This window comes from Paeniglutamicibacter sp. MACA_103, assembly GCF_045798555.1.
GTDB lineage: Bacteria > Actinomycetota > Actinomycetes > Actinomycetales > Micrococcaceae > Paeniglutamicibacter.
On the sequence record NZ_JBIXLN010000002.1, the window covers coordinates 1 to 56920 of the forward strand.

General features: G+C 67.3%; 47 protein-coding genes, 1 tRNA gene and 1 pseudogene. 14 read left to right on the forward strand and 35 right to left on the reverse strand.

Annotation, left to right across the window (positions count from 1 at the left end; genetic code table 11):
• The 9 genes and pseudogenes from ACIPVK_RS00920 to ACIPVK_RS00960 all read right to left on the reverse strand — a co-directional run.
• A pseudogene (locus ACIPVK_RS00920) lies at nucleotides 1–108 on the reverse strand (superoxide dismutase); the annotation flags it as partial.
• 92 nt (nucleotides 109–200) lie between these two features.
• On the reverse strand, nucleotides 201–1181 hold the full coding sequence (gene whiA / locus ACIPVK_RS00925) for a DNA-binding protein WhiA (protein ID WP_407610107.1): 981 nt from the start codon (nucleotides 1179–1181) through the stop codon (nucleotides 201–203).
• 10 nt (nucleotides 1182–1191) lie between these two features.
• A complete protein-coding gene (gene yvcK / locus ACIPVK_RS00930; protein WP_407610108.1) occupies nucleotides 1192–2232 on the reverse strand; it encodes a uridine diphosphate-N-acetylglucosamine-binding protein YvcK in 1041 nt (346 codons plus the stop codon).
• A gap of 6 nt (nucleotides 2233–2238) precedes the next feature.
• Nucleotides 2239–3132: an RNase adapter RapZ gene (rapZ, locus tag ACIPVK_RS00935; RefSeq protein WP_407610109.1), complete on the reverse strand. Its 894-nt coding sequence runs from the start codon at nucleotides 3130–3132 to the stop codon at nucleotides 2239–2241.
• Nucleotides 3133–3168: 36 nt separating this feature from the next.
• Nucleotides 3169–5130 carry an excinuclease ABC subunit UvrC gene (gene uvrC / locus ACIPVK_RS00940; RefSeq protein ID WP_407610110.1) on the reverse strand — a complete coding sequence of 654 codons (1962 nt, stop codon included), beginning with the start codon at nucleotides 5128–5130 and terminating at the stop codon, nucleotides 3169–3171.
• A gap of 16 nt (nucleotides 5131–5146) precedes the next feature.
• The gene (locus ACIPVK_RS00945) at nucleotides 5147–5815 is read right to left on the reverse strand and encodes a lysophospholipid acyltransferase family protein (RefSeq protein ID WP_407607016.1); all 669 of its coding nucleotides are present in this window, start codon (nucleotides 5813–5815) and stop codon (nucleotides 5147–5149) included.
• Nucleotides 5816–6535, reverse strand: a complete 720-nt coding sequence (locus tag ACIPVK_RS00950) for an HAD hydrolase-like protein (protein WP_407610111.1) — start codon at nucleotides 6533–6535, stop codon at nucleotides 5816–5818.
• An 80-nt stretch (nucleotides 6536–6615) separates the two neighbouring features.
• Entirely contained in the window at nucleotides 6616–9498 is a 2883-nt protein-coding gene (gene uvrA / locus ACIPVK_RS00955; RefSeq protein ID WP_407610112.1) for an excinuclease ABC subunit UvrA, read from the reverse strand.
• A 62-nt stretch (nucleotides 9499–9560) separates the two neighbouring features.
• Nucleotides 9561–9944, reverse strand: coding sequence for a GntR family transcriptional regulator (locus tag ACIPVK_RS00960; protein ID WP_407610113.1), 384 nt, complete (start codon nucleotides 9942–9944; stop codon nucleotides 9561–9563).
• A gap of 84 nt (nucleotides 9945–10028) precedes the next feature.
• Here ACIPVK_RS00960 and ACIPVK_RS00965 point away from each other — a divergent pair, with 84 nt between their 5' ends.
• A complete protein-coding gene (locus tag ACIPVK_RS00965; RefSeq protein ID WP_407610114.1) occupies nucleotides 10029–10688 on the forward strand; it encodes an MBL fold metallo-hydrolase in 660 nt (219 codons plus the stop codon).
• Here the strand turns inward: ACIPVK_RS00965 and ACIPVK_RS00970 are convergent.
• From ACIPVK_RS00970 to ACIPVK_RS00980, 3 genes are all read right to left on the reverse strand, one after another.
• Entirely contained in the window at nucleotides 10675–12102 is a 1428-nt protein-coding gene (locus tag ACIPVK_RS00970) for a DUF222 domain-containing protein (RefSeq protein WP_407610115.1), read from the reverse strand. The two genes, ACIPVK_RS00965 and ACIPVK_RS00970, sit on opposite strands and share 14 nt — an antisense overlap.
• Before the next feature lie 160 nt (nucleotides 12103–12262).
• Nucleotides 12263–12574 carry a hypothetical protein gene (locus tag ACIPVK_RS00975; protein WP_407610116.1) on the reverse strand — a complete coding sequence of 104 codons (312 nt, stop codon included), beginning with the start codon at nucleotides 12572–12574 and terminating at the stop codon, nucleotides 12263–12265.
• Nucleotides 12575–12613: 39 nt separating this feature from the next.
• Entirely contained in the window at nucleotides 12614–13402 is a 789-nt protein-coding gene (locus ACIPVK_RS00980; protein ID WP_407610117.1) for a trans-aconitate 2-methyltransferase, read from the reverse strand.
• A gap of 52 nt (nucleotides 13403–13454) precedes the next feature.
• On the opposite strand from ACIPVK_RS00980, the gene ACIPVK_RS00985 reads away from it, so the two are divergent.
• On the forward strand, nucleotides 13455–15986 hold the full coding sequence (locus ACIPVK_RS00985) for a DEAD/DEAH box helicase (protein ID WP_407610118.1): 2532 nt from the start codon (nucleotides 13455–13457) through the stop codon (nucleotides 15984–15986).
• A 71-nt stretch (nucleotides 15987–16057) separates the two neighbouring features.
• Here ACIPVK_RS00985 and ACIPVK_RS00990 read toward each other — a convergent pair whose 3' ends face one another.
• On the reverse strand, nucleotides 16058–16912 hold the full coding sequence (locus ACIPVK_RS00990) for a metal-dependent hydrolase (RefSeq protein ID WP_407610119.1): 855 nt from the start codon (nucleotides 16910–16912) through the stop codon (nucleotides 16058–16060).
• A 115-nt stretch (nucleotides 16913–17027) separates the two neighbouring features.
• On the opposite strand from ACIPVK_RS00990, the gene ACIPVK_RS00995 reads away from it, so the two are divergent.
• Nucleotides 17028–17507, forward strand: a complete 480-nt coding sequence (locus tag ACIPVK_RS00995; RefSeq protein WP_407610120.1) for a GNAT family N-acetyltransferase — start codon at nucleotides 17028–17030, stop codon at nucleotides 17505–17507.
• Nucleotides 17504–18802: an alpha/beta fold hydrolase gene (locus ACIPVK_RS01000; RefSeq protein ID WP_407610121.1), complete on the forward strand. Its 1299-nt coding sequence runs from the start codon at nucleotides 17504–17506 to the stop codon at nucleotides 18800–18802. The genes ACIPVK_RS00995 and ACIPVK_RS01000 overlap by 4 nt, the downstream gene beginning before the upstream one ends.
• Here the strand turns inward: ACIPVK_RS01000 and ACIPVK_RS01005 are convergent.
• Both ACIPVK_RS01005 and ACIPVK_RS01010 read right to left on the reverse strand, forming a co-directional pair.
• Entirely contained in the window at nucleotides 18799–20115 is a 1317-nt protein-coding gene (locus tag ACIPVK_RS01005; protein ID WP_407610122.1) for an MFS transporter, read from the reverse strand. The genes ACIPVK_RS01000 and ACIPVK_RS01005 overlap by 4 nt on opposite strands.
• 107 nt (nucleotides 20116–20222) lie before the next feature.
• Entirely contained in the window at nucleotides 20223–21257 is a 1035-nt protein-coding gene (locus ACIPVK_RS01010; RefSeq protein ID WP_407610123.1) for a TerC family protein, read from the reverse strand.
• A 413-nt stretch (nucleotides 21258–21670) separates the two neighbouring features.
• Between ACIPVK_RS01010 and ACIPVK_RS01015 the strand changes: the two genes are divergently transcribed.
• Nucleotides 21671–21910, forward strand: coding sequence for a DUF2188 domain-containing protein (locus ACIPVK_RS01015; protein WP_407610124.1), 240 nt, complete (start codon nucleotides 21671–21673; stop codon nucleotides 21908–21910).
• A gap of 108 nt (nucleotides 21911–22018) precedes the next feature.
• Here ACIPVK_RS01015 and uvrB read toward each other — a convergent pair whose 3' ends face one another.
• From uvrB to ACIPVK_RS01040, 5 genes are read right to left on the reverse strand one after another with little or no spacing between them, the layout of a single operon-like run.
• Nucleotides 22019–24121: an excinuclease ABC subunit UvrB gene (gene uvrB, locus ACIPVK_RS01020; RefSeq protein WP_407610125.1), complete on the reverse strand. Its 2103-nt coding sequence runs from the start codon at nucleotides 24119–24121 to the stop codon at nucleotides 22019–22021.
• 47 nt (nucleotides 24122–24168) lie between these two features.
• Nucleotides 24169–24642 (reverse strand): hypothetical protein, encoded by a 474-nt coding sequence (locus ACIPVK_RS01025; protein ID WP_407610126.1) that lies wholly within the window; start codon nucleotides 24640–24642, stop codon nucleotides 24169–24171.
• Nucleotides 24639–24974 (reverse strand): hypothetical protein, encoded by a 336-nt coding sequence (locus ACIPVK_RS01030; RefSeq protein ID WP_407610127.1) that lies wholly within the window; start codon nucleotides 24972–24974, stop codon nucleotides 24639–24641. The genes ACIPVK_RS01025 and ACIPVK_RS01030 overlap by 4 nt, the downstream gene beginning before the upstream one ends.
• Nucleotides 24964–25572 carry a dephospho-CoA kinase gene (gene coaE, locus ACIPVK_RS01035; protein WP_407610128.1) on the reverse strand — a complete coding sequence of 203 codons (609 nt, stop codon included), beginning with the start codon at nucleotides 25570–25572 and terminating at the stop codon, nucleotides 24964–24966. The genes ACIPVK_RS01030 and coaE overlap by 11 nt, the downstream gene beginning before the upstream one ends.
• A 4-nt stretch (nucleotides 25573–25576) precedes the next feature.
• Nucleotides 25577–27808 carry an FAD-binding protein gene (locus tag ACIPVK_RS01040; RefSeq protein ID WP_407610129.1) on the reverse strand — a complete coding sequence of 744 codons (2232 nt, stop codon included), beginning with the start codon at nucleotides 27806–27808 and terminating at the stop codon, nucleotides 25577–25579.
• Nucleotides 27809–27922: 114 nt separating this feature from the next.
• On the opposite strand from ACIPVK_RS01040, the gene ACIPVK_RS01045 reads away from it, so the two are divergent.
• Nucleotides 27923–28597 carry a YigZ family protein gene (locus ACIPVK_RS01045; RefSeq protein ID WP_407610130.1) on the forward strand — a complete coding sequence of 225 codons (675 nt, stop codon included), beginning with the start codon at nucleotides 27923–27925 and terminating at the stop codon, nucleotides 28595–28597.
• Complete coding sequence (locus ACIPVK_RS01050) at nucleotides 28594–29733, forward strand: class I SAM-dependent methyltransferase (RefSeq protein ID WP_407610131.1); 1140 nt, start codon at nucleotides 28594–28596, stop codon at nucleotides 29731–29733. Before ACIPVK_RS01045 ends, ACIPVK_RS01050 begins: the two co-directional genes overlap by 4 nt.
• A 12-nt stretch (nucleotides 29734–29745) precedes the next feature.
• Here ACIPVK_RS01050 and ACIPVK_RS01055 read toward each other — a convergent pair whose 3' ends face one another.
• Nucleotides 29746–30537 carry a PIG-L deacetylase family protein gene (locus ACIPVK_RS01055; RefSeq protein ID WP_407610132.1) on the reverse strand — a complete coding sequence of 264 codons (792 nt, stop codon included), beginning with the start codon at nucleotides 30535–30537 and terminating at the stop codon, nucleotides 29746–29748.
• A gap of 100 nt (nucleotides 30538–30637) precedes the next feature.
• On the opposite strand from ACIPVK_RS01055, the gene ACIPVK_RS01060 reads away from it, so the two are divergent.
• On the forward strand, nucleotides 30638–31207 hold the full coding sequence (locus ACIPVK_RS01060) for an isochorismatase family protein (protein WP_407610133.1): 570 nt from the start codon (nucleotides 30638–30640) through the stop codon (nucleotides 31205–31207).
• A gap of 146 nt (nucleotides 31208–31353) precedes the next feature.
• Nucleotides 31354–32658, forward strand: a complete 1305-nt coding sequence (locus ACIPVK_RS01065; RefSeq protein WP_407610134.1) for a S8 family serine peptidase — start codon at nucleotides 31354–31356, stop codon at nucleotides 32656–32658.
• 33 nt (nucleotides 32659–32691) lie between these two features.
• Here the strand turns inward: ACIPVK_RS01065 and ACIPVK_RS01070 are convergent, their stop codons facing one another.
• The 5 genes from ACIPVK_RS01070 to polA all read right to left on the reverse strand — a co-directional run bounded on the left by ACIPVK_RS01070 (nucleotide 32692) and on the right by polA (nucleotide 40626).
• Nucleotides 32692–33465, reverse strand: coding sequence for a hypothetical protein (locus ACIPVK_RS01070; RefSeq protein WP_407610135.1), 774 nt, complete (start codon nucleotides 33463–33465; stop codon nucleotides 32692–32694).
• Nucleotides 33466–33639: 174 nt separating this feature from the next.
• Nucleotides 33640–35106, reverse strand: coding sequence for a 30S ribosomal protein S1 (gene rpsA / locus ACIPVK_RS01075; RefSeq protein ID WP_407610136.1), 1467 nt, complete (start codon nucleotides 35104–35106; stop codon nucleotides 33640–33642).
• A gap of 247 nt (nucleotides 35107–35353) precedes the next feature.
• A complete protein-coding gene (eis, locus tag ACIPVK_RS01080) occupies nucleotides 35354–36649 on the reverse strand; it encodes an enhanced intracellular survival protein Eis (RefSeq protein ID WP_407610137.1) in 1296 nt (431 codons plus the stop codon).
• A 45-nt stretch (nucleotides 36650–36694) separates the two neighbouring features.
• Entirely contained in the window at nucleotides 36695–37993 is a 1299-nt protein-coding gene (locus tag ACIPVK_RS01085; protein ID WP_407610138.1) for a GNAT family N-acetyltransferase, read from the reverse strand.
• Nucleotides 37993–40626 (reverse strand): DNA polymerase I, encoded by a 2634-nt coding sequence (gene polA / locus ACIPVK_RS01090; RefSeq protein ID WP_407610279.1) that lies wholly within the window; start codon nucleotides 40624–40626, stop codon nucleotides 37993–37995. Before polA ends, ACIPVK_RS01085 begins: the two co-directional genes overlap by 1 nt.
• Nucleotides 40627–40711: 85 nt before the next feature.
• On the opposite strand from polA, the gene ACIPVK_RS01095 reads away from it, so the two are divergent.
• A complete protein-coding gene (locus tag ACIPVK_RS01095; protein WP_407610139.1) occupies nucleotides 40712–41230 on the forward strand; it encodes a hotdog fold thioesterase in 519 nt (172 codons plus the stop codon).
• Nucleotides 41223–41792, forward strand: a complete 570-nt coding sequence (locus ACIPVK_RS01100; protein WP_407610140.1) for an adenylate kinase — start codon at nucleotides 41223–41225, stop codon at nucleotides 41790–41792. Before ACIPVK_RS01095 ends, ACIPVK_RS01100 begins: the two co-directional genes overlap by 8 nt.
• Here ACIPVK_RS01100 and ACIPVK_RS01105 read toward each other — a convergent pair.
• The 3 genes from ACIPVK_RS01105 to ACIPVK_RS01115 form a co-directional block, all read right to left on the reverse strand.
• Nucleotides 41789–42352 (reverse strand): dihydrofolate reductase family protein, encoded by a 564-nt coding sequence (locus tag ACIPVK_RS01105; RefSeq protein WP_407610141.1) that lies wholly within the window; start codon nucleotides 42350–42352, stop codon nucleotides 41789–41791. The genes ACIPVK_RS01100 and ACIPVK_RS01105 overlap by 4 nt on opposite strands.
• Nucleotides 42353–42501: 149 nt before the next feature.
• A complete protein-coding gene (locus ACIPVK_RS01110; RefSeq protein ID WP_407610142.1) occupies nucleotides 42502–42741 on the reverse strand; it encodes a hypothetical protein in 240 nt (79 codons plus the stop codon).
• Nucleotides 42741–43946 (reverse strand): inorganic phosphate transporter, encoded by a 1206-nt coding sequence (locus ACIPVK_RS01115; protein WP_407610143.1) that lies wholly within the window; start codon nucleotides 43944–43946, stop codon nucleotides 42741–42743. The genes ACIPVK_RS01110 and ACIPVK_RS01115 overlap by 1 nt, the downstream gene beginning before the upstream one ends.
• Before the next feature lie 348 nt (nucleotides 43947–44294).
• On the opposite strand from ACIPVK_RS01115, the gene ACIPVK_RS01120 reads away from it, so the two are divergent.
• Nucleotides 44295–44915: an L-threonylcarbamoyladenylate synthase gene (locus tag ACIPVK_RS01120; protein WP_407610144.1), complete on the forward strand. Its 621-nt coding sequence runs from the start codon at nucleotides 44295–44297 to the stop codon at nucleotides 44913–44915.
• Nucleotides 44916–44933: 18 nt separating this feature from the next.
• On the opposite strand, the gene ACIPVK_RS01125 is transcribed toward ACIPVK_RS01120, so the two are convergent.
• From ACIPVK_RS01125 to ACIPVK_RS01135, 3 genes are all read right to left on the reverse strand, one after another.
• Nucleotides 44934–45362: a VOC family protein gene (locus tag ACIPVK_RS01125; protein ID WP_407610145.1), complete on the reverse strand. Its 429-nt coding sequence runs from the start codon at nucleotides 45360–45362 to the stop codon at nucleotides 44934–44936.
• 49 nt (nucleotides 45363–45411) lie between these two features.
• Nucleotides 45412–46344: an aldose 1-epimerase family protein gene (locus tag ACIPVK_RS01130; RefSeq protein WP_407610146.1), complete on the reverse strand. Its 933-nt coding sequence runs from the start codon at nucleotides 46342–46344 to the stop codon at nucleotides 45412–45414.
• Nucleotides 46345–46521: 177 nt separating this feature from the next.
• Nucleotides 46522–47142: an ANTAR domain-containing response regulator gene (locus tag ACIPVK_RS01135; protein WP_407610147.1), complete on the reverse strand. Its 621-nt coding sequence runs from the start codon at nucleotides 47140–47142 to the stop codon at nucleotides 46522–46524.
• A 157-nt stretch (nucleotides 47143–47299) separates the two neighbouring features.
• Here ACIPVK_RS01135 and ACIPVK_RS01140 point away from each other — a divergent pair.
• Together ACIPVK_RS01140 and ACIPVK_RS01145 are read left to right on the forward strand one after the other, a co-directional pair.
• Nucleotides 47300–47380 (forward strand) — tRNA-Leu (locus ACIPVK_RS01140).
• A 482-nt stretch (nucleotides 47381–47862) separates the two neighbouring features.
• Nucleotides 47863–48840 (forward strand): S1C family serine protease, encoded by a 978-nt coding sequence (locus tag ACIPVK_RS01145; protein ID WP_407610148.1) that lies wholly within the window; start codon nucleotides 47863–47865, stop codon nucleotides 48838–48840.
• Nucleotides 48841–48916: 76 nt separating this feature from the next.
• Here ACIPVK_RS01145 and pyk read toward each other — a convergent pair whose 3' ends face one another.
• From pyk to gltB, 3 genes are all read right to left on the reverse strand, one after another.
• The gene (gene pyk / locus ACIPVK_RS01150; RefSeq protein WP_407610149.1) at nucleotides 48917–50434 is read right to left on the reverse strand and encodes a pyruvate kinase; all 1518 of its coding nucleotides are present in this window, start codon (nucleotides 50432–50434) and stop codon (nucleotides 48917–48919) included.
• 66 nt (nucleotides 50435–50500) lie between these two features.
• Nucleotides 50501–51958 (reverse strand): glutamate synthase subunit beta, encoded by a 1458-nt coding sequence (locus tag ACIPVK_RS01155; RefSeq protein ID WP_407610150.1) that lies wholly within the window; start codon nucleotides 51956–51958, stop codon nucleotides 50501–50503.
• Nucleotides 51951–56555 (reverse strand): glutamate synthase large subunit, encoded by a 4605-nt coding sequence (gene gltB / locus ACIPVK_RS01160; protein ID WP_407610151.1) that lies wholly within the window; start codon nucleotides 56553–56555, stop codon nucleotides 51951–51953. Before gltB ends, ACIPVK_RS01155 begins: the two co-directional genes overlap by 8 nt.
• Between the last annotated feature and the right edge of the window lie 365 nt (nucleotides 56556–56920).

The window sequence follows — 56920 nt, forward strand, 5'->3', positions numbered from 1 at the left end:
ATAGGCAGCGTGGTGCTTGGAATGGTGCAGCTCCATGATCCGCGCCGAAATGCTCGGCTCCAGGGCCGCGTAATCGTACTGCAGCTCGGGCAAGGTATAAATAGCCAAAATGACTCCTCATTCTCTTCGGCACCCCGCAGGACGCGGGTGCACTGTTCTTCGTTACTGCATCTCCGCGCAGCTGGCGGAAAACTCGTGTATCAGTGCTCGAGCATATCCAAGGGAACGCTCGCCTCGGTGCCGGGTATTCCCAGCTCGGACGCCCTTTTGTCGGCCATGGCCAACAGCCGGCGGATTCGCCCGGCAATCGCGTCCTTGGTCATCGGCGGCTCGGCCATGCGGCCGAGCTCGTCCAGGGACGCCTGCTTGTGCGCCACGCGCAGGGCACCGGCGTACTTGAGGTGCTCGGGCACTTCCTCGCCCAGGATCTCCAGGGCCCGGTCGACCCTGGCCCCGGCGGCGACGGCGGCCTGGGCCGAGCGGCGCAGGTTCGCGTCGTCGAAGTTGGCCAGGCGGTTGGCCGTGGCCCGCACTTCCTTGCGCATCCGACGCTCCTCCCAGACCATCAGCGCGTCGTGGGCGCCCATGCGGGTGAGCAGCTGCGCGATGGCCTCGCCGTCGCGGATGACCACGCGGTCCACGCCGCGGACCTCGCGCGCCTTGGCCACCAGGCCCAGGCGCCGCGCGGCGCCGACCAGCGCCAGCGCCGATTCGGGTCCGGGGCAGGTGATTTCCAGTGCCGAGGAGCGTCCGGGCTCGGTCAGCGAACCGTGGGAGAGGAAGGCGCCGCGCCACACGGCCTCGGCGTCGGCGGTGGAGCCGTTGACGATGACCGAGGGAAGGCCGCGCACAGGCCGTCCGCGCCCGTCGAGCAGGCCGGTCTGGCGCGCCAGGGCCTCGCCGTCGCGCACCACCCTGACCACGTAGCGGTTGCCGCGGCGCAGGCCTCCCCCGGAGACCACGATGATTTCCGAGGTGTGTCCGTAGACCTCGGCGATGGCGGCACGCAGCCGCCGGGCGGTGGCGGCGAGGTCAACCTCTGCCTCGATGACAATGCGCCCGGAAATGATGTGCAGTCCACCGCAAAAGCGCAGCATGGTGGATACCTCTGCCTTGCGCTCGGATGACCGCCGGATTTCAAGCCGGGACAGTTCGTCCTTGACGGAAGCCGTCAGTGCCATGGATTGTTTCCTAACTGCTGGGCTCGTCTGTGCTGAACGTGGTGAACACGTCGTGGTATGCGGCGGCAAGTCTCAAGGGGTCGTGGACTGCGCGTCCGGCACCAACCCCTACTTTACCGAAAAAGGTGCGGGCACCTAGCCGGGCCGCCGCCTGCGTGAACGCCTCGTGGTCCGAAATGGTCGCCGGGTCGGCCAGCACGGCGTCCAGCCGGAGCTCCGGCGCGTACCGGGAGATGACCTCCAGGTGCGCCGCGGCGTCCATGCCGCCGGTCTCCGCGGTGTTGGTGGAGAGGTTCATGGTCAGCAGCCGGCGGGCGGGGGTTTGCTGCAGCGCCTCGCGCATTTCCGGCAGCAAAAGGTGCGGCAGCACCGAGGTGTACCAGGACCCGGGGCCCAGTACGACCCAGTCCGCCAGCTCGATGGCGTCCAGCGCCTCGGTGCAGGCCGCGGCGTCGGCGGGTTCCAGGCGCACGTTGGAGACCAGGGCGCTCTCCCCGGCCTCGGCCAGTTTCGCCTGCCCCGAGATGCGGCGCCGGACCAGCCCGGTGCCGGCGTCTTCCTGCAGCACGTCCCCGGTGATGGTCAGCGGGGTGATGCTCATGGGCAGCACCTGGCCGCGGGCGCCGAGCAAGGCGCCGGCCCAGCGCAGCCCGGCCACCGGGTCCTTGAGCAGTTCCCACAGCGCCACGATCAGCAGGTTGCCCACCGCGTGCTTGTCGAGCGAGGCCGTCGTGCCGGGCTTGGAGGTGAAGCGGTGCTGCATGACGTCGCGCCAGGTCCTCCCCCAGTCGGTGTCGTCGCACAATGCGGCCAGCGCCATGCGCAGGTCCCCGGGGGGCAGCACGTCCAGTTCCTCGCGCAGGCGCCCGGAGGAGCCCCCGTCGTCGGCAACCGTGACGATGGCGGTCAGGTCGGTGGTGAGCCGGCGCAGCGCGGAGAGCGAGGCGGAGAGCCCGTGGCCGCCGCCGAGGGCGACCACGCGCACCACCTGGTTGTCCTCGGCGGAACGGGCGGGGGGCTGGATGGGGATGGGGCCGGTGAAAAACGCCATGGCGGACTACTCGCGACCCAGGTCCCGGTGCGTGATGTTCACCCGCACGCTGGGCAGCTGGGCCAGCCGGCGCCCGATCTCCTCGGCTGTGGCCACGGAGCGGTGCTTGCCGCCCGTGCAGCCCACGGCGATGGTTGCATAGTGCTTGTTTTCGCGGCGGTAGCCCTCGAAGACCGGTTCGAGGGCGCCGATGTAGCGCTCGATGAACTCGGCGGCGCCCGTGGCACCGAGCACGTAGTCGGAGACCTGCTTTTCCTTGCCCGTGTGCGGGCGCAGTTCCGGGACCCAGTGCGGGTTGGGGATGAAGCGGACATCGGCCACGTAGTTGGCGTCCGTGGGCAGCCCGTACTTGAAGCCGAAGCTCATCACATTCAAACGCAGCACTATGGGGCCGGACTCGGAGAAGAGCTCGGTGATGGAACGGGCCAGGTCGTGCACCGACATCTCGGTGGTGTCCAGGACGATTTCCGCTGCTTCCTTCAGCTCGCGCAGCACCTCGCGTTCGCGGTTGATCCCGTCGACGATCCGCTCGTCCTCCTGCTGCGGGTGCGGGCGCCTGCCCTGTTCGAAGCGGCGCACCAGCAGGTCGTCGGCGGCGTCCAGGAAGAGCACGCGGTAGGCGATGCCGGCGGCGGTCAGCGCGTTGAGGTTCTCGCGCAGCTGCGGGAAGAGCGACTTGGAGCGCACGTCCATCACCACGGCGAGCTTCGGGATGGAGCCGCCGGAGTGGGCCACGATCTCGGTGAGCATGCCCAGCAGCGTCGGGGGGAGGTTTTCCACCACATACCAGCCGTGGTCTTCCAGCGCGTGCGCGGCGGTGGTGCGGCCGGCGCCCGACATGCCGGTTATCACCAGAAGTTCGGACTCGGGAGGTTTCACGGGGGCAAGCTCGGAAGTCATGGTCCCTAGCCTAGTCGCCTTCGCGGGCACAACGGGCTAGTCAAGTACCTCTCCGGTCGTCATGTTCACTGCCGGCGCACCGGTTCCGGCCGCGGCCAGCGCGTCGAACACCGTGGCAGCAAGCGCCTTTCCGATGCCCGGGACCTCCATGAGTTCCTCCCTGGAGGCGGCGCGCATCTTCTTCATCGAGCCGAAGTGCTTGCGCAGCGCCTCGCGCTTGGCCGGGCCCAGGCCCTCGATGGTGTCCAGCAACGAGGTGGTCATCGAGGCCGAGCGCTTCTTGCGGTGGAAGGTGATGGCGAAGCGGTGTGCCTCGTCGCGGATCCGCTGGACCATGTACAGCGCGTGGGAGGCCCGCGGCAGGATCACCGGGAACTCGTCCTCGGGCAGCCAGAGCTCCTCCAGCCGCTTGGCCAGCCCGACCACGTAGATGTCGTCGATGCCGAGGTCTGCCAGCGCCCGGGAGGCGGCGGCGACCTGCGGCGGGCCGCCGTCGACGATGACCAGCGAGGGCGGGTAGGCGAACTTGCGCGTCGGCATGCGCTCGGAGGCGTCGGCGATGTCGATTTCGCCGCTGACCATCGGGACGGTGTCGGCCATTTCCGCCAGGTAGTTCCGGAAGCGGCGGGAGATCACGTCGTACATCGAGGCGGTGTCGTCGCGGGCCGCGTCCCCGGTGATCGCGAACTTGCGGTAGTCGCTCTTCTTCGGCAGCCCGTCCTCGAACACCACCATGGAGGCGACGACGTTGGTGCCCTGGGTGTGCGAGGCGTCGTAGCATTCGATGCGCAGCAGCGGGGTGGGCAGGCCCAGGGCGTCCTGGAGTTCCTGCAGCGAGGCCGAGCGGGTGGTCAGGTCCCCGGCGCGCCGGGACTTGTGCAGGCGCAGCGACTGCTCGGCGTTTTCCCGCACGGTTTCGGCCAGCGCCGCCTTGTCCCCGCGCATCGCCACGCGCAGCGAGACGGCCGAGCCGCGGCGTTCGTGCAGCCACGCGGCCACCTGCTCGGTGTTCTCCGGCAGCACCGGGACCAGCACCTCGCGCGGGATCCGGTCGTCTCCGGCCGCCTCGCCGTAGACCTGGGTGAGCAGGTGCTCGATGAATTCGGCCGGAGTGGAGTCCTCGACCTTTTCCACGACCCAGCCGCGCTGGCCGCGGATGCGCCCGTTGCGCACGTGGAAGACCTGCACGGCTGCCTCGAGTTCGTCCTCGTGCACCGCGAAGATGTCGGCCTCGGTGTTCTCGGCCAGCACCACGGCGTTGCGTTCGAAGACCCGGCGCAGCGCGGCGATGTCGTCGCGGTGGCGGGCGGCCTGCTCGTACTCGAGCTTCGAGACAGCATCGGCCATCTTGGCCTCGAGTTCCTTGATGAAGCGGGTGCCCTCCCCACCCATGAACTGGCACAAATCCGCGGCGAGCTGCTTGTGGTCCTCGGGGCTGATGCGTCCCACGCAGGGGGCCGCGCACTTGTCGATGTAGCCGAGCAGGCAGGGCCGCCCGGAGGATTCAGCGCGCCTGAACACCCCGGCCGAGCAGCTGCGCACCGGGAAGACGCGCAGCAGCGTGTCGAGGGTTTCGCGGATGGCCTTGGCCGGGTAGAACGGGCCGAAGTACTTGGTGTCCTTGCGCTTGTCCCCGCGCATCACCTGGGCGCGCGGGTACTTCTCCCCCATGGTCACCGCGAGGTACGGGTAGGACTTGTCGTCGCGGAAGACGATGTTGAAGCGCGGGTTGAACTCCTTGATCCAGGTGTATTCCAGCTGGAGGGCCTCGAGCTCGGAGCCCACGACGGTCCACTCCACACTCGTGGCGGTGTGCACCATGGCGTGGGTCTTGGCGGTCAGCGAAGCCGGGTTGGCGAAGTAGGAGTTCAGCCGTTGCCGCAGCACCTTGGCCTTGCCGACGTAGATGACCCGTCCCACTTCGTCGCGGAAGCGGTACACCCCGGGGTTGACCGGGATGTCCCCCGTCGCGGGGCGGTAGCTTCTTGGGTCTGCCACGAGTGCGCCTTCGCTGCTAGTCGGTGATGGGTGTCTGGTTGTAGGCGTCCACGCGCTCCTGGCCGGTGAGCTCCGCGATGGCATCGACGATCGCGTCGGTGGCGGCGCGGCGCTGCGGCAGCGGGTGCTTGCGGCCCAGGTGCTCGAATTGCAGCGGCTTGCCGAAGGCCAGGGTGAAGTGGTGTGGGGTGATCCGGTTGGTTCCGGCCGGCTGCAGCTTCTCGGTGCCGATGAGCCCGACGGGCACCACCGGCGCCCCGGTGCTCAGCGCCAGCCAGCCCACGCCGGTGCGCCCGCGGTAGAGCATGCCGTCGCGGGAGCGGGTGCCCTCCGGGTAGATGCCGATGCCGCCGCCGGTTTCCAGGATGTCGACCAGGGATTCCAGCGCCGCCACGGAGGCGGCCTGCTCCCCGCGCTGCACCGGGATGGAGCCCACGGACTCGAAGAAGGTCTTCATGGCCTTCCCCTTGAGGCCGGGGGTGGTGAAGTACTCGGCCTTGGCGAAGAACGCCACGTCGCGCGGGGTCAGCGCCTGGATGATGATGGAGTCCAGGAAGGAGAGGTGGTTGGAGGCGATGATCACGGGCCCGGTGCGCGGCACGTTTTCCAGGCCGGTGACGGTGGGACGGCACAGCCCCGAAAGCAGCCCGCGGATCGAGGAGCGGGTCATGGTGTACAGGCTCATTTAGGCGCTGGCTCCCTTGGTGGTGTCGGCCGTGAGCGATTCGCGCACCGCTTCCCCGGCGGCGTTGCCCAGCAGCAGGTCGGCGAGCTCGGCAAGGTCCGCGGCGTGGGCCCCCGCCCCCGCGGCGGCCAGCTCGCCGCTCTCGGCGAACCCCCAGCCGGCGCCGATGGACGCCATGTTGTTCTCGTGGGCGGCCTCGATGTCGTAGCGGCGGTCCCCCACCATCACGCAGCGTGCCGGATCCAGGTTGTGTTCGCGGATCGCCGCGGCAAGGATGTGGGTCTTGGACGAGGAGGTCCCGTCGCCCTCGTCGTCGTTGCCGAAGATCCCGTCGAGCAGCGGGGTGATTTCCTGCACCGCGAGCAGCTGGCGGGCAATGTGCGTGGGCTTGGCGGTGGCCACCAGCACCGTGGTGCCGGCGGCGCGCAGTGCGGCCAGCACCTGCCTCACTCCCGGGTAGGGCCGCGAGGCCGCCATGCCGGTTTCGGCATATTGCGCGCGGTAGGTTGCGATCAAAAAGCCGATGTCGTCGGCGGTGACGCCGTCGATGGAGGCCAGCCCGAGGGTCAGCGGCGGGCCGATCAGGGAACGGAGTTTTTCTTCACCCGGGTCGGGGATCTGCGCCTGCGTCAACGCATGGCGGATACCCGAGGTGATGGCCCCGGCCGGATCCACGAGGGTTCCATCGAGGTCAAGGAGCACGGCGGAGGGAGCAATCATCACTGTTGTATTCTCGCATGGACTGGGCGCTGCCGCCGTTCGTGCATGCCCGAAGCGGCATACACGAACGGCTTTGCCGGCTAGCCGAGCAGCGGCGCGAGGAACTTTCCGGTATAGCTGCCGCTCACCTTGGCGACCTCTTCCGGGGTGCCGACGGCAATGATCTCGCCGCCGCCGGAACCACCCTCGGGGCCCAGGTCGATGACCCAGTCCGCGGACTTGATCACGTCGAGGTTGTGCTCGATGGTGATGACGGTGTTGCCCTTGTCGACCAGGCCCTGCAGGACCAGCAGGAGCTTGCGGATGTCCTCGAAATGGAGGCCGGTGGTGGGCTCGTCGAGCACGTAGATCGAGCGGCCGTTGGAGCGTTTCTGCAATTCCGCGGCGAGTTTCACGCGCTGCGCCTCGCCGCCGGAGAGCGTGGTGGAGGCCTGCCCGAGCCGGACGTAGCCGAGCCCCACGTCCACCAGCGTGCGCAGGTGGCGGGCGATCGGGGTGAAGGCGGCGAAGAATTCCGCACCCTCCTCGATGGGCATGTTCAGCACGTCGGCGATGGATTTGCCCTTGTAGTGCACTTCCAGGGTCTCGCGGTTGTAGCGCGCACCATGGCAAACCTCACAGGGGACATACACGTCCGGCAGGAAGTTCATCTCGATCTTCAGCGTGCCGTCGCCCGAGCAGGATTCGCAGCGTCCGCCCTTGACGTTGAAGGAGAAGCGGCCCTGCAGGTAGCCGCGGACCTTGGCCTCGTTGGTCTCCGCGAAGAGCTTGCGGATGTGGTCGAAGACCCCGGTGTAGGTGGCCGGGTTGGAGCGCGGGGTGCGGCCGATGGGCGACTGGTCGACGTGGATGACCTTGTCCAGGTGCTCGAGGCCCTCGACGCGGGTGTGCCGTCCGGGCACCTGCTTGGCGCCGTTGAGCCGGTTGGCCAGCACCTTGTAGAGCACGTCGTTGACCAGCGTGGACTTGCCCGAGCCGGAGACCCCGGTGATGGCGGTCAGGACACCGAGCGGGAAGCGCGCGGTGAGGTCCTCGAGGTTGTTTTCGCGGGCACCCACGACGGTGATCTGGCGCTTCTTGTCGATCTTGCGGCGCTTGGCCGGCACCTCGATCTGCCTGCGCCCGGAGAGGTAGTCGCCGGTGATCGAGCGGGTGTTGGCCTTCAGGTCCTCCAGGGACCCGGAGTGCACGACCTCGCCGCCGTGTTCCCCGGCGCCGGGGCCGATGTCGACGATCCAGTCGGCCTCGGCAATGGTGTCCTCGTCGTGTTCGACGACGATCAGCGTGTTGCCCAGCGAACGCAGCCGGGTGAGGGTCTCGATGAGCCGGCGGTTGTCACGCTGGTGCAGGCCGATGGAGGGCTCGTCGAGCACGTAGAGCACGCCCACCAGGCCCGAGCCGATCTGCGTGGCCAGCCGGATGCGCTGGGCTTCGCCGCCGGACAACGTCCCCGCGGCGCGTTCCAGGTTCAGGTATTCGAGTCCCACGTCCAGCAGGAAGCGCAGGCGGGCCTGGATCTCCTTGAGCACCTGGGTGGCGATCTGCGCCTCGCGGCCGGTCAGCACCAGGTTGTCGAGGAACCCGGCGCACTCGCGCATCGGCATGGCGGAGACCTCGGCAATGGACTTGCCGTTGATCAGCACCGACAGGGAGGCGGCATTCAGTCGCGCGCCGTTGCACTCCGGGCAAGGGATCTGCCGCATGTACTCTTCGTACTTGTCGCGGGCGTTGTCCGACTCGGTTTCCAGGTGCTTGCGGTGGATGTACTGCACCACGCCCTCGAAACCGGTGGAGTACTTGCGTTCCCGGCCGAAGCGGTTCTTGTACTGCACGACGACCTTGTGGTCCTTGCCGTGCAGGATGGCCTGCCGTGCCACCGCGGGAAGCTTGTTCCACGGCGTTTCGAGCGTGAAGTCCATTTCGGCGCCCAGGCCCTCGAGCAGGCGGTTCCAGTATTCGCTGGTTGCGGTTCCGAGCGACCACGGCGCGATGGCGCCTTGCCCCAGCGGCATCTCGACATCGGGAATGATCAGGTCTTCGTCGACCTCGAGGCGCGTGCCGATGCCGCTGCAGGCGGGGCAGGCGCCGAAGGGGTTGTTGAAGGAGAACGAGCGGGGCTCGATCTCGTCGATGGCCAACGGGTGTTCGTTGGGGCAGGCCAGGTTTTCGGAGAAGGCGCGCACGCGACCCTCGTCTTCCGGATCGAGGTCCACGAAATCAATCAGGACCCGGCCCTCGGAGAGGTTGAGCGCGGTTTCGATGGAGTCGGTCAGGCGCTGGCGCACGGTGTCGTTGATGGCCAGTCGGTCGATGACGACCTCGATGGTGTGCTTGAACTGCTTTCCGAGCTTGGGCGGATCGCTGAGCTGGATCGTTTCGCCGTCGACCCGTGCCCGAGAGTAGCCCTTGGAGCCCAGCTCCTTGAACAGGTCGACGAATTCGCCCTTGCGGCCGCGCACGACCGGGGCCAAGACCTGGAATCGGGTCTTGGGTGCGAGCTCGAGCAGCTGGTCCACGATCTGCTGCGGGGTCTGCTTGGTGACGGCTTCGCCGCAGACCGGGCAATAGGGACGGCCCACGCGAGCCCAAAGCAGGCGCATGTAGTCGTAGATTTCCGTGATGGTACCCACGGTGGACCGGGGGTTCTTCGAGGTCGACTTCTGGTCGATCGACACCGCCGGCGAAAGCCCCTCGATGAAGTCGACATCTGGCTTGTCGACCTGGCCGAGGAACTGGCGGGCGTATGCCGAGAGCGATTCGACGTAGCGCCGCTGCCCCTCGGCAAAGATGGTGTCGAAAGCCAGGGAGGACTTGCCGGAGCCGGAGAGGCCGGTGAACACGATCATCGCGTCACGCGGCAAATCCAGGTCGACGTTGCGCAGATTGTGTTCACGCGCGCCCTTGACCACCAAGCGGGTCAAGTCGTGCGGACGGGAGGTTTCAAGGGAGCGGGAAGTAGCCACCAGAACATGCTAATCGAAAACTGGTTCGAATTGCGCGCACTTGTGAGCAATACGACCCGGTGCTATCCAAGCTGCGAACTGAACGCCGCACGCACGTAGCCGACAGCCGCTTTTTCGGAGATTCCCCAGCGAGTCGCAACGGCCGCAAATTCCGAGGCGGCATCCGCCACGGCGATGGATCCCTCGTCGCCGGTGGCCTGCACGATGGTGCCGTGGCGCCCTCGTGTCACGACCGCTCCGCTGGCTTCCAGTTCCTTGTAGACCTTTGCCGCGGTGTTCACCGCGAGCCCGAGCTGCTCGGCGAGCGCCCGGACCGGAGGCAGCTTGGTTCCTGCCTTGAGCCGACCCTTGGAGATGGCAACAAGTATCTGCTGTCTGACTTGTTGGTAGGGGGCGGTTTTATCCGTGCTGTCGAGAGCGATGAATGCCAGCGGATTGCTATCCATGTGTGCCGTCCTTCGTTGGTACCGGGGCAGGGCCTGCGCTTCAGACTATCGCGTGGTCATTGTCGTGCCACGTAAGGTGTTGTCATGAGTGAAATCTTCCTTGACCTCACCAATGTGACCGTCCGGTCCGTGAGCGTTTCCGAAATGTCGAACAACATCTACTTGGTGACCTCGAAGAGCGATGGCTCGCAGTTGCTGATCGACGCCGCCGACGATGCGCCTGCCATAGACGGGCTGGTCGAGTCGGCATCCTCCGACACAGAGGTTGCCACGAGGCTCGAAGGCATCGCCACGACACACCAGCATTGGGACCACATCAGGGCGCTGCATGAGTACGTGGAAAGCACCGGGGCGAAGACCTTTGCCGGTGCCGAGGACGTTGAAGGGATCGCGGCCGGTGCCGATGTGGCCATCGACGTTCCGCTGAAGCACGGCGACACCGTATCGGTGGGCACAACGGTCCTTGAGTGCGTGCACCTACGTGGCCACACCCCCGGCTCCATTGCCTATGTGCTTCGCGACGGCGGGACAACGGTCATTTTCAGCGGCGACTCGCTGTTCCCAGGAGGCGTGGGAAACACCCAGAACGATGCGGGACGCTTTGCATCGTTGCTTGATGACGTCACGACCCGGCTCTTCGAACAGTATCCGGATGATTCCCTGGTGCTTCCCGGTCACGGCGCGACGACGACGCTGGGTGCGGAACGCCCAAATCTGGACGAATGGCGAGTCAGGGGCTGGTAGGCACGACACTGTCGGTGGACCCCGGCGGTGATTCCGGGGTTCCCGGCAACGGCGGGGCCATCGAGCGGTACATCTGACCGCTGGGCGTCTTGATCAAGATCGTGTGCCGGGGACCCAGAATCACGAATTCTTCCCAGCCGGAAGTTTCTTTCGTGTGGTTGCACTGGACACATCGGCCATCCGTGTTGGCCTCCGTGGTCTTTCCACCCCTGGCCACTTGGTAAACGTGGTCATGATGGCGGATCGGGGCTCCGCAATAGGGCGTGCGGCAGTATTGATCACGTACGGAGATCAAGTCCTTCAGTTTCTGCGGAAGAATCCGTGCATCCGATTCCATAGCGACGAGTTGGCCGCTGACCGGGGCCGTGTATAGGCGGCGGATCCAGGCTTGCTCTTCGTTTTCACCGTCGGGACCGGTACGGTCACCCGTGATCAGCCATCGTGCGTATTCGGCGGATACGATCCCGTAGCCTTTGATGAATGCTGGCTCGCTATCGCCTGCAAAAAGGCACTTGTCGGTCATCGCGAGGTGAACCATCAGCGGCGGGCGCGAGGCCAGATTCTGCCCGGTGACGCACTCGACCACGGTGTCAGCCATGACCTGTGCATCAGTACGCTTGTCATCAATCGAACGACGCCGTGCAGCCGCCCTGGTCAGCGCTTCCTTGAATGCAACGCCTTGAACCACGGGGAGCAGGCCGCTCACTCGCATCATCCCGTCGGGGGTGGCCGTCACGGATATGCGTCGTTTCTTCATCGCGTCCGCGTGGTTGATCATGTCTTCGGTGCTATCGAACGCGAGGGCTTCCTTCTTGGCCCGGGCCAAAAGCTCCTTGTCACCGACGCCTTCCAGAGCACCCTGTTCGCCGGCAATTTCCCGGTCGATCAGTTCGCGGACACCGGGGTCCAACTGGTTGGTTTCGCGCACCAGAATCATGGCCCGGTCTTCGTTCAGCTCTCCACGCTCCAGGGCATTGAAGGTATAGGGCATGTGCTCAATCATGGATCTTGCGTAGGAGATAAACCGCGAACCGAGGTGCTGCGATTCCTTGCGGGCAAGCGCCACTTCGGCACCTGCACCGCGGTTCGGATTCTCCTTGTAGATGCCTTCATCCTCGTGTCGGGCAATGATGTCCTGCTCAAGCCCATAGGCTTCCTTGGCCTGGGCCGCGCAGATCGCTGCTTTGGCCCTTTCCAGGGCTGCGATCCGGGCTACCCTCGTTTGTTCCCCGACGCTCTGGGGCAGGTGGGTCATGGCTACGCCCACGTCGTCGATGAAGTCAACGTAATCATCACCTGGCTTTTGCGCCAACGCGCGCTCTCTGGCGGGCTTGGCCATGTCTGCCGGTATATGGCGATGGCCAAGGAGAATCTCCCCGGCAGCCTCCGCAGAGAGAGAAATCGGGTTCGACAAGTAGCCTTCGCACTCTTCGAACATATTTACTACTATACGCCCGATCGCCCCGGATGTGAAGACCTTGATGAATTTATTGATTCATAAAACATCATGTCAGACGAGCATTGTTAAAAAACTTCGCCTTCATCGTGAAATCGGGCGGGAAACCCCGGGACGACTACTTGAAGCTCATTCCTTGTGCCTCGCAGGCATTCTTGAACGATTCCTCGTCAGTAATGACCGGCCTGCCGGAGGCATCGGCGGACACCGCCTCGCGAATCGCATTGGTCGAGGAAGCCGCACCATGTTCTGCAGCCTTAAGCATGTTGGTGCTGCCGACGTTTCCCTCGTCCCTGTATCCACTGCCGAAGTGGATGCACGCGGTGTTTCCCTGGATATCGCGCTGGCGAAATTCGTCAGCCGAGGGTCCGCCGCAGGCGCCGAGCATCAAGGTCGCCACGGCGAGCGCAGGCAAGAATTGCTTCTTCATGCCTTCAGCCTATGAGATAGCGATGATCTCGGGGGAACACTAGCGCTTTCGACCCACCATGAAGATGCGGCGGAACGGAAACAGCGTCACCGTGCCGCCCCGGTGGTCGTCGATGGCCGGATAGGCCTCGGCCACCAATTGCGCATACTGCGACTCGAACTCAACGAAGTCCTCGGCGCTGAGCTTGGCGAAAATGGGGCGCAATGCGGTGCCGCGAACCCACTCCAGGACTGGGTTCGGGCCAGAAAGGATCTGCCCATACGTGGTCTCCCAGACATCCGATTCGAACCCGGCATCCAGGAGGAGCTTCAGGTAGTCGGCTGGCTCCCCCGATGCGTTGTCGTGCCGCAGCACGCCGGCCAGCTGCGGCGCCCAACGCTCCGAGTCCGCGAGCTGCCTCATCAGGGTGTGCGAGGGCGAACCGAAATTGCCCGGAACCTGGGCCGCGAACCATGCCCCGGGGGCCAGCGCCCCAAGCCAGCGGGTGATCAGCTGCCGGTGTTCGGGAATCCATTGGAGCATGGCGTTGGAGACCAGGACGTCGGTTTCCGACTCGGGCATCCACTGCGTTGCATCGGCGGACTCGAACGAAAGGTTGTCCGCATGCTGCTTGGCGCGCGCCTGTTCGATCATCTCGGCCGACGAGTCCAGGCCGACCACGCGGGCGTCGGGCCAGCGCTCGGCGAGGGAATGCGTCAGGGGTCCGGGACCGCACCCCATGTCAACCACCAGCCGCGGTGTCGCGGCGGTGATCCGGGCCGTCAGATCGTAAAAAGGACGGTCTCGGTGGTCGGCAAACTCCACGTACTTGTTCGGGTCCCATTTCATAACCAAAGCCTAAGCGGAAAGCCCCTCGTAAACCGATAGTCTTGGACACATCATGAAACTTACCGAGTTGCTGCCCAACACTCCCCCACGCGGTGCCACCGCCGAATCGACATACGAAGCCTTCATCAAGTGGGTGGAGGACCGCGGCATCGGGCTATACCCGGCACAGGACGAAGCCGTCATGGAGTTCGTGGCCGGCAACAACGTCATCCTGGCCACGCCCACGGGGTCCGGGAAGTCACTGGTGGCGGTCGCCGCCCACTTCCACGCGCTGGCCCGCGGGGAGCGCAGCTACTACACCGCACCGATCAAGGCGCTGGTCTCGGAGAAGTTCTTTGACCTGTGCAAGATCTTCGGCGCGGAGAACGTCGGCATGGTCACCGGCGACTCCTCGGTGAACCAGGACGCCCCGATCATCTGCTGCACCGCCGAGATCCTGGCCAACATCGCCCTGCGCGAGGGAAAGAACGCGGACCTGGGCCCGGTGGTGATGGACGAGTTCCACTTCTACGCCGACCCGCAGCGCGGCTGGGCGTGGCAGGTGCCGCTGCTGGAACTCCCGCAGGCGCAGTTCCTGATCATGAGCGCCACGCTGGGCGACGTGGGCAGGTTCGAGGACGAACTCACGCTGCGCACCGGGCGCGACACCGCCACCGTGGCGCACGCCGAACGCCCCATCCCGCTGCACTACTACTACTCGCAGGACCCTGTGCAGGAAGCCATCGAGGAGCTGCTGAGCACCAAGCAGGTGCCGATCTACGTGGTGCACTTCAGCCAGCTCGAGGCCATCGACCGGGCCAGCGGGCTGATGAGCATCAACGTGTGCACCCGCGAGGAAAAGGACCGGATCTCCGAGCTCATCGCCGGATTCAGGTTCGCCCCCGGCTTCGGCAAGACCCTGAACCGCCTGGTCCGCCACGGCATCGGCGTCCACCATGCCGGCATGCTGCCCAAGTACCGCCGGCTGGTGGAGCAGCTGGCTCAGGCCGGCCTGCTGAAGGTCATCTGCGGCACCGACACCCTGGGCGTGGGCATCAACGTGCCCATCCGCACGGTGCTGATCACCGCCTTGAGCAAGTACGACGGGGTTCGCACCCGCATCCTGAACGCCCGAGAGTTCCACCAGATCGCCGGACGCGCCGGACGCGCCGGCTTCGACACCGCAGGAACCGTCGTCGTCCAGGCGCCCGAGCACTCCATCGAGAACAAGAAGGCCATGGACAAGGCGCTGGCGAAGTTCGGCGACGACTCCAAGAAACTGCGCCAGGTGACCAAGAAGAAGCCGCCGCAGGGATTCGTGAGCTGGGGCGAGAAGACCTTCGAGCGGATCATCGCCTCCACCCCCGAAACGCTGAACTCCTCCTTCGCGGTGACCCACTCGATCCTGCTGAACTTGCTGGCGCGCGAGGGCGACTCCTTCGCCGCGGCCCGCCGGCTGCTCACCGAGAACCACGAACCCCCGGTGCGCCAGCGCGCCCTGCAGCGCAAGGCCCTGGGCATCTTGCGCGAGCTGCTGGCCACCGGCGTCGTCGAACGCCTCGAGCACCCCGACAGGCACGGCAACATGCTGGCCCTGACGGTGCACCTGCAGGAGAACTTCGCGCTGAACCAGCCGTTGTCCCCCTTCGCGCTGGCCGCGCTGGAGCTCTTCGACGCCGAGTCCCCCGGCTACGCGCTGGACGTGGTCTCGGTCATCGAGGCGACGCTGGAAAAGCCGCGCCAGGTGCTCTCCGCCCAGGAGAAGAAGGCCCGCGGCGAGGCGATCGCCGCGATGAAGGCCGAGGGCATGGAGTACAACGACCGCATGGCCGCGCTCGAGGAGGTCAGCTACCCGCAGCCGCTGGCCGAGGTGCTGGGCAACGCGTTCGAGCAGTACCGCGCCGGCGCCCCGTGGCTCGGCGACTTCGAGGTCGCCCCGAAGTCGGTGGTCCGCGACATGTACGAACGCGCCATGAGCTTCAGCGAGTACGTGCAGTTCTACTCGCTGGCCCGCTCCGAGGGCGTGCTGCTGCGCTACCTCACCGACGCCTTCAAGGCGCTGCGCCAGACCGTCCCGCAGGATGCGCTGCGCGAGGACCTCGAGGACCTCATCGAATGGCTCGGGGAACTGATCCGCCAGATCGACTCCTCGCTGCTGGACGAATGGGAGGAGCTGGCCAGCGGGGTGCTGCACGAGCCCGACGCGGAGATCATCCCGCCGGCCCCCGAGCGCCTGACCTCCAACGAGCGCGCCTTCCGCGTGATGGTGCGCAACGAGATGTTCCGCCGCGTGAAGCTCTTCGCCGACGAGCAGGACGCGGCGCTGGGCGAGCTCGACGGGCACAGCGGCTTCGGCGCCGATGACTGGGCCGACGCCATGGACGCGTACTTCGAGGAGCACGAGGACATCGACGACGGCCCCGGCGGGCGCGGCCCCAACCTGCTGCTGATCACCACCTCCAAGGACACCTGGAAGGTGCGGCAGGTCTTCGCCGACCCGGCCAACCACCACGACTGGGGCATCGACGCGACGGTGGACCTGGCGGACTCCGACGAGGCCGGCTACCCGGTCATCACCGTGACCAACGTGGGCCGCCAGGACTAGCTGCGCAGACCGGGTTCCACATGGACGAAGGCGCCCGCCGATTCGATCCGACGGGCGCCTTCGCTGTTGTCCTAGAAGCCCAGCAGCTTGGTCACCGGCAGCACCTGGTTGCGGGCCAGCAGCACGATCGGCACCACCAGCCCCGCCAGCGCGTACATGGAGACCGGCACGCAGAGCAGCCACTCGCGCACCGACCCGGCCCGACCCAGCACCGGGATGGCGATGCGGCCGCCGGGCTTCCACACGTCCTTGAGCAGCGGCATGCGGCGGATGAAGCGCGGGGAGCGGATCCTGATTGGCCAGATCAGGTTGCAGCCGCCGACGGTGAGCATGTCCCCGGCAATGTGCACCGCGCAGCCCACGGCCACCGCGAGCACCAGCCAGTTCTGCTCGTCGGGAGAGAAGACCGCGACGAAGATGCCGGCCGGCACGGAGATCAGCCACGGCAGGCGCGCCATGGTGTCGGGAATGAACTTCAGCGCCTTCAGCGCGAAGGAAACCAGCAGCACCGCCAGCAGCCCGGCGCCCGGATAGATCAGCCCGAAGCGGGTGTTCTCCATGGTCCACAGCCCCAGCACCCATGCCAGGACGGTGAACGCCGCGATGCCCAGCAGCGAGTGCGTGCCGTTGCGGTGCCCGCCGGAGACCTCGCCGATGCCGGCGCAGATCGCGTTGGACACCGGCGGCAACGAATGCGCGATGGTGGCCCGGCGGTGGTCGGCGTCGGGCAGCAGCGCCGCCCCGGCGCAGACCATGGCCCCCGCCACCCCGGCGACCGGGCTCTGTTCCAGCAGGCCGAAGCCCAGCGGGATCGCGTCGGGAAGCCAGGGCAGGTGCTGCTGAAGCGTGCCCGTGGGGAGCTTGAAATTCGTGGTCAACGCGATCCAGGCTGCTGCGCCGGTGGCCGCGTGGTGGCCGCCCATCATTTTGCTTGGTGCCGTCCTTGCTTTTGTTCTTGCGTGTCGATCGCCCCCTACCTTAGGCGCGCGCACCCACGCGTTGGATTCCCGGCGCGCTTTGGCTCCCGGTAGGCTTGGTCACATGCCTTTGATTCGCCCAGCACAGCCCTCCGACGCCGCCGCAATCCTGGATCTCATCCACGAATTGGCCATCTTCGAGCGCGAGCCCGACGCGGTGAAAAACACCGAGGCCGAGCTCGCCGCACACCTCTTCGGGCCCGAGCCCAAGGTCCATGCGCACGTGGTCGAGGAGCACGGCACGGTGCTCGGCTTCGCCCTGTGGTACCTCACCTATTCGACCTGGGAGGGCACCCACGGGATCCACCTGGAGGACCTGTACGTGCGCGAAACCGAACGCGGGGCCGGGCACGGGAAGGCGCTGCTGGCCACGCTGGCGCAGATCGCCGTGGAGCGCGGCTACCGGCGCGTGGAATGGAGCGTGCTGGACTGGAACGCACCGGCCATCGGCTTCTACGATTCCCTCGGCGCCGGATCGATGGACGGCTGGACGGTGCGCAGGCTTGAAGGCGCGGCCCTGGCGGAACTGGGGAACCGGTCATGAGCGCCACCCACGTCTTTCGCGGCATGCGCAGCACCGAGCACCACTTCACCCTGCCGCTGGACCACGCGCACCCGCAGGGTGAAACCATCACGGTCTTCGCCCGCGAAATCACCTCCACCAAGCACGAGGACCCCGCCGCGCTGCCCTGGCTGCTCTTCCTGCAGGGCGGGCCGGGAGGCAAGTCCCCGCGCCCGGCATCGCTCACGGGCTGGCTGGCGGAGGCCGCCAAGACCTTCCGGATCCTGCTGCTTGACCAGCGCGGCACCGGGCTGAGCACCCCGGCCAACCGCCAGTCGCTGCCGCTGCGCGGGGACGCCGCGGCGCAGGCCGCCTACCTCACGCACTTCCGCGCGGACTCGATCGTGCGCGACGCCGAGGCCATCCGCGAGGACCTCGGGATCGAAAAGTGGAGCACCTTCGGGCAAAGCTACGGCGGCTTCTGCACGCTGACCTACCTGTCGCTGGCCCCGGCGGCCCTGGAACGCTGCATCGTCACCGGCGGGCTGGCCTCGCTCACCGCGGACGCGGACACCGTGTACCGGGCGACGTACCGGCGCATGGCCGAGCGCAACGCGGAATACTTCGACTGGTACCCGCAGGACCGCAAGATCCTGCGCGAGATCGTGGAGCACCTGGCGCACACCGAGGAACACCTGCCCGGCGGGCGCGAGCTGACGGTGCCGCTGGTGCAGATGCTCGGACAGTTCCTGGGCGGCAACGCCCGGGTGCACACGCTGCACCACGTCTTCGAGGGCGCCTTCATCGACACCCCCGGGGGCAGGCGGCTCTCGGACACGTTCCTGGCGGCGGTCGCGGAGCAGGCGGACCGCACCGCCAACCCGCTTTACGCGCTGCTGCACGAGTCGATCTATGCGCAGGGCGCCGCCACCAACTGGTCGGCCGAACGCGTGCTGGAGGAGTTCCCCGCGTTCTCCCCCGACGCCGAAATCCCGCTGCTGACCGGTGAAATGGTGTTCCGCTGGTACTTCGAATCCGACCCGGCGCTGCGTCCGCTGGAGGAAACCGCCCGGATCCTTGCCGAGCACGAGGACTGGGAACCGCTCTACGACCCGGACGTGCTGGCGGGCAACACCGTGCCGGTGGCAGCTGCCGTCTACGTCCACGACGTGTACGTGGACCGGGAGCTGTCGCTGCAAACCGCCGCGGCGGTGGGCAACGTGCAAGTATGGGAAACCGACGAGTTCCACCACGACGGGATTTCCGACGAGGGCGCCATGATCTTCGCGAAGCTGCTGGAGATGGCCGACCGGGAGACGGGCGACGCCGCAGGCTAGGAGCGCGCCACCTCGCGCACGCAGAAGGCCGCAACGAGCAGGATGAACACCAGGCAGAGGTAGCCGAGCCCGGCGTAGCCCAGCCAGGCCAGCAACAGCCCGGAGCCGGCGGCGCCCAGCGCCCCGGCCGCTCCCATGAGGGTGTCCGAGACGCCCTGGACCAGCACGCGGCGCCCGCGCTCCACCCGCGAGGCCAGGAACGCGGAGCCGGAGACCGTGCACATGGACCAGCCCAGTCCCAGCAGCACCAGACCGGCGGTCACCGCGGCACGCGAGTCGGCGCCCAGCCCGGCCACCAGCACCGCCGCCACCAGCACGCCCTGGCCCGCCAGCATCATCCGCGGCTGCCCGATCCGGTCGGCCAGCGAGCCGACCAACGGGGAGAGCGCGTACATGCCGGCGATGTGCAGGGAGATCACGAACCCGATGACCACCAGGATGTCGGCGGTTCCCCCGTGCATCTCGTGTCCCGGGATGCTGGCGAGGTCCTTGAGGTGCACCGGGGTCATCGACATGACGCCGACCATCACCAGGTGCGCCACCACGATGGTGGAGATGCCCAGCGTTGCCCCGGGTGAGGCGCGCACCGCCACCAGCCCGGTGGCCAGCGAGCCGCGTCGGCGGCCCACCACGGGTGCGTGCGGGGCGATGCCGTCGGCGGCCTCCCAGGCGCGGGCCAGGTCGATGGGGTCCGGGCGCAGCCCGATGTTCAGGATGGCGATCGCCAGCACCATGCCGGCCAGGGAAAAGAGGAAGGGCCCGCTCATGGGTGGCAGCCCGAGCACCTGGCCCAGCACCGCGCCGGGGCCGATGAGGTTCGGGCCGGCCACCGCGCCGATGGTGATGGCCCAGACCACCAGCCCCAGGTCGCGCCCGCGGGTCGCGTCGGCGGCGAGGTCGGTGGCGGCGAAGCGGGCCTGCAGGTTCGCCGCTGACCCCACGCCCAGCAGCGCCGCACCGAGCATCAGCACGGCGAAGCTCTGCAGCACGGGCGCCAGCATCATGCCGATGGCACCCAGCGCCGCCAGGAAGTAGCCGGAGGACAGCGCCACGCGGCGTCCGCGCTTCACCGCCAGGGCCGCCAGCGGCAGCGCACTGAGGGCGCCGGCCACCGAGATCGCGGTGGTCGCGGCCCCGGCGAAGGCGTTGGACCCGGTCAGCTCCACGGCCATGAGCGAGCCGATGGCCAGCCCGGCGCCGTTTCCCACGCCGGAGAGCAGCTGGGATGCGGAGAGCGCGGCCACGGTGCGGCGCTGGGCCCGAGCACGTTCGGGGGCAAGGTGGACGGCTGCGGGGATCGGGGAGGTACTCACGCGCCCCAGCTTAGCAACGGGCGCGCGGTTAACGGCCGTCGGGGCCCGTCTTCCCCAAAAGAGAAGACGGGCCCCGACGAAGGTGACGATGTCAGTCCGGGAGAAGGCTACTCGCCCTTGCCGACCTGTTCCGACTCGGCGGCCTGCGCCGCCTTCGTGGCCTTGTGCTCCTCGGCGGCGCGGCGGCCGGCCGGGGAGAGCAGCGAGGCTGCCGTGGCGATCACGATGGTGCCCAGGATGACGGCCAGCGAGACGGTGATCGAGATTTCCGGCACCCACTCGATGTGGCGGCCGCCGTTGATGAACGGCAGTTCGTTCACGTGCATCGCGTGGAAGACCAGCTTGATGCCGATGAAGGCCAGGATGATCGACAGCGCGTGCTTGAGGTAGATCAGGCGGTCCATCAGGCCGCCGAGCAGGAAGTAGAGCTGGCGCAGGCCCATCAGCGCGAACAGGTTCGCGGTGAAGACGATGAACGGGGACTGGGTCAAACCGAAGATCGCCGGGATCGAGTCGACGGCGAATAGCAGGTCGGTCATGCCGATGGTGATGAAGACCATGACCATCGGGGTGAACATCTTCTTGCCGTCGATCACGGTGCGCAGCTTGTTGCCGTCGTATTCCTTGGAGATCGGCAGGTTCTTGGTCAGCTTGTAGACCAGGCCGTTGTTGGCGCCCTCGGACTCGTCCTCACCGTCGTCGGTGGCCTGCTTCCAGGCGGTCCAGAGCAGGAATGCACCGAAGATGTAGAAGACCCACGAGTAGTTCTCGATGACGGCTGCGCCGAGCACGATGAAGATGCCGCGCAGGATCAGGGCGATGATGATGCCGAACATCAACACTTCCTGCTGGTATTTCCGCGGCACCGAGAAGCGGGCCATGATAATGATGAACACGAAGAGGTTGTCGATGCTCAGCGAGTATTCGGTCACCCAGCCGGCAATGAACTGCTGGCCGATGTCCGGTCCCGCCTGCCACCAGACAACGGCGCCGAAGATCAGGGCCAGGGTGACGTAGAAACCGACCCAGAGGCCGGCTTCCTTCATCGAGGGTTCGTGTGGTTTCTTGACCACGTAAAGCAGGTCAAGCAGAAGAATGATGCACAATGCCGCGAGTGAGATGATCTCAAACTGCAGCGTCAAGCCGTGGTTTCCCAATGTGGGGCCTTTCAAAACGGGGTACGTGGAATTACCGCAAGTCTCTCCGCCGCCCGCTCAGATTGGGACGGCCGCTGCGCCCGGCGGGGCATCGTTGCCCCGCGTGTTGACGATCACAGCACTACTGGGATACTCCCCTACGCTTGAACCAGTCTAACGCATGCGTGTTTCAGGCACGTGAATGACCCGTGGCTTCACTCGGGTTGCCGGCTCGGAGCCGACACTGGTACCGGTGCTGAAATTCGATCCGAACCAACTCCGGGTACGGCTTGACGGGCAACCGATATTGCTTTTGCTTCGTGGCAGGTGTGCACTGATTAGAGGGTTCTCGCCATGGCCACGTGAATCATTCGGCGAGGCCCCGCCAGGAGGACTGAAACAACCGCCAGGAGGATGTCATGTCCATAGCACTGGATGAGAAAAAGGTCGTCAATCCGTGGGTATTCCACGTGATGCCGGTTGAGGGCGAAGACGACAAGAAGTGGGATCTGCACAAAAGCCACACGCGCAAGCACGTGCACTTCCACACGGTTAAAGAGGCAGTAAAGGCTGCCCATGAGGAAGCGGCGACGCATCCGGCCCACATCGTCATACATGCCCTCGACGGGCACGCGTACCGCGAGTATGACCTGGCCTGAATTAATTGATCCGCGCGGCATTGCCGCCCGAACGAAATGAACCTCTCCGTGGTTTGACCACCGAGAGGTTCATTTCGTGGCCGGCGCCGGAGGGATTGGCCGGAAGCCTTAAGCGTGGCCCGCGTTCTTCATCTGGCGCAGTTCCTTCTTCAGCTCCGAGACCTCGTCGCGCAGCCGGGCCGCAACCTCGAAGTGCAGCTCCGCGGCGGCCGCGTGCATCTGCTCGGTCATCTGCTCGATCATGTCCACCAGGTTTTCCGCCGGGGCGGCGGCCAGGCCGTCGGCGCGCACCGTCTCGTGCGCCTTCCGGGTTCCGGCGCTGGAGCGCTTGGCATCCTTGGCCAGGCGCTGGTTGTTCAGCAGCTCCTGGGTGTCGGCGTCCTCGCGGGCCAGCGAATCGGTGATGTCGGCGATCTTCTTGCGCAGCGGCTGCGGGTCCACCCCGTGGTCCTTGTTGTACTTCTGCTGCACCTCGCGGCGGCGGTTGGTCTCCTCGATGGCCTGGGCCATGGCGTCGGTGATCTTGTCCGCGTACATGTGCACCTGGCCGTCCACGTTTCGGGCGGCACGTCCGATGGTCTGGATCAGCGATGTCGCCGAGCGCAGGAAGCCCTGCTTGTCGGCGTCCAGGATCGCCACGAGCGAGACCTCGGGCAAATCCAGGCCCTCGCGCAGCAGGTTGATGCCGACCAGCACGTCGAACAGGCCCATGCGCAGCTCGCGCAGCAGCTCCACGCGGCGCAGCGTGTCGACGTCGGAGTGCAGGTACTGGACCCGCACGCCGTGCTCGGTGAAGTAGTCGGTGAGGTCCTCGGCCATCCGCTTGGTCAGCGTGGTGACCAGGATGCGCTCGTTGCGCTCGACGCGGGCGCGGATCTCGTCGAGCAGGTCGTCGATCTGCCCCTTGGTGGGCTTGACGATGATTTCCGGGTCGATCAGGCCGGTGGGGCGGATGATCTGCTGCACCACGCCGTCGGCCTTGCCCAGCTCGTACTTGCCCGGCGTCGCCGAGAGGTAGACGGTCTGGCCGATGCGCTCGAGGAACTCGTCCCACTTCAGCGGCCGGTTGTCCATCGCCGAAGGCAGCCGGAAGCCGTGCTCCACCAGGGTGCGCTTGCGCGACATGTCGCCCTCGTACATCGCGCCGATCTGCGGGACCGTGACGTGGGATTCGTCGATGACCAGCAGGAAGTCGTCCGGGAAGTAGTCGATGAGGCAGTGCGGGGCGGTTCCGGCGGCGCGGTCGTCGATGTGCCGGGAGTAGTTCTCGATGCCGTTGCAGAATCCCATCTGCTCCATCATTTCCAGGTCGTAGGTGGTGCGCATGCGCAACCGCTGGGCCTCCACCAACTTGTTCTGGGATTCCAGGGTCTGCAGTCGGCCGCGCAGCTCGTCCTCGATGTCCTTGACGGCGCGGCTCATGCGGTCGGCGCCCGCGACGTAGTGGCTGGCCGGGAAGACGTACATCTCGTTTTCCTCGCGGATCACCTCGCCGGTGACGGGGTGCAGCGTGTGGATCGATTCAATCTCGTCGCCGAAGAACTCGATGCGCAGCGCCTGCTCCTCGTACATCGGGATGATCTCCACGGTGTCCCCGCGCACCCGGAAGGTGCCGCGGTGGAAGTCCATGTCGTTGCGGGCGTATTGCATGGAAACGAACTTGCGCAGCAAGTCGTCGCGGTTCAGCTCCGCGCCCTTCTTCAGGGTCACCATGCCCGCGACGTACTCCTCGGGGGTGCCCAGGCCGTAGATGCAGGAGACCGTGGCGACCACGATGACGTCGCGGCGGGTCAGCAGCGCGTTGGTGGCCGAGTGGCGCAGCCGCTCGACCTCCTCGTTGATCGAGGAGTCCTTCTCGATGAAGGTGTCGGTCTGCGGGACGTAGGCCTCGGGCTGGTAGTAGTCGTAGTAGGAGACGAAGTACTCGACCGCGTTGTTGGGCAGCAGCTCGCGGAACTCGTTGGCCAGCTGCGCGGCGAGCGTCTTGTTCTGCACCATCACCAGGGTGGGGCGCTGCACCTGCTCGATGAGCCAGGCCGTGGTCGCGGATTTGCCGGTGCCGGTGGCGCCGAGCAGCACCACGTCCTTCTCCCCCGCGTTGATGCGGCCGGTCAGTTCCTTGATGGCCGCGGGCTGGTCGCCGGCGGGCTTGAACTCGCTGATGACCTCGAAGGGGGCGACGACGCGGTTGATCTGCTGCGCAAGACTCATGTACCTAGGCTACGCCCTGGCGCCGACGGTTTGGGAGCGTGCTCGCCTCAGGCGCAAAGGCCCGCCGCGGCGGCCCGGGTGCGCAGCTCCCCGATGCGCCCGGTCGCCGGCTGCTGCCCCGGACCGGCAAATTCGACGTAGGCCGCGGCCCCGGAGAGGATGCCGTCGATGAGCTCGCCGGCATCCACGATGTGGCGGACCTTTCCGGCGGTGAACTTGGTGATGCTTCCGGTGCGCTCCAACAGGATCTGCGCCTCGATGGACGGGTAGGGAACCTCCGCCTTGCCGTCGGCGAGGAAAGCTTCCACGGCGTCCAGCAGCGCATTCCAGGTCCCGGGCAGATCGTCGATGAGGTCCACCGGGATGAGTTGCAGCGAGTGGTAGCGCAGCTGGACCGATCCCACCGTGCCCTGAAGCGTCGCGGCGAGCGCCGGGTCGCGCTGGATGCTCACCAGGTGGGGCGCGGACCCGTCGGCCGGTGCGTGCCGGAGGAAGGACTCGGCGACCATGGAAGTCTTCACTTGCGGACCTGCCGCTCCACGATGTTGCCCAGGGCACCGCGCATCAGCCGGACCATGAACAGCACGGTTGCCGCGGCGGCCGAGAGCAGCCCGGCCAGGGCCAGCCAGGCCGGGAGCAGCACCTGGGCGTCGTAGCCCGAGGTGCGGGCGATGAATTGGTCGCGCCCGCCGAAAAGGAGCCAGAGCACCGCGGAAGCCGCCAGGGTGAGCGCCGCCAGCACCCACAACCCGCGGATGACGCGCATTTCGGTGCGGGCCTTGGCGGTTTCGGCCGCCAGCCGCGCCGCCAGTTCCTCCCTGGCCCGCTCGCGCTCGGGGTTCTCAGCGGGCATGGCTGATGGATGGGGCAATGTGGGTCTCCCAGATCTCGGTGACGTTTTGGCGCAGCTGCTCCAGCGAGCCGGAATTCTCGATGACGACGTCGGCGACCGCGGCACGCTGTTCGTCGGTGGCCTGCGCGGCAATGCGTGCCCGTGCGTCGGCCTCGGCCATGGACCGGTCCCGCACCATCCGGCGCAGGCGTTCTTCCAGCGGCGCGGCGACCACGATGACCACATCGAAGTTGCCGGCCTGGTTGGTCTCCACCAGCAGCGGGATGTCTTGGACGACGACCCCGTCGGCCGGGGCGGCGGCGCGCAGCCTTGCGGCCTCGGCGCGCACTCGCGGGTGGATGACGGCGTTCAGCTTCTCCCGGGCCGTGGCATCGGCAAAGACCAGCGCGCCGAGCGCGGGGCGGTCCAGCGCGCCGCCGGGCGTGAGCATGCCGGGGCCGAAGGCCTCCACGACCTCGGCCAGGCCCGGGGTGCCGGGCTCCACCACGGCGCGGGCGATCGCGTCGGCGTCGATGAGCACCGCGCCGTGTTCCACCAGCATCCGCGCCACCGCGGATTTCCCGGCGGCGATTCCGCCTGTCAGGCCAACATTGAGCATGCACCTAGCCTACAGTCGCGGGGACGATGTTTTGGTTGTGGTGGAACAGGTTCGCCGGGTCGTACTGCGCCTTGACGCGGGCCAGCCGCTCATAGTTTTGCAGGTAGGAGGCGCGGATCCGGTCCTGGCCCTCCTCCATCATGAAGTTCACGTAGGCGCCGCCGGCCGTGGTCGGATGCAGCTCGTCGTAGTAGGACTTGGTCCATGCGGTGATGGCTTCCGCATTGGCCGGGTCGGGATCGACGCCCACGATGACCCCTGCCCAGCCGCCGTCCCGGTAGGCGAAGGCGGTGGCATCGGCCGGGACCCGCGCGGCCGCCCCGTCGATCGGGTACAGGTGCATGGTCGAGAACCCGGTGGGCAGTGTGGCCCCGTACCTGGCGTGGACCTCAATCGCGGCGTCGGAGATCTCCTTGACGAAGTCCGCGCGCCAGTACCACTGCATTCCGGCCGGGAAGAGCGGATCGAAGGCCTGCTGCAGCGCGTCGAACCCCATGGGCGCCAGGCCCACCAGCAACGGGGAGCCGAAGTCGCGCACCGGGGCCAGCACCTTCTCGGCCACGTCGTGCGCCCCGGTGTAGCACCACACGATGCCGCAGGCCTTGCGGCCCCAGAGCTCTTCGGGGAAGGGCGGGCCCGGCGGGATGGTGAGCAGCCCGATCCAGCCGGAAAGCTCCTCGGGCAGGGTCGGCAGCAGCTCCCGGTACCAGCGCATGACCTCCGGCGCGTCGGCCAAGTCGTAGAACACCGGCCCGCCGATGATTTTCCCGTGCTCGCCGATCTCGTTCATGCGGAAGGTGAAGGAGGTGACGACGCCGAAGTTCCCGCCGCCGCCGCGCAGCGCCCAGAACAGCTCGGTGTGGTGCACCTCGTCGGCCTTGACCAGGGTTCCGTCGGCCAGCACCACGTCGGCGGCCAGCAGGTTGTCCACGGTCAGGCCAAAGCGCCGGGTCAGGTACCCGATGCCGCCGCCCAGGGCCAGCCCGCCGACCCCGGTGGAGGCAACGAAGCCGCTGGGGGTGGCCATCCCGAAGGCCACGGTGGCGTGGTCTACATCCGCCCAGAGCGCCCCTCCGTCGACCCGCACGGTGTGTGCCGCCGGGTCCACGGTCGTGGAGCGCATGTTTCCCAGGTCGATGACCAGCGCGTCGTCGGCGACCGCCAGCCCGGAGGCCTGGTGGCCGCCGCCGCGCACCGCCAGGCCCAGGGAATTGTTGCGGGCGAAGTCGACGCAGGCCACGATGTCCGCGGTGTCGTGCACGCGGGCGATGGCGGCCGGGCGGCGGTCGATCATGCCGTTGTAGACGGCGCGCGCCTCGTCGTATCCCGCATCCAGCGGCAGCGTCAGCGTGCCGCGCAGCGATGCCGCGAGGTCGGTGAAGGGCGCCTCGGCGCCCGTGACGGTGTTGGTTTGCTCTTCCATGGTCTTCATTCCTGTGCCGGTGGGTGGATGGGTGCTGCCGCCCACGCTATGCCAGCCCCTGTTCGCCAGGCGTTCGCCCCGGGCGTCCGGGGCACCGGCGCGCAGCAGCGCACGGGTCTCGGCCGCGGGCGCCACGCCCAGCTCGCGTTCGAGCACCTCGGCGCAGCGGCGGAAGGCCTGCAGCGCCGCGGGCAGGTCCCCGAGGGCCAGGTGGGCGCGGATCAGGCCCCGGTGGCCGAGCTCGTCCAGCGGCTGGATCCCGATGCGCCGTCCGGCCACCTCCAGCGCCCGCTGCCCCTGGCCCGACTCGGTCAGCGCCACCGCGGCCTGGTCGCACAGGGACGTGCATTCGCGCTGGATCCGTTCCCGCGGCTCGGGCACCCAGTCGGAATAGTTTCCCGGCATCAAGTCCCCCCGGTATTCCCGCAGCGCGGCCTGGGCATGGTCGACGAACGCGGCCTGGTCGTGCGCCCGTGCCGCCAGCAGGGCGGCCCGCCGCTCGGCGGCGAAGACCTGCACATCCACGGTCAACGCTGCCCGCGGCACCCAGCCGATGGCGCCGTCGGACATGCCAAGGACCTCGATGCCGCCCAGCAGCAGGCGCAGGTTGTGCAATTCGCGGCGCAGGTTGGTCATGGCCTGTGGCTGCGGGGTCTCGGGCCAGAATGTCCCGGCAAGCACCGCCCGCGGCACCCGGATCCCCGGATGCAGGACCAGGTAGGCCAGCAGCTCGATGACCCGCGACCCGCCCGCCGCCAGGTCCGTGCCCCGGCGGGTGAGCCGTTGCTCCCCCAGCAAACTCAGTCGCAGCACTCTTTACCGCCCCAATTCGGCTTCCGGTCCCCCGAACGATTCTTCCACCGCGCACCGGCACGGACAATGCCCGGCGCCGATTGACCGGCAACGATTGACTAGACTGGATCGGTAATGGACAACGATTCTGTGGCGACGGCCTACACGACGGTGGACGGCGACTTCGCGGCCGAGCTGGAGATCAAGCGCTCGCGCTTCATCACCTACCTGCGCCGGGTCGAGACCGAGGCCGAGGCCCGCGCCCTGGTCGCCGAGCTGCGCAAGAAGCACTTCGACGCGCGCCACCACTGCAGCGCCTTCATCCTGGGCCCGGACCGCACCGCGATGCGCAGCAACGACGACGGCGAACCCTCGGGCACCGCCGGCATCCCGATGCTCGACGCGCTGGCCAAGCGGGAAACCGCCGCGGGGAAGGCCGACCTGTCCGACATCGTCGCGGTGGTGGTGCGCTACTTCGGCGGGATCCTGCTGGGCGCCGGCGGCCTGGTGCGCGCCTATTCCGAGTCGGTCTCAAGCGCGCTGGACGCGGCCCCGCTGCTGCGCCGCGAACGCATGCGGATCCTGGGCGTCGAGGCCGACTATGCCGCGGCGGGCCGGCTGGAAAACGACCTGCGGGCCGGCGGCGTGGCCGTGCTGGGCACCGACTACGGGCCCAGCCTCGCCACGCTGCGGGTGGCGCTGAACGACGAGGCCACCGTCCTGGAGTCGTTCCGGGACCGGCTGGCCAGCCTCAGCGCCGGGGCCAGCACCGCAACAAACCTTGGAACCGAATGGGTGGACGTCCGATGAGCCTTGATTTCGACAAGCTGCGCCGCTGGCCCGACGTGGAGGCGGAAAACCTGCAGGCCGTCGACGCGGCCGACAGGCTGCTGCTGGACCTCGCGGCCGAGGCCGGGTGGCCGGGCGGGCCGGGCCGGGTGGTGGTCCTGGGCGACCACTACGGCGCCATGGTCCTCGGGGCGCTGGAGGCCGGGGTGCGCGGGCTGCGGGTGCACCAGGACGCACTCTCCGGGGTCCGTGCCATCGATGCGAACGCGCGCACCCTGCTGCCGGAACTCACCGGCGAATACCGGCACCTGCCCCTGGGCGCGGAACTGCTGGGCGGCGCCGCGCTGGTGCTGGTGGCGCTGCCCCGGTCGCTTGACGCGCTGGAGGAGATGCTGGGCTTCGTCGCCGAACACGCCGCGGCCCATGTCACGGTGATGGCCACCGGGCGCATCAAGCACATGAGCCTGTCCATGAACGAGGTGCTGGGCCGCTACTTTTCCTCGGTCACCGCCTCGCTGGGACGCCAGAAGTCCCGGGTGCTCACCGCCACCGGGCTGCGTCCCGCCGCGGATCGCCCCGCACCGCGCTTCCCGCTGAAGGCCTCCCACGCCGTCGGGCTGCCCGAACCGCTGCAGGTGCGCGCCCACGCGCAGACCTTCGGCGGAGCCAAGCTGGATCCCGGGACCCGCTTCCTGCTCGAACACCTCGAGCTTCCGGCGGATGCGCACCGGGCCGTGGACCTGGGCTGCGGCAACGGGACCATCGCCGCCTTCCTGGCCGTGAAGCACCCGCGCTTGGGCGTGCGCGCCTCGGACCAGTCCGCCTCCGCGGTGGCCTCGACCCGCGCCACCGCCCAGGCCAACGGCGTCGCCGAGCGCATCACGGCGGTGCAGGACGACGCGCTGGGCTCGCTGCCCGACGCCTCCGAGCACCTGGTGGTGCTCAACCCGCCCTTCCACATGGGAAACACCGTGCACGCGGGGATCGCGCTGAAGCTGATCGCCGACGCCGGGCGGGTGCTGGCCCCCGGCGGGGAGCTGTGGTGCGTCTGGAATTCGCACCTGGGCTACCGCGGACAGCTCGAATCACTGGTGGGCCCCACCCGCCAGGTCGCCCGGAACCCGAAGTTCACCGTGACGGTGTCGACGCGGAAGTAGCCTAGGATCCGCTCAGAGGCCCTCGAAGAGGTCCGTGAGCACCGGTTCCCCGGCGGCACGCGGCGGCCAGGCCATGACGCAGGGTTCGCGTGAAACCACCCGCTCCCATCGGCGCACGGTCACGCCCGGGTCCATCAGCACATCGCGTTGGCTGCGGTGTTCCAGCAGCCCGGCGACGATGCGCCAGGATACCGCCGAGGTGTCGACCTCGATGTCTATGTCCTCGTCCGGGACGGGGCGCAGGTGGTATTCCCGGGTCGGGTCCCAGACCTCGATTCCGGTGCGCCGGCGCACGGTGTTCCACCGCTCGAAGACCGAGGCGCGGATCGCGCCGTGGACCAGGCGCCGCAGCCCGGGTCCGGGAACCTGGCGGGCCCGCCGGAACGCCTCGTCGGTCGCGCGTCCGATGGCGATGTGGTCGCGATGCCCGGTGATCCCGTCCGGGCCGAAGGTCGCAACCACCTGGGGCCGCTCGGCCAGCAGGATCGTGCGCACCCTCTCGACCAGTTCCTCGAAGCCGACCTCCGGCAGCAGCCCGTCGTCGTAGCCCAGCCATTCATGGCGAACCGGGATGGTGCCGTGGGCGCGCCACGCGTTGGCGCTTTCGACCCGGCGCCAGGCACCGAGGGTTTCCGGGGTGGCGGGCACGCCGGCGGAGATCTGCCCGGCGGCCCCGTCGGTGGCCAGCACCAGCACGAACCGGAACCCGGGGTCGCGCTCATGAAGGGCGATCGAACCGGCGCAACCGTAGGCATCGTCGTCGGGATGGGCGACGATGACCGCGATGGAATGCGGCTCGTTCATGGGGCAAATTTTAGTCCCGGCCGCCGCCACAAAACAGGGCGCCGGCCCCGCCATGGGCGCGTTTCGGGTCGCGGCTGCGAAGTGGTGCAATACTGCTTCCATGGACGAGCAACTCGAAGGATCAAAAACGGCACTGGTCATCATCAACATGCAAAACGGCGTGATGGAATACTGCGTGCATCCCAAGAAGGTCGTCTCGCGCATCGCGGACCTCCTGGTCCGGGCCCGCGACACCGGCACGCCCGTTTACTGGGTGCAGGACGAACGCGAATTCGAGCGCCACTCCACACCGTGGCGGCTGGTTTCCCCGTTGGAACCGATGGACGGGGAGCACCGGATCCACAAGACCTATCGCGACGCCTTCACCGGCACCGGGCTCCACGCGTCGCTGATCTCCGAGGACGTGGGGCGCCTGGTGGTCTGCGGCGCGCAATCGGACTATTCCCTGCGCACCACGGCCGGGCGCGCGGCCGCCATGGGCTACGACGTCACGGTGGTGCGCGACGCCCACACGACCGGCGCGGCAACCTTCGAGGGCCAGTCCCTGACCGGGGACCAGATCATCGCCCACACCAACGCGTACTTTGCCTCGCTCGACTACCCCAACCAGGATTTCTCGCTGGTGCGCTCCGAGGAGGTCGGCTTCCGCCCCGTGGTGTTGAACGACTGAGCCGCCGGCGCGCGCCGAACCGTTCCGCCCCTACCCGGGGCCTCGTTGCGGGCGGTATGGTGCTTGGAAGAAGTCACGCAGGAGAACCAGCCTGAGTTGTCGCCAAGGCCAGTCCCGGACGGCAACGCACCGGTGAGGAGCAAGCCATGATCAATTCCGACGATTCCCCCTCAGCCAACGAAGCCACGCCGGTCCCGGGACGGTACGTGGTCGTCTTTTCGGACCCGCATCCCTCCGCCGGGGACAGGTTCGGCACCCGCACCCTCCAGGACGAGGTGCCGAGGATGCTGGAGCAGGAGGGCTTCGCACTTGACACCTACTTCCCGCGCCTCGGCGTGGGGGTCGTGGACGGCGACCCGGAGCAGCTCGGGGAACTGCGGGCCCGTTGCGCATCGCGAAGCGTGCCGCTGCGCATCGTTCCGGAACTGGTTTACCGGATCCTGTCGAGCCCGCCGGCGGGGCCCGGGGCCACCGCATCTCCGCCCTTTGCCGACACCGACGCCCTCACCTGGGGCCTGCAGGCGGTGCGTGCCCAGGAGTCCGGATACACCGGGCGCGGCATCCGGGTCGCGGTGCTGGACACCGGCTTCGATGCCGGGCACCCCGATTTCGCCGGGCGCGACGTCACCACCATGTCCTTCATCGAGGGTGAGGACTCCCACGACGGCCACGGCCACGGGACCCACTGCATCGGCTCCTCCTGCGGCCCGCGGGGGCTGGCCGATGCCCGCGGCTACGGCGTCGCACCTCAGGCCTCCATCTTTGCCGGCAAGGTGCTCAGCAACGAGGGGTCGGGCTCCGACACCGGAATCCTCGCCGGCATCGACTGGGCGCTGCAAAACGACTGCCACATCATCTCGATGTCCCTCGGGGCCGACGTGCGCGAGGTGCACCCGCCGTATGTCGCCGCCGGGCACCGGGCACTGGAGCGCGGGACCCTGATCGTCGCGGCGGCAGGCAACAACGCCCGGCGTTCGGCGGGCAACCCGGGGTTCGTGGGCGCACCGGCCAACAGCCCGTACATCCTGTCCGTCGGCGCGCTGGATGAAAAACTGGGCGTCGCCGATTTCTCGGCGCGCACGCTGCCGGGCCGCGGCGGCCAGGTCGATGTCTCGGCACCCGGCGTACGGGTCTATTCTTCCTGGACCGGTGCCCAGCGCTACAACACCATCAGCGGCACCTCGATGGCCACGCCTCACGTCGCCGGCGTCGCGGCGCTCCTCTCCGAGGCCACCGGTTTCCGCGGACGCGAACTCTGGGCGGAAATCGTCCAGGAATCCGAACGGCTCCAGCAATTCTCCGTCGATGTCGGAGCCGGACTGACGCAGGCCCCGCCGCCTGCCGAGGCCGTGGAACCCGGCCCTGTGCCGGAGCCGGTACCCGAGCCGGTGCCCGAATCCGTGCCCCAATCGGAAGACGATTCGCCGGAGAGTTTTTACGGCCATGGATGAGAACCCGAAGCAGCCGACCCCGGAGACCGTCGGCTACATCGTCACCGTGCAGAGCCAATATCTTGACCGGGTGGATGAGGTCGCCTCAATGCTCGAATCCGCGGGCCTAAAGGTCGAAAGGGTGCTTGGCACCCTTGGCCAGATCCTCGGACGCGCCGAGGAGGCGAAGCGCACGACGCTGGGCGGGGTGGAGGGCGTGCGATCCGTCGACCCGGCCAGGCAGTTTCGAATCAATCCGCCGGACAGCGAGATCCAATAGCCGAAGGCTGCCGGGTGCCACCGGCCGCGGGAACCGTGGTGCGGGGTCCTCGCCGCGGCGGCCGAATCGGCGAAGTACCGCGACATCCACCCGCGGGTGCGCAGCGCGCTGCCTTGCTCCCCCGCCCGGCCCAGGTCGATGACGTCGATGAGCTCGTCCGCTTCCAGGGCGTCGATCTCGTCCCTGAGACTCGGGCCAACGGCGTTGCGTTCCTTACGGGGCCCCGTTCCGGGCGTTCCTCGAGCACCAGCCCGGCCGAAGGGACGCCGGCGCCCCGCAGGGAGGTTCCGCGCATGGCGGCGGCGCAAGTGGGCGTCGATAAGCAGGTGAAGCAACAGCAAGAGTGCACCGGTCCCCCAGTCGGGAGAGGCGGACTCGACGGCCCGCAAGTCATCGACAAGGCTCTTGGGCGCGGACTCGGCCGTGAAGTCATTGGCCAGGTGGGCAAGCAGGGTGCCGGTGAACACCAGTCGGGCGAGCCAGAAGGAGTGGTTGGTGCCGGGTCTGCGGGGCAGTCCTGGCCGCGAATCCTTGTCGAGTCGGATCACGGGAAGCCGTGGGGGCAAGTGGCGGGGTCTCACGTGGCCTGATATTTCCTGAACTCCTTGGAGGTCCAAACCGCCACCATACCGGGACATGGCAAGGGCCCCCGCTCCATTGCTGGAACGGGGGCCTTGTCGGGTTACTTCGGGTGGATCAGTGATCCATCAAAAGTGTGTGGCTTAGGCGCCGGCAAGCTTCTCGCGCAGTGCTGCGAGGGCCTCGTCGGATGCCAGGGTGCCGGCCTCGGTTGCCGGAGCATCCGAGGAGTAGCTGCTGGAAGCGGACTCGGCCGGAGCCGATTCTGCTGCAGCGTCGTCGGCAAGGTGCTGTGCAACCTGCTTCTTGTGGGCTTCCCAGCGGGTCTGGGCGTCAGCGTACTGCTGCTCCCAAGCCGAACGCTGGGTCTCGAAGCCTTCGAGCCACTCGTTGGTCTCCGGGTCGAAGCCCTCCGGGTACTTGTAGTTGCCCTCTTCGTCGTACTCTGCGGCCATGCCGTAGAGAGCCGGATCGAATTCGGCACCTTCGGGATCGACGCCCTCGTTGGCCTGCTTGAGGGACAGCGAGATGCGGCGACGCTCGAGATCGATGTCGATGACCTTGACGAACAGTTCGTCGCCAACGGAGACAACCTGCTCGGCCAGCTCCACGTGGCGCACGGCCAGCTCGGAGATGTGCACGAGGCCTTCGATTCCGTCTTCGACGCGCACGAATGCACCGAACGGAACAAGCTTGGTGACCTTACCCGGAACAACCTGCCCAAGGGCGTGGGTGCGGGCGAAGGTCTGCCACGGATCTTCCTGGGTGGCCTTGAGCGAGAGCGAAACACGCTCGCGGTCCAGGTCGACCTCGAGAACCTCGACGGTGACTTCCTGGCCAACTTCGACAACCTCGGACGGGTGGTCGATGTGCTTCCAGGACAGCTCGGAAACGTGGACGAGGCCGTCTACGCCGCCAAGGTCCACGAATGCACCGAAGTTGACGATGGAGGAAACGACGCCGGGACGAACCTGGCCCTTTTCCAGCTTGTTGAGGAACGTGGAGCGAACCTCGGACTGGGTCTGCTCGAGCCATGCACGGCGGGAAAGAACAACGTTGTTGCGGTTCTTGTCCAGCTCGATGATCTTGGCTTCGATTTCCTGGCCGATGTACGGAGCCAGATCGCGCACACGGCGCATTTCGACAAGCGATGCCGGCAGGAAGCCGCGCAGGCCGATGTCGAGGATAAGGCCGCCCTTGACCACCTCGATGACGGTGCCGGTGACGACGCCGTCTTCTTCCTTGATCTTTTCGATGTCGCCCCAGGCACGCTCGTACTGAGCACGCTTCTTGGACAGGATCAAACGACCTTCCTTGTCCTCCTTGGTGAGGACGAGGGCCTCGACGTTGTCGCCGACGGCGACAACGTCGCCCGGGTCAACATCGTGCTTGATGGAAAGTTCGCGGGAAGGGATGACACCTTCGGTCTTGTAACCGATGTCGAGCAGAACTTCGTCGCGGTCAACCTTGACGACGATGCCTTCGACGAGGTCGCCATCGTTGAAGTACTTGATGGTGGCGTCGACGGCAGCGAGGAAGTCTTCAGCAGAGCCAATGTCGTTGATTGCAACGACCGGGGCACTGGTCTTCTCGTTGGAGGTGATGGTCATGTAGTAGGGACTCCGATGTGGATAGTCTGTATGAGTCGGTCAGCCGGAAGCCCCGGCATGTTCCGAATTTAGCTTGGGTGCGGGCACGGCAATAGCCGAAACACGCCCCCTTAGTCTATTCCCCAGCACCCGCAGGGTCAAAACGGGAACCACGCCTCTTGTCAAGCCGGGCCGTCCGCTGCTCCGGGCAGGCCCCGCGGAAGGCGATGGCCGGCGCGGCATCCCGGTATCCGGGTTGCCGGCGGGCCTAGAAATCCGCCTGGCAATAGGGAATGGCGGCCGTGGCGAACAAGGTGTCGATTGTCTGGACGGCGTTGGCGGCGTGGACCTTGAGCACGCCGGCCTCGGCCAGGTGCGCGGCGCTGAACCCGCCGAGGTACAGCGAGCCGAGGTCGCGGACGTCGAGGCTGGCAGCGGGTTCGCTTTCGGCCGGGGCCCGGCGCACGCTGGCCGCCGAATCCTCGACGGCGAGCTCCCAGAGGCCCTCGGCCATGCCCAGGGAGTCCTCGATGCGCAACACGATGTGCCCGTCGCCGCCGTAGGTGCGCGCCGTCAGCGCGGTTTCCAGATCCAGGATGCGCAGCCACAGGTGGTCGCCGAGCGCGGTGGCCTTGTAGGCCCTGGAGTTTTCGAGCGAGGTGGGCAACACGTCGTCGACCGGACCGCGGCCGGTGATCTTCTCCACCAGGTCGTGGGCACCGAGGTAGGAAATGAGCTCACGGCGGGCGGCGCCCGTCACGGTGCACATTTGGCCGATGTCCATGGTTGGCGGGTCGGCCTTCCACCCGGAGAACAGGTAGCTCATGAACCCGTCGGGCTTGCCCTGCGCGTCCAGGTGCAGGGCGGCGCGCAGGTTTTTCACCGGCTTGAGCGAGTCGTAGTCCTCCCACAGGCCCGCTGCCTGGCCCACGTCGAACTCGGTGGCGCTGACCGAACCGAGCGTGCGGGCATGTGCCGCGGCAAAGATGGCGGGGGCGTACTTCTTCAGCTCGGCCGGGGCCACGGCAACGACGCTTCCCTCGGCCTCTGCGCGCAGCGGCGCTCCCTGGTGGGTCTTGAGCGTGAACCGCGCGCGCTGCGTGGCCCGGCCGAACCCGAACCTGCCGTAGATGGTGGCCTCCGAGGCCGTCAGCGCGGCAAACACCGCCCCCGCCTCGCGGGCCACGGCCAGGTCCAGGGTGATCATCTTGCGCAGCAGGCCGCGGCGGCGGTGGGTGGGGCTGACGGTGACCGAGGTGATCTGGTGCACCGGCATCAGGTTGCCGCCGCCGATGTTCAGCGTCCCGGGGAAGGAGGCGTAGGTGGCAACCGGAGCCTCGGCATGCAGGGAGGGCTGCACCGCCACCTCGTCGTAGACGGCGGTGAAGGTGGTGTTGTCGGCGATCTCGAGCCCCGCCAGGATCTTCAGCCCGTCGGCGTCCAGCGCGGATTCGTGGAAACCGCGGCTGATGGCCTTCAGGAACTCGACGGTGGAAGCGGTTGGGACACCGTCGATGAGCTCGGGTTCGAATCGTTCAAGGCGAATCGTGGAGTCATCACTCATGGTCGTGGGTGCCTTCCGGGTGTAGGGGATGTGGTTGCGGGGATCCTAGAAACCGTTGATGGCGTGTGGGACGCCGGGCAGGTCCAGCAGTGCCGCCAGCGTGGCGGCCGGGGTGTTCCGGGTCGGTTCCAGCAGTCCGGCGGAGACCAGTTCCGTGATCCCGCAGGCGCCCAGCAGCAGAGGGCCCAGGGCCGCTGCGCCGCAGGAGAAGTCGGCGGGCGCGTCGCCGACAAGTTCCGTGATCTCGGCCCGCCCGTCGCGGACCGCGAAGGCGTACGTGCCTCCGGCCAGGGACTGCGTGTCGGACACGCGCAGCGTGAAGTTCCCGGATCCGCGGTATTCGCGGGCTGCGAAGGCCGCGGGGACATCGAGCACGCGCACCCACAGGCCGTGTTCGCGCCCGGTGTAGCTGATCCGCGAGGGGTCCTCCAGCGCCCAGCCCAGCGGGTCGTTTGCCGCGGCGAAGGGGTGGCTGACCCGCTCGATCAAATCGATGCTTGCCAGGAAGCGGAAGATCTCGCGCCGGGCGACCTCTCCGGTGGCCACCAGGTCGCGGACGGTGAGCGTGGCGGGCTTGGACTCCCAGCCGGCAAACGCGTAGGTCACGTATCCCTGGACCTCCCCCGCAGCGTCCAGGTGCACGGCCGCGCGCAGCTTCGGATCGGGGACGGGGCCCTCCGGACCCCAGCGTGCCGTGGCGTGCCGGAGGTAGGCTTCCTGGCGCCCGACCGAGCCGCGGCGGGAGGCGTGGAAAGCCTCAAAGACCCGGCCGGCGATCCCTTCCAGCGCGTGCGGCGGGACCTGGAGCATCGATCCGGCGGGGGCGGCGTGGAAGCGCACGTCCCCGCGCACGTCCAGGTGCAGCGTCTGCTGCTCGGTGGCCCGGCCGAATCCGAACCTGCCGTAGATCGTCGCCTCGGAGGCGGTCAGTGCCGCCACGGGGAATCCCGCTGCCTTGGCCCGGGCGAGGTCCCCGGTCATCAGTTCCCGCAGGATGCCGCGCCGGCGGTGCGTGGGACGCACCGTGACCAGCGTGATGAGGTGCGCGGGAACCAGGGACGCCCCGATGTTCAGCGTCTTGGCGAAGCTGGCGTAGGTGGCCACCGGAACCAGGGGGTCCACCAGGTCGGCGGGCAGGGAATCGTCGTAGACCCCGGTGAGCACCCGCGCATCGATCTCGTGGGCTTGCAGCATCTCCTCCAGCTGCTCCGGCGTGGCGGGCTGCTGGTGGAACCCCTCCCAGCCGGTGTTCAGCCAGGCGGCATACCCCGCCGACGCCGCGCCGGTGTCGGCGCGGCGTGCCAGCGGGACGTTCTCGATGCGCAGGGGCCGCCCGGCGGACATTAGTGCCCGGCGTCCTGCCAGGACGTGCCGATGCCCACGTGCACGTCCAGGGGCACCTTGAGCTCGGCGGCCGCGCCCATCTTCTCCCGCACGATCTTTTCCACCGTTTCCAGCTCGCCGGGGGCGACCTCCAGCACGAGCTCATCGTGGACCTGCAGCAGCATGCGGCTCTTGAGCCCCGCTTCGGCCAGGCCTTCCTCGACCCCCAGCATCGCGCGCTTGATGATGTCGGCGGCCGAACCCTGGATGGGGGCGTTGAGCGCGGCGCGCTCGGCGATGTCGCGCAGCTGCCGGTTGTCGCTGGCCAGCTCGGGCAGGTAGCGGCGGCGCCCGAAGATGGTCTCGGTGTAGCCGTCCTTGCGCGCCTGGTCCACCACGGCGCGCAGGTAGTCGCGCACCGCGCCGAAGCGGGAGAAGTAGTCCTTCATCAGGGTGCGGGCCTCGTCGACGGAGATCTTCAGCTGCTTGGACAGCCCGAAGGAGCTCAGCCCGTAGGCCAGGCCGTAGCTCATGGCCTTGACCTTGGAGCGCATCTCGGAGGTGACTTCGGCCGGTTCGACGTTGAAGACGTGGGAACCGACGAAGCGGTGCAGGTCCTCGCCGTCCTGGTAGGCCTGGATCAGGCCCTCGTCCTCGGAGAGGTGCGCCATGATGCGCATTTCGATCTGCGAGTAGTCGGCGGTCAGCAGGGTTTCGTAGCCCTCGCCGACGACGAAGACCTCGCGGATGCGCCGGCCCTCCTCGGAGCGGACCGGGATGTTCTGCAGGTTCGGGTTCAGGCTGGACAGCCGCCCGGTGGCCGCGACGGTCTGCGCGTAGGTGGTGTGGATGCGCCCGTCGGACGCGACGGCCTTGCGCAGGCCCTCGACGGTCTGGCGCAGCTTGGTGGCGTCGCGGTAGGCCATCAGCGCGACCAGGAACGGGTGCCCGGTCTTCACCAGCAGGTCCTGCAGCGATTCGGCGTCGGTGGTGAAGCCGGTCTTGATCTTCTTGGTCTTGGGCAGGTCGAGCTTCTCGAAGAGCACCACCTGCAGCTGCTTGGGGCTGGAGAGGTTGACTTCCTCGCCGTCGATCGCGGCGTAGGCCTCCTCGGTGGCCCGGTTGATGGTGGTGGTGAAGTCGTCGTAGAGCCCGTCGAGCTTGGCGGTGTCGATGGCAATTCCCGCCATCTCCATGTGGGCCAGGACGAGCGAGAGCGGCATCTCCAGGTCCTTGAGCAGGGCGTCTCCCCCGCGCTCCACCAGCATCCCGGCCAGGTGCTGGCTCAGCTCGCGCACCACGTGGGCCGCGCGCACCGCGGGGGTGGCCAGGTCCGGGCCCTCGAAGTCCAGGGCCAGCTGGCCGTTGGCCGGGGCCTTGGAATCGTCCAGCGAGATGCGCAGGTGCTGCTGGGCGATGTCGGGCAGCTCGTGGCTGCGGCGGTCCGGCTGGATCAGGTAGGCGGTGATCATGGTGTCGTCCTCGACGCCGGCCAGCTCGAACCCGCGGCCCTTGAGCAGCTTGTAGGTGCCCTTGAAGTCGTGCACCGCCTTGGAATGGGTCGCCGAGGACAGCACCGTGGCGAGTGCGCGCTCGGTTTCCTCGTCGATTTCCTCGAGCGAGACGTAGGCGGTGGCGTCGTTCGAGGCGAAGGCCAGCCCGACCACGTCGGTGCCGCCGACGCCGCCGACGGTGGCGGCGTGCAGGCCCAGCAGCTGTGCGCCGTGCGCGGCGAACCACGCCTGAAGCGCCGCGGCGTCGCCGAGCAGCTCGTGGGCCGGGATCTCGGCCTCCTCGGCGGCGTCCTGCGGATCGTCCCCAAAGAGGTCGAAGAGCCGCTTGCGCAGGGTGTTGAACTGCAGCGCGTCGAAGAGCTCTTCCACGGCGTCGCGGTTCGGGCGGTCCAGGACCATGGCATCGATCGCCACCGGCAGCTCGAGGTCGCGCAGCAGGTGGTTCAGCCGGCGGTTGCGGGTGACGTTGTCCACGTGTTCGCGCAGCGAATCGCCGACCTTGCCCTTGATCGCATCGATGTTTTCCAGGATGCCCGGCAGCCCGCCGTAGAGGTTGATCCACTTGGCGGCCGTCTTCGGGCCGACCCCGGGCACGCCCGGGAGGTTGTCCGCGGTTTCGCCGACCAGCGCGGCAAGGTCCGAGTACTGTTCCGGGCGCACGAAGTACTTGGCCTCGACGGCGTCCCCGTCCATCGGCGGGATGTCTGAGATCCCCTTCTTCGGGTAGAGCACCAGGGTCTTTTCGGTGATCAGCTGGAAGGCGTCGCGGTCACCGGAGACCACCAGCACGTCCAGGCCGGCCGCCTCGCCCTGGGCGGCGAGGGTGGCGATGATGTCGTCGGCCTCGTAGCCGTCCATCGTGATGGTGGGGATGTTCATGGCTTCCATGACCTTCTGGATCAGGTCGATCTGGCCGTGGAACTCTTCGGGGGTCTTGTTGCGCCCGCCCTTGTATTCGGTGTATTCCAGTGAGCGGAACGTGGGGGTGTCCAGGTCGAAGGCCACGGCCACGTGGGTGGGCTTCTGCTGGCGGATCATCGTCAGCAGCATCGACACGAAGCCATGCACCGCGTTGGTGTGCTGTCCGGTGTCGGTTGCAAAGTTTTCTGCCGGCAGTGCATAGAAGGCACGGAAGGCCATGGAGTGCCCGTCAATGACGAGCAGGCGCTGGGGATCGGTTGCCACAAGTTTGGTTGATTCGCTCACAGGTGCCAGCCTAGTTGGCATGGGCAATAATTTCACTGAAGACAACGCACTGGCCGCCGAGACATCTGGCACCTTTGCCTCCAACGGGGCGGCGACGGGCAATCCGCACGCCCGGCAGCTGGCCGCGCACGGCGTCCCGGAGGCCATGTGGCCGATGCTGGCCAGCCACGGGGTGGGAACCCTGGTGGAGAAGCTGGGCATCGTTTTTTCGGAAATCACGGCCGACCGCGTGGTGGCCACGATGCCCGTGGAGGGCAACCAGCAGGTGGCCGGGATCCTGCACGGCGGGGCATCGGTGGCCCTGGCCGAGACCCTGGGGTCCTTCGCCGCGGCGGTGCACGGGAAGGGCGCGAAGAAGCCCGTGGGCGTGGACATTTCCGCAACCCACCACCGGGCCGGGGTCACCGGCCTGGTGACCGGGGTGTGCACCCCGATCCATCTGGGCCGCACGCTGACCACGCACGAAATCGTCATCAGCGACGAGGCCGGGCGGCGCCTGTGCACCTCGCGCATCACCAACATGCTGCTCGATGGCTGAATCCGCGGCGGGGCAGGCCCCACGCCGCATTCTCTGCCACGGGGTCACCGGAAGCGGAAAATCCACGCTCGCCCGGGAACTCGGTCGCATCCTCCAGGTGCCGGTGCACTACGTGGACGAGGAAATCGGGTGGCTGCCCGGCTGGGTGCTGCGGGACCCGGCGGAGCAGAAGGCCTTGGCACTGGAAGCCGCCGCCGCCCCGCAGTGGGTCTTCGATTCGGCCTACGGCCACTATCGGCAGGACATCATTGAGCGCTGCGATCTCGTCGTCTGCCTGGATTACGCCCGCGCCCTCTCACTGTTTCGGCTGCTGCTGCGCACGGTGAAACGGATCAGGCGCCGCGAACCGGTGTGCAACGGGAACGTGGAGACCTGGGCAAGGACCCTGGACCGGGACTCCATCGTGCGCTGGCACTTCAAGACCTTCGGCACCAAGCGCCGGCAGATGCGCGAGCTGGAATCCGCGCTGGGACCCGAACGCGTCAAGCGTTTCTCCAGTCCCCGGGAAACCGAACGGTGGCTCGCCGGGTTGAAGGCGCGCCCGGCAGCACCGGGTCCCTAGTATTCGCGGCTCTGGCCCGGGGCCTTCTTCACCGTGTAGCGGGTCTCCAGGATCCCGCCTGGATATTCGCGCGTGAGCGTCGGGGCGAGCTTGGCGGTGCCACGCATGGCAAAGAGCGGGCGGCCGCCGCCGAGCAGGACCGGCATGGAATAGAGCAGCAGCTCGTCAAGCAGCCCCTCGTCCACGAACTGGCCGGCCAGCGAGCCGCCGCCCACCACCCAGACGTCCTTGCCGTTGGCGCTGCGGGCGATGTCCCCCGCCCATTCGGTCACGTCCCCCCGGACGAAGGTCAGGTCCGCTCCCGGGAATGCGGCGAGCTCCCGGTGCGCGAAGACCCAGACCGGCAACCCCGGGTAGGGCCATTTGTCGTGCACCTCGTTGAGCAGCCAGGAATAGGTGTCCGCCCCCATGGCGATTGCACCGATTTCCGCCATGAACGCGTCGTAACTTTCGGTCTGGCCGGCGAAGCCGTCAAAGTCCATGAGCCAGTCGAGTCGCTCGTTTTCATCGGCAATGTAGCCATCTGCCGAGGCTGCCACGTAATACCTGAATTGCGTCATGGTGCCCATCCTAGCCACGCCTTGGCCGCCGTCTAAGGCATTGGGAACGGGTGTTTCCCCGGCCGGCGGACGGGGTCGATGGGCTTAAACGGTTTTCGCCCGCCCGGATCCAAGGATCGAGGCGGGCGAAAGCGCGGGGCCGGTGTTGCTCAGGCGCCGAGAATCCGCTCGCTGAGCGAAGGCACGATGAGGATGATGCCGAACATGACGACGATGCCGCACAGCGCAAAGCAGCCGTAGGCAGCGAGCCTGGCCGGCACGGCAGAGCGCTTCGCGTCCTCGCCCACGGCAAGCATGCGCACGCCCAGCGAGTAGGCACCAACAATGAACAGCGCAGCGACCCAGGTGGTGACGGCGACGATCAGGAATGCATCCCACTGAATAGTCATTAGTTGACCTCCTGCTTGGCCTTGGCGCGTTCCATCTTGCGACGCTGCTTCTTGGTGGGGATGTTCACGGCGGCGCCGGAAACATCGACATCGCTGATGGCGTTGTTGTGGCCCACGATTTCACGGCGCGAGAGCACCCAGATCACCAGCAGGGAGCCGACTCCCAAAATGGTCACGATGACCAGTCCGCCGGTCCCGAAGTGGGCAAGTGCGGCGGCTGCGGCGCCGATGATCCCGGCTGCCGGGAGCGTAAAGAGCCAGCCCAGGGCGATGCGGCCCGCGGTTCCCCAGCGGACCTCTGCTCCCTTGCGGCCCAGTCCGGATCCGATCACGGAGCCGGAGGCGACCTGCGTGGTCGACAGGGCGAAGCCCAGGTGCGAGGAGGCCAGGATGGCCGCGGCGGTGGACGTTTCCGCGGCGAAGCCCTGTGCGGGCTTGACGTCGGTCAGGCCCGAACCCATGGTGCGGATGATGCGCCAGCCGCCCATGTAGGTGCCCAGCGCGATGGCCAGCGCACAGGAGGCGATGACCCAGAAGTGCGGGCCGGTGCCTGCATCCTGCAGGCCCGAGGCGACCAGGGTCAGGGTGATGACGCCCATGGTCTTCTGTGCGTCGTTGGTGCCGTGGGCCAGTGCCACGAGCGAGGAGGAGAAGATCTGTCCGTAGCGGAATCCGCCGCGCTTCGGCGATGCGAGGCCGGATTGGCGCTTGGTCACGGAGTAGGCCAGCTTGGTGCACAGATACGCAGAGGATCCCGCGATCACGGGGGCCACCAGCGCCGGGAGCAGCACCTTGGACATCAGCACGTTGTAGTCGATGGCACCGAACCCCGCACCCACGATCGCGGCACCGATCAGTCCGCCGAAGAGTGCATGCGAAGAACTGGACGGCAGGCCGAGCAGCCAGGTGACCATGTTCCAGACGACGGCGCCCATCAGGCCGGCGAAGATCATGGCCGGCATGATTTGCACGCCGGTGTCCCCGCCCTCCTTGATGATGCCGCCGGAGATGGTCTTGGCGACCTCTGTTGAAAGGAATGCACCAACAAGGTTCAGGACCGCGGCCAGCGCGACCGCGGCCTTCGGCTTGATTGCACCGGTTGCAATGGGCGTGGCCATCGCGTTCGCGGTGTCGTGGAAGCCATTGGTGAAATCAAAGAACAGGGCAAGTGCAATGACCAGGACGACGATAAGCGTCAGATCCATGTATAAACCAATCGTGGGATTACGGGAGAGGGCCGAGTCGCGCTGGTTTCTCCGAACGCCCGCATTGTTTGCCCAATGTTAGGGTTCCGTTCACCTAAGTCGCAGATTCATCATATGGCCTGCTCCGCACTAGTCAATTCACGGAGCGTGGCTCGGCGCCCCTCCTGTGCCCGTGGTCAGGCATGGCGCGGGAACGGCACCGCTGTGACGTGAGCGACTTCACGTGCGACGTGGCTCGGTTCGGGTGGGGGACGACGCCATCGCGTGCTGCCTGGCGCCGGCGGCAAACGACGTGAATATTCCGGAGGTTCGGGTGCGCGAATCGGCGCGGAGCCGTAAGCTCGTTCAATGGCCAGATTCTTTGACGTTCACCCCGATAACCCGCAGCCACGTGCGATTGCGCAGGCCGTTGACCTGATACGCGATGGCGGGCTGATCGCCTACCCCACCGATTCCTGCTACGCGCTGGGAGCCCAGATCGGCAACCACGAGGCCTTGGACAGGATCCGGACCATCCGCCAGGTCGGCGACAAGCACCACTTCACGCTCGTCTGCAAGGACTTCGCCCAGTTGGGCCAGTACGTGGAGGTCAACAACCAGGTCTTCCGCAATATCAAGGCCGTCACCCCGGGCAGCTACACCTTCATCCTTCCGGCGACCAAGGAGGTGCCGAGGCGCCTCATGCACGCCAAGAAGAAGACCATTGGCGTGCGCATCCCCGACAACCCGGTGGTCCGCGCCCTGTTGGAGGAGCTCGGCGAGCCGATCCTCTCCAGCACCCTGTTGCTTCCGGGCGAAGAAGACCCGATGACCCAGGGATGGGAAATCAAGGAGGCCCTGGACCATGTGGTCGAGGGCGTCATCGATTCCGGGGAATGCGGCATCGAGCCGACCACCGTCATCGACTACTCCAGCGGCGAGGCAGTCGTTGCCCGCGTGGGTCTGGGCGACCCCTCGCGCTTCGAATGACGAAGAACCCGGGCAGCCCTAGGCGACTCCGACCCGGCCATCGGTGAGGTTGCAAACCAACTGCCAGAGGTGGCCGTCGGGATCGGCGAAGGTGCCGATGTACTGCAGCCGGCCGCTGGCGTGCTCGATCTCGTGGGGCGCAAAGCCCTTCCCCGTCGACCCGGAAACGGCGGCAAGTATTTCGTCGACCTCCGCGACGGTGGCGATCGCGCAACTGAGGAATGCATCGGTGGCCGGCACCGGCAGCAGCGGGGTGCGCTTGGCTTCGCGCGAGTACTTCGTGAACGCCTCCGCCTCGGCCAGGAAGATCGTCATCCCCGGCAGTTCCAGGCAGACCGTTCCCATCGCCAGCTTGGCACTTTCGATGCCCACCACGTCACGGTAAAAGGCCAGGGAGCGCCCGGCGTCCGCCACGGCCAGGCTCAGGACAACACCTTGGGTTTTCATCGTCTTTCTGTTTCCTTCCACGGGGTGCAACGGATCTTGGATCCATTATTCATCGGGAACGGGCCGGGGTGCTGCGCCTGATCCCCCACGAGCATTCCCATGCTTCCCCCGGCGCCAGCCAGTGCAGGCCCAGACCGTTGTTGAAGGCGTTGGCCGGGGCTGTCATCGGCTCCATGGCCACGGCACGTACCGGTCCCGCGGGACCGGGGAACGCCGGGGCGGTGAACACCTGGATGAACCCGTAGTTGGAGTCCATGTGCAATTCCACGCGGCTGCCGTCGGGCGCCTGCAGGTAGTGCCTCGAGCTGCCGTCGGGTTCGCGGTCCAGGCCGGTCCAGGTGTCGTCCAGCGAGACTTTATCCAGCAGCCGGCCCCGGCGATAATCAAAGCGGGTCCCGGCAACCTGGTCCTGATTGCCGGTGGGGATCATGGATCCGTCGACTTCCAGGTGCCGTTCGGCGTTGACAAAGAGCTTCAGTTCGGCGGCCGGGATGTCCCCGAGCCGCAGGTAGGGGTGGGCCCCGACGGCGACCGGGGCAGTCCGGTCCCCAAGGTTTTCAAGGCGGTGGGTGACGCGAAGGCCGTCCGCAACCAATTCGTAGCGCACGGACGTGTCCAGCTCGAAGGGGTACCCCGGTGCGGGGGAAACAGCCGCCGCCAGCACCACGCTGCCTTCGGAGCGTCGGACCTGCCGGTAGCTGCTGTGCCGCAACAGGCCGTGGATGGCATGGCCGCGGGCCTGCTCCGTGATCGTGAGCCGTTCCTCGGCGCCCTCGTATTTCCAGGCTCCCCCGGCCACCCGGTTCGGCCACGGCACCAGGACCACGCCGGCCGCGGAGGGCGCCACGATCCCCTGCGGATAGTCGTGGACCAGTTCGACCCCGTCGATGAGAAGCCTTCGCAACGAGGCCCCGACCTGGTTCACCACCGCGTGTTGGGTGTGGCCGTCAATGGTGCCGGTGAGTTCGAATCGTTCGCCCATCGGGGAACCTTGGCTTGGCAAGTCGGTCCTTTCGTCGTGACAGCTATCTGACGTTGCTTCCGGAGAGAAGTCTTTCCATCCCTCGCTTTTCGGCGCCCGAATGCAGGGAACGAAAGCGGGGCCGGGGGAACCCGTGCTTGGCTCCCCCGACCCCGTTGGCGCGTGCTTGGCGCTTGGCTACTTGACCTGGTCGATGACGGTCTCGGCGACTTCGCGCATGGACAGGCGGCGGTCCATCGAGGTCTTCTGGATCCAGCGGAACGCCTCGGGTTCGGTCAGTCCCATCTTCTCGGTCAGCAGGCTCTTGGCTCGCTCGACCAGCTTGCGGGTCGCGAACTGCTCGGTGAGGTCGCCGACTTCCTTTTCCAAGGCGCGGATCTCCTCGTGGCGGGAAATCGCGATCTCGATGGCGGGAACCAGGTCGGCCGGGGTAAAGGGCTTGACGACGTAGGCCATGGCTCCGGCCTCGCGTGCACGTTCCACCAGTTCCTTCTGGCTGAAGGCGGTCAACAACACCACCGGGGCAATGCGCTCCTTGACGATGGTCTCGGCGGCGGTGATGCCGTCCATGACGGGCATCTTGACGTCCATGAGCACCAGGTCGGGCTTGTGTTCCCGGGCCAGTTCGATCGCCTTTTCGCCGTTGTCTGCCTCCGCAACGACCTCGTAGCCCTCGCCGCGCAGGATCTCGACAATGTCCAGGCGGATCAGGGTCTCGTCTTCGGCGACAATGACGCGGCGGGGTGCGCCGGTGTTGGGCTCGGCCGCAATACGGGTTACTTCGGGCAGGTCGCTCATCGTGCTCCTTCAATCCCGGCGTGACCGGGGCTGTCATCAATACTCGGTTTCGTCGTTAAGCCTATCTGCATGTACAGTGGATAACCGCAAGGACGCGAGGATTTCTGCGCAAAGCAATTATCAGTTACGCTTATTCTCGCTGCTTCAAAATGTGCCCGCCCGAGTGGCGGAATGGTAGACGCGCTGCACTCAAAATGCAGTATCGAAAGGTGTGTGGGTTCGAGTCCCACCTCGGGCACATTTCGGCCCCGATCCCCTGTTTCACAAGGGATCGGGGCCTTTTTCATTTTAGCCAATGACAACTTTTGGGCCTATTTGTTCGGCACCAGTTCGCTTATCGGTCTGCGTGGTCCGACCCGGGTAAGTCCTGCCCTTCGACCTATCATCCCAGGGCTGGCAAGGCGATGGGTGTCCCCTCCCTTCCTGACCCAGAGGCCGTCTGATTCACCGGGTGCGGGCCACGCACTTCCGGTCCGGCCCTTTTCTTCGCCCGTTTCGCACCGTGTCGTTTCCCGGGCTTGGTGTTCCGGTACGACGAGGGTGCGCGATGCCGTGGGTGCCGTGGAAATGCCGCTCTTCCGGTGGCGGCGTTCTCCACTGGCGTATTGGTGGCGGGACTACGGCGGGCACCTCTTTCGTTGTATAGGCATATGGCGCGGCCCGTACGTGGACAGGCAGCGTCGCCAACAGTCGACCATGGGCACCCTCAGGAGGCGTGCGATGAAAGAGCCTTTCGATAAAGCCGGGGCCGGTCTTGGGTCTGAAGACGTGATGGATGCCTATTCCCGGACCGTCATCGGCGTGGCCGAAGCCGTTGCGCCGCATGTGGCCGCCATTGAGATGACGCGTATCGGCCGCAACGGACCGGTGCGCCTTGGCGCGGGTTCCGCCGTAGTCTTTACCGAGGACGGCTACATGTTGACCAATGCCCACGTGGTCGCCGGCGCCAGCGACGGACGGGCGGCCTTTGCCGACGGCACGGAAACTGATATCGAGATCAGAGGAGCGGATGCACTGTCCGACCTAGCTGTTATCCGCGGTCTTTCCCATATGCAGGCCCCGGCGCAACTTGGCGACGCCGAGGGGCTACGGGTCGGCCAACTGGTGATCGCCGTGGGCAACCCTCTGGGCCTGGCCGGATCGGTGACTGCCGGGGTGGTCAGCGGGCTGGGGCGATCCATCCCCACCGCAATTGGCCGCACCCGGCGGGTCATCGAAGACATCATCCAAACCGATGCCGCGCTGAACCCGGGCAACTCGGGCGGGGCACTGGCCGATGCCCACGGCCGGGTCGTCGGCATCAACACTGCCGTGGCGGGCGCGGGCTTGGGCCTGGCCGTTCCCATCAACGCCACCACCCGGCGGATCATCTCCGCGCTGATGGCCAACGGGCGTGTCCGGCGCGCCTATCTGGGCCTGGTCAGCTCCCCGATTGTGCTGAACGAGGCGCTGGCATCGCGCGTGGGCCAACGACAGGGACTGCGCGTGGCGGATGTCATCGCCGGGTCGCCGGCGGAGAAGTCCGGGTTGAAGCCCGGCGACCTGGTGCTCACTGTCGGGCAGCGCCCGGTCTCCAGCGCCGAGAGCGTGCAAAAGCAGTTGTTCTTCGAGGCCATCGGTGTGCCGCTGCCGGTGACGGTACTCCGAAACGGTGCAATGGTGGATGTCATCGCCGTGCCGGTGGAGATGACGGACTGAAAACAAGAAGGCCGGACTTCCTCCGCGATCCCCCCATGGGAATCGTGGTGGAAGTCCGGCCTCTGCCGGGTCTGACCTAGATCGAGAGGGCTTCGGAACCGGCGACGTTTTCCGAGTCCCACGGGCCGACCTTCTCGCGGGCAGGCATCGGCTTGCCGTCACCGAGCTGTCCTGCGTCGGCAAGGTCGCCGACCTTGTGGACGCGCAGCGAATTGGTCGAACCGGCCTGTCCCGGAGGGGAACCGGCGGCGATGCAGACGATGTCGTTGAGCTCTGCGAGGCCCTCGGCCAGCAGCGCGCGGTCGACCTGGGCCGTCATCTTGTCGGTGTGGTCCGCGTATTCCACCAGGCGCGGCTGGATGCCCCACATCAGGGTCATGATGTTGTAGGTCTGCGGCAGCGGGGTGAACGCCAGCACCGGGCGCTTCGGGCGCAACCGGGACAGGCGCCGGGCCGAGTCGCCGGACTGGGTGAAGGCCACGATGTACTTGGCATCCAGCTGGTCGGCGATCTCCACGGCCGCGCGGGTGATGGCGCCGCCACGGGTCTTGGGCTTGGAGCCCAGGCGCGGGATGCGGTCCAGGCCGTGCGTCTCCGTGGAGGAGATGATCCGTGCCATGGTCTCGACGGTCTCGATGGGGTATTCGCCCACCGAGGTCTCGCCCGAAAGCATGACCGCATCGGCGCCGTCGAGGACGGCGTTGGCGCAGTCGGAGGCCTCGGCGCGGGTAGGCGTCGGGGACTCGATCATCGATTCGAGCACCTGGGTGGCCACGATGACCGGCTTGGCCCAGCGGCGGGCCAACTCAATGGCACGCTTCTGCACCAGCGGGACCTCCTCGAGGGGAAGCTCCACGCCCAGGTCGCCACGGGCGACCATGATCGCGTCGAAGGCGTCGATGATTTCCTCGAGGGCGTCGACCGCCTGCGGCTTCTCGATCTTCGCGATCACCGGAAGGCGGCGGCCCTCCTCGTCCATGATCTCGTGCACGCGCTGGATGTCGGAGGCGTTGCGCACGAAGGACAGTGCGACCATGTCGACGCCGGCCCGAATGGCCCAGCGCAGGTCGTCCTCGTCCTTTTCGCTCAAGGCGGGAACGTTGACGGCGACCCCGGGGAGGTTGATGCCCTTGTTGTTGGACACCTCCCCGCCCACGACGACCTCGGTGACGACCTTCTCGTCGTCGACTGCGGTGGCGCGCAGGGCGACCTTGCCGTCGTTGATCAACAGGATGTCGCCCACGTTGACGTCCTGGGGCAGGCCCTTGAACGTCGTGGAGCAGAAGGTGCCGTCGCCAAGCTCATCGGCGATCACGATGGTGAAGGTGTCCCCCACATGCAGCATGTGCTTGGCATCGCCCACGAACCGGCCCAGCCGGATCTTGGGGCCCTGCAGGTCGGCGAAGATGCCGACCGGCCGGCCGAGTTCCTCGGCCGCTGCCCGCACGTTGCCGAGGTTCTCGGCGTGCATCGAGTGGTCGCCGTGGCTCATGTTCAGCCGGGCGACGTCGACACCCGCCTTGAGCACTGCCAATGTCTTGTCGTAGGTGCCGATCGCCGGGCCCCAAGTGGCCACAATCTTTGCGCGTCTCATACGGTTAGCCTATCTGCCTTTCCATTTCTCAGGTCGGGAAAACACCGCATAAGAGGTGCATCCGTCTCACAACATGCTGATGGCCCGATCCGTCGGTGCAACGGGGGCCGGAAGGCGGGTTTCGCCCATCAGGTATTTGTCCACCGCCGCGGCACAGGATCGTCCCTCGGCGATGGCCCACACAATCAGGGATTGTCCGCGTCCGGCGTCGCCAGCCACGAACACCCCGGGGGTGTTGGTCATGTAGTAACCATCACGGGCGACGCTGCCCCGGTCATCAAACTCGGTGTTGGCCTGTTCCATGAGACCGGCAGTCTCGGGTCCGGTGAACCCGAGTGCCAGGAAGACGAGGTCGGCGGGTATGACCCGCTCCGTGCCCGGCTTCGGAAGGCGCTGACCGTCAATAAATTCGGTCTCTGCCACTGTAACACCCATCACGCTTCCGTGCTCTCCCGTGAAGTTGACCGTGGCGGCCAGGTAGGACCGTTCACCGCCTTCCTCGTGCGCCGACTGGACCTCGAAGAGGGTCGGGGTCATGGGCCAGGGCTGGTGCCCCGCGCGCTCGGTCGGGGGCTGTGCCCCGATGGCAAGGGTGGTCACGGAAGCGGCGCCCTGGCGGATCGCGGTGCCCAGGCAGTCGGCTCCGGTGTCGCCGCCGCCGAGGATGACCACGTGCTTGCCCTTGGCGTCGATGCGCACGGCATCGCGCTCACCGGCCACGACCTCGTTGGAGTCCACCAGGTATTCCATGGCGAAGTGCACACCGCTCAGCTCGCGCCCCGGGACCGGCAGGTCCCGCGGAACGGTCGCCCCGGTGGCAACGATCACCGCGTCGTAGAGCCGGTTGAGCTGCTCGAACTCGATGTCGGTGCCCACCGAAACGCCGGTGCGGAACACCGTTCCCTCGGCCTCCATCTGGGCCAGGCGCGTGTCGAGGACCTCCTTGGCCATCTTGAAGTCCGGGATGCCGTAGCGCAGCAGTCCCCCGACCTTGTCGTCGCGTTCGTACACCGCGACGGTGTGGCCGGCACGGGTCAGCTGCTGGGCGGCGGCCAGGCCGGCCGGACCGGAACCGACCACGGCGATGCGCATGTCGGTGTGGCGCACCGCAAGGACCGGTTCCAGCCCGCCGGAGGCAATCAGGGTGTCGGCGATTTCGACCTCGACCTGCTTGATTGTTACGGCCGGCTGGTTGATTCCCAGCACGCAGGAGGACTCGCAGGGTGCCGGGCACAGCCGCCCGGTGAATTCCGGGAAGTTGTTGGTCGCATGCAGGCGCTCGGCGGCGTCCCCCATCCGGCCCTGGTGGACCAGGGCGTTCCATTCCGGGATCAGGTTGCCCAGCGGGCAGCCGTTGTGGCAGAAGGCGATGCCGCAGTCCATGCAGCGTCCGGCCTGCGCGGTGAGCACCTCGGCGTTTTGCCGCTCGGTGACCTCCCGGTAGTCCATGATGCGCACCGAGACGGGGCGCTTGGGCGGGGTCACGCGGTCGCGTACCTCTAAGAATCCACGTGGATTAGCCACGGGTCACCTCCAGAATCCGGTTCCAGACAGCTGCTGAATCCGGGTCGAATCCTTCGTTGGCGGCATCGTTGCGTGCCTGTGAGACGGCTGCGTAGTCGCGCGGCAGCACCTTGGTGATGCGCGCGGCGGCCACCGGCCAGTCGGCCAGCAGGCTGGCCGCCAGCGCCGAGCCGGTGTGCTGCACGTGCCGGACGAGCAGGCCCTTGATGAGCTCGAGGTCCGCCCCGTCCAGGCCGGAGAGGATCAGGTCGTCGTTCTCGACGGCCAGCGGGTTCAGCGCCGCGGTGTCCAGGTCAAGGACGTAGGCGGTGCCGCCGGACATGCCGGCGGCGAAGTTGCGCCCGGTGGCGCCAAGGATCAGCACCGTTCCCCCGGTCATGTACTCGCAGCCGTGGTCGCCGATGCCCTCGACCACCGCGGTGGCGCCGGAGTTGCGCACGCAGAAGCGTTCGCCGACCATGCCGCCGATGAACAGCTCGCCGCTGGTGGCGCCGTAGCCGATGACGTTGCCGGCAATGACCTGCTCGGCGGGGTTGAACCCGCTGCGCTCATCCGCCTTCACGGTGATGCGTCCGCCGGAAAGGCCCTTTCCGACGTAGTCGTTGGAGTCGCCGGTCAGGTGCAGTGCCACCCCGGTGGGCAGGAAGGCGCCCAGGGACTGGCCGGCATGCCCGCGCAGCTTCACCTCGATGGTGCCCGGCGCCAGTTCCTCGGTCCCGAAGGTCCGGGTGACGTGGTGGCCCAGCATGGTGCCCACCGAGCGGTCGGTGTTCTTGATTGGGAGGTCAAGAACGACCTTCTCGCGGCGCTCCAGGGCAGGGGCGGCGGCGGCAATGAGCTGGTTGTCGAAGTGCGCCCCAAGCCCGTGGTCCTGGGACCCGGTGCGCGAACGCGGCGCCCCGGCCTTGGATCCCTCGGTGTTGAAGATCTTCTCCAGGTGCAGGCCCTGGGTCTTCCAGTGGCCCACCGCGGCGCGGGTGTCCAGCAGCTCGGCCTGGCCGATGGCCTCCTCGAGCGTGGCGAAACCGAGTTCCGCCAGCAGCTCGCGGACCTCCTGGGCGAGAAACTCGAAGAAGTTCACCACGTGGTCGGCCTGGCCGGTGAAGCGCTGGCGCAGTTCCGGGTTCTGCGTGGCGACGCCCACGGGGCAGGTGTCCAGGTGGCAGACGCGCATCATGATGCAGCCGGCAACCACCAGCGGTGCGGTGGCGAAGCCGAATTCCTCGGCGCCCAGCAGCGCGGCGATGACGACGTCGCGGCCGGTCTTCAGCTGCCCGTCGACCTGCACGGTGACGCGTTCGCGCAGCCCGTTGAGCATCAGCGTCTGCTGGGTCTCGGCCAGGCCGAGCTCCCAGGGCACGCCGGCATGCTTCAGCGAGTTCAGCGGGGACGCGCCGGTGCCGCCGTCGTGCCCGGAAACCAGCACCACGTCGGCCTTGGCCTTGGTGACGCCGGCCGCGACGGTGCCGATGCCGACCTCGGAGACCAGCTTCACGTGGACGCGGGCGCTCGGGTTGGAGCACTTCGCGTCGTGGATCAGCTGGGCCAGGTCCTCGATCGAATAGATGTCGTGGTGCGGCGGCGGGGAAATCAGGCCGACGCCGGGGGTCGAGTGGCGCGTGCGCGCCACCCACGGGTAGACCTTCTGGGCCATCAGCTGGCCGCCCTCGCCGGGCTTGGCGCCCTGCGCCATCTTGATCTGGATGTCATCGGCATGCGTGAGGTACATGCTGGTGACCCCGAAGCGGCCCGAGGCGATCTGTTTGACCGCCGAACGGCGTGCCGGGTCCAGCAGGCGGTCGACGTCCTCGCCGCCCTCGCCGGTGTTGGACTTGCCGCCCAGCCGGTTCATCGCGATGGCCAGGGTCTCGTGCGCCTCGGCGGAGATCGAGCCGTAGCTCATGGCACCGGTCGCGAAGCGCTTGACGATCTCGGACACCGGTTCCACGGCGTCGATGTCGATGGGCGTGCGCCCGTCGAACTTGAAGTCCAGCAGCCCGCGCAGCGTCATCAGGCCCTTGGCCTGGTCATCCACGCCCTGGGTGTACTTCTTGAAGATGTCGTAGCGGCGTTCGCGGGTGGCGTGCTGCAGCCGGAAGACGGTCTCCGGGTTGAAGAGGTGCGGCGGGCCCTCGCGGCGCCATTGGTATTCGCCGCCGGTCTCCAGCACGCGGTGCGCGTCCGGGTTCAGGTCGGCCGGGTAGGCACCGGCGTGGCGCATCGCGGTTTCGGTCGCGATGATGTCCAGGCCCACGCCTCCGAGCTGCGAGGAGGTGCCGGTGAAGTACTGGTCGACCACGCGCTGGGACAGGCCCAATGCCTCGAAGGTCTGGGCGCCGCAGTAGGAGGCCACGGTGGAGATGCCCATCTTGCTCATGATCTTCAGCAGGCCCTTGCCCAGCGCCTTGATCAGGTTGACCTGCGCCTTGGCCGGGGTCACGTCGCCGAGTTCGCCCTGCAGGGCCATTTCCTCGACGGATTCCAGGGCCAGGTAGGGGTTGATGGCGGAGGCGCCGTAGCCCACGAGCACCGCGACGTGGTGCACCTCGCGTACGTCGCCGGCCTCGATGACCAGGGAGGTCTTGGTGCGGTTGGCGCTCTTGAGCAGGTGGTGGTGCACCGCCGAGGTGAGCAACAGCGAGGGGATCGGCGCCCACTGGGCGTTGGAGTCCCGGTCCGAGAGCACGATGAACTTCACGCCGCGGTTGGTGGCGGCGGAGACCTTCTCGCAGATTTCCTGCAGGCGGGCGCGCAGCTCGGACTCGCCGCCCTCGGGACGGTAGAGCCCGCGGACGCGCAGCGCCACCTTGGCGCCGTTTTCGTCGCGGAGGTTGGCGATCTTGGCCAGGTCGTCGTTGGTGATCACAGGGTAGTCGAGGGACACCTGCTTGGCGTCGACCTTGCCGGTGGCCAGCAGGTTTCCGTCCGGGCCGATGCTAATGCCCAGGGAGGTGACCAGTTCCTCGCGGATGGAATCCAGCGGCGGGTTGGTGACCTGGGCGAAGGACTGGGTGAAGTAGTCGAAGAGCAGCCGGGAGCGGTCCGAGAGCACGGCAACGGGCGTGTCGGAGCCCATGGCGCCCAGCGGCTCGGCGCCTGCGGTGGCCATGGGGGCGAGCAGGATCCGCAGTTCCTCGGTGGTGTAGCCGAAGGTGCGCTGGCGGATCTGCACGGAGGCGGAGTTGTGCTTGACGTGCTCCAGGTCCGGCAGGTCGGTCAGGCGGATCTTGTTTTCGCTGACCCACTGGGCCCACGGCGCCGAGGCGGCGACCTGCGACTTGATTTCCTCGTCGGAGATGATGCGTCCGGCCTCGGTGTCGACCAGGAACATCTTGCCCGGGGCAACACGGCCCTTGGCGGCGATGAGGGCGGGATCGAGGTCGATGACGCCGACCTCGGAAGCCAGCACGACCAGTCCGTCGGTGGTGACCCAGTAGCGTGCCGGGCGCAGGCCGTTGCGGTCCAGCACCGCGCCGACCTGCTTGCCGTCGGTGAAGGACACCGCGGCGGGCCCGTCCCAGGGCTCCATGAGCATCGAGTTGTACTCGTAGAAGGCGCGGCGGTCGGCATCCATCGAGGCGTGGTTTTCCCAGGCCTCCGGGATCATCATCATGATGGCCTGGGCGATCGGGCGACCGGAGAGCATCAGCAGCTCGGCGACCTCGTCGAAGGAGGCCGAGTCGGAGGCGCCGGGGCTGCAGATCGGGAAGAGCTCCTCGGGCACCTCGCCCAGCAGGGAGGAGGCGAGCTGCGACTGGCGGGCGCGCATCCAGTTGCGGTTGCCCTTGACCGTGTTGATTTCGCCGTTGTGGGCGATGGTGCGGAAGGGCTGGGCCAACGGCCACGAGGGGAAGGTGTTGGTGGAGAAGCGCGAGTGCACGATGCCGAGGCGCGAGGCGAAGCGCTCGTCGCCCAGGTCCGGGTAGAACTCGGTGAGCTGCTCGGTGGAGAGCATGCCCTTGTAGACCATGGTGGCGGAGGAGAGCGACGGGAAGTACACGCCGAACTTGTTCTGTGCGCGCTTGCGGATCCGGAAGACCCTGGCGTCAAGGTCTGCTTCGTGGTCCTGCGCGGCACCCAGGAAGAGCTGGGAGAAATGCGGCATGGAGCCCAGTGCGGTGGCGCCGATGGTCTCGGTGTTCACCGGAACGTCGCGCCAGCCGAGCACGGCCAGGCCTTCCTCGGCGGCAAGGTCTTCGAGGGCGGTGACGGCGGCGGCGCGCTGCGCGGCCTCCTGCGGGAGGAAGGCGGTGCCGGCGGCGTAGCGGCCGGGGGCGGGCAGGTCGATGTCCGTGACGGCGCGGAAGAATGCGTCGGGGATCTGCGTGAGGATGCCTGCACCGTCGCCGGTGCCTGCGTCGGCGCCCACGGCGCCGCGGTGTTCGAGGCGGCGCAGCGCCTCGAGGGCCTGCTCCACGATCTCGTGGCTGGCCTCTTGCGTCAGCGTGGCGATAACCGCCAGGCCGCACGCGTCTTTTTCGTTTGCCGGGTCATAGAGCCCTTGGGCTTCCGGGACATCGGCAAACCGGGTGTAGGGCGAGGAAACCTCCTCGCCTGGATGCGGTGAGGCATTGAGTTGGACTCCGGTCATGCTCATGAGTGGTCCCTTTCTCGGTGTGGGGGCTGAGGTGGTGGATCTTCGGGCGACGCTGGCCGAGGAAAGGCAATGGGTTCCCGAACCGGCACCCCGAATTCGGGTCGGGCTGCGGTGGGGTGGGTGTGACGGCTGCGAGGCGTGGACGGTGTCCGTCCGCTCGGGCTGGTTGGCCGAGCGCGGACCGCGTGCTTCCACGTCGTTTGCTTCCACGTCATTGTGGTCGCCGACAGCAGTGGTCGCGGATTCTGGGTATTCCGCGCCCGGCACTGCTGCCACAGTGAAAAAAGAGTAGCATCGGCATGTTTCAGATTTGCACGCACTTTTGTTTCCAACAGTTTTCGTACCCCTCACCAACCCGTTGCTGA

Bases quoted from the DNA above. Each gene is read 5' to 3' on its own strand.
- whiA (WP_407610107.1), bottom strand. From the start codon at position 1,181: ATGGCACTGACGGCTTCCGTCAAGGACGAACTGTCCCGGCTTGAAATC.
- yvcK (WP_407610108.1), bottom strand. From the start codon at position 2,232: ATGGCGTTTTTCACCGGCCCCATCCCCATCCAGCCCCCCGCCCGTTCC.
- rapZ (WP_407610109.1), bottom strand. From the start codon at position 3,132: ATGACTTCCGAGCTTGCCCCCGTGAAACCTCCCGAGTCCGAACTTCTG.
- ACIPVK_RS00945 (WP_407607016.1), bottom strand. From the start codon at position 5,815: ATGAGCCTGTACACCATGACCCGCTCCTCGATCCGCGGGCTGCTTTCG.
- ACIPVK_RS00950 (WP_407610111.1), bottom strand. From the start codon at position 6,535: ATGATTGCTCCCTCCGCCGTGCTCCTTGACCTCGATGGAACCCTCGTG.
- ACIPVK_RS00960 (WP_407610113.1), bottom strand. From the start codon at position 9,944: ATGGATAGCAATCCGCTGGCATTCATCGCTCTCGACAGCACGGATAAA.
- ACIPVK_RS00965 (WP_407610114.1), top strand. From the start codon at position 10,029: ATGAGTGAAATCTTCCTTGACCTCACCAATGTGACCGTCCGGTCCGTG.
- ACIPVK_RS00975 (WP_407610116.1), bottom strand. From the start codon at position 12,574: ATGAAGAAGCAATTCTTGCCTGCGCTCGCCGTGGCGACCTTGATGCTC.
- ACIPVK_RS00980 (WP_407610117.1), bottom strand. From the start codon at position 13,402: ATGAAATGGGACCCGAACAAGTACGTGGAGTTTGCCGACCACCGAGAC.
- ACIPVK_RS00985 (WP_407610118.1), top strand. From the start codon at position 13,455: ATGAAACTTACCGAGTTGCTGCCCAACACTCCCCCACGCGGTGCCACC.
- ACIPVK_RS00990 (WP_407610119.1), bottom strand. From the start codon at position 16,912: ATGATGGGCGGCCACCACGCGGCCACCGGCGCAGCAGCCTGGATCGCG.
- ACIPVK_RS00995 (WP_407610120.1), top strand. From the start codon at position 17,028: ATGCCTTTGATTCGCCCAGCACAGCCCTCCGACGCCGCCGCAATCCTG.
- ACIPVK_RS01000 (WP_407610121.1), top strand. From the start codon at position 17,504: ATGAGCGCCACCCACGTCTTTCGCGGCATGCGCAGCACCGAGCACCAC.
- ACIPVK_RS01015 (WP_407610124.1), top strand. From the start codon at position 21,671: ATGTCCATAGCACTGGATGAGAAAAAGGTCGTCAATCCGTGGGTATTC.
- uvrB (WP_407610125.1), bottom strand. From the start codon at position 24,121: ATGAGTCTTGCGCAGCAGATCAACCGCGTCGTCGCCCCCTTCGAGGTC.
- ACIPVK_RS01030 (WP_407610127.1), bottom strand. From the start codon at position 24,974: ATGCCCGCTGAGAACCCCGAGCGCGAGCGGGCCAGGGAGGAACTGGCG.
- coaE (WP_407610128.1), bottom strand. From the start codon at position 25,572: ATGCTCAATGTTGGCCTGACAGGCGGAATCGCCGCCGGGAAATCCGCG.
- ACIPVK_RS01045 (WP_407610130.1), top strand. From the start codon at position 27,923: ATGGACAACGATTCTGTGGCGACGGCCTACACGACGGTGGACGGCGAC.
- ACIPVK_RS01050 (WP_407610131.1), top strand. From the start codon at position 28,594: ATGAGCCTTGATTTCGACAAGCTGCGCCGCTGGCCCGACGTGGAGGCG.
- ACIPVK_RS01055 (WP_407610132.1), bottom strand. From the start codon at position 30,537: ATGAACGAGCCGCATTCCATCGCGGTCATCGTCGCCCATCCCGACGAC.
- ACIPVK_RS01060 (WP_407610133.1), top strand. From the start codon at position 30,638: ATGGACGAGCAACTCGAAGGATCAAAAACGGCACTGGTCATCATCAAC.
- ACIPVK_RS01065 (WP_407610134.1), top strand. From the start codon at position 31,354: ATGATCAATTCCGACGATTCCCCCTCAGCCAACGAAGCCACGCCGGTC.
- rpsA (WP_407610136.1), bottom strand. From the start codon at position 35,106: ATGACCATCACCTCCAACGAGAAGACCAGTGCCCCGGTCGTTGCAATC.
- eis (WP_407610137.1), bottom strand. From the start codon at position 36,649: ATGAGTGATGACTCCACGATTCGCCTTGAACGATTCGAACCCGAGCTC.
- ACIPVK_RS01085 (WP_407610138.1), bottom strand. From the start codon at position 37,993: ATGTCCGCCGGGCGGCCCCTGCGCATCGAGAACGTCCCGCTGGCACGC.
- polA (WP_407610279.1), bottom strand. From the start codon at position 40,626: ATGGCCTTCCGTGCCTTCTATGCACTGCCGGCAGAAAACTTTGCAACC.
- ACIPVK_RS01095 (WP_407610139.1), top strand. From the start codon at position 40,712: ATGGGCAATAATTTCACTGAAGACAACGCACTGGCCGCCGAGACATCT.
- ACIPVK_RS01100 (WP_407610140.1), top strand. From the start codon at position 41,223: ATGGCTGAATCCGCGGCGGGGCAGGCCCCACGCCGCATTCTCTGCCAC.
- ACIPVK_RS01105 (WP_407610141.1), bottom strand. From the start codon at position 42,352: ATGACGCAATTCAGGTATTACGTGGCAGCCTCGGCAGATGGCTACATT.
- ACIPVK_RS01110 (WP_407610142.1), bottom strand. From the start codon at position 42,741: ATGACTATTCAGTGGGATGCATTCCTGATCGTCGCCGTCACCACCTGG.
- ACIPVK_RS01115 (WP_407610143.1), bottom strand. From the start codon at position 43,946: ATGGATCTGACGCTTATCGTCGTCCTGGTCATTGCACTTGCCCTGTTC.
- ACIPVK_RS01120 (WP_407610144.1), top strand. From the start codon at position 44,295: ATGGCCAGATTCTTTGACGTTCACCCCGATAACCCGCAGCCACGTGCG.
- ACIPVK_RS01125 (WP_407610145.1), bottom strand. From the start codon at position 45,362: ATGAAAACCCAAGGTGTTGTCCTGAGCCTGGCCGTGGCGGACGCCGGG.
- ACIPVK_RS01130 (WP_407610146.1), bottom strand. From the start codon at position 46,344: ATGGGCGAACGATTCGAACTCACCGGCACCATTGACGGCCACACCCAA.
- ACIPVK_RS01135 (WP_407610147.1), bottom strand. From the start codon at position 47,142: ATGAGCGACCTGCCCGAAGTAACCCGTATTGCGGCCGAGCCCAACACC.
- ACIPVK_RS01145 (WP_407610148.1), top strand. From the start codon at position 47,863: ATGAAAGAGCCTTTCGATAAAGCCGGGGCCGGTCTTGGGTCTGAAGAC.
- pyk (WP_407610149.1), bottom strand. From the start codon at position 50,434: ATGAGACGCGCAAAGATTGTGGCCACTTGGGGCCCGGCGATCGGCACC.
- gltB (WP_407610151.1), bottom strand. From the start codon at position 56,555: ATGAGCATGACCGGAGTCCAACTCAATGCCTCACCGCATCCAGGCGAG.